General features: G+C 72.7%; 42 protein-coding genes. 22 read left to right on the forward strand and 20 right to left on the reverse strand.

Annotated elements, in window-relative coordinates:
* The first annotated feature begins 278 nt into the window (after nucleotides 1-278).
* From QL987_RS10700 to QL987_RS10715, 4 genes are all read left to right on the forward strand, one after another.
* Nucleotides 279-872, forward strand: coding sequence for a hypothetical protein (locus QL987_RS10700; RefSeq protein ID WP_111074930.1), 594 nt, complete (start codon nucleotides 279-281; stop codon nucleotides 870-872).
* 81 nt (nucleotides 873-953) lie between these two features.
* A complete protein-coding gene (locus QL987_RS10705) occupies nucleotides 954-2,246 on the forward strand; it encodes a S24/S26 family peptidase (protein ID WP_290157640.1) in 1,293 nt (430 codons plus the stop codon).
* Nucleotides 2,247-2,309: 63 nt separating this feature from the next.
* Nucleotides 2,310-3,479, forward strand: a complete 1,170-nt coding sequence (locus tag QL987_RS10710) for an exonuclease SbcCD subunit D (RefSeq protein ID WP_290157642.1) — start codon at nucleotides 2,310-2,312, stop codon at nucleotides 3,477-3,479.
* Nucleotides 3,479-6,550, forward strand: a complete 3,072-nt coding sequence (locus QL987_RS10715) for an SMC family ATPase (protein WP_290157643.1) — start codon at nucleotides 3,479-3,481, stop codon at nucleotides 6,548-6,550. The genes QL987_RS10710 and QL987_RS10715 overlap by 1 nt, the downstream gene beginning before the upstream one ends.
* Nucleotides 6,551-6,609: 59 nt before the next feature.
* Here QL987_RS10715 and QL987_RS10720 read toward each other — a convergent pair whose 3' ends face one another.
* Together QL987_RS10720 and QL987_RS10725 are read right to left on the reverse strand one after the other, a co-directional pair.
* On the reverse strand, nucleotides 6,610-6,786 hold the full coding sequence (locus tag QL987_RS10720; RefSeq protein WP_181439253.1) for a hypothetical protein: 177 nt from the start codon (nucleotides 6,784-6,786) through the stop codon (nucleotides 6,610-6,612).
* On the reverse strand, nucleotides 6,783-7,589 hold the full coding sequence (locus tag QL987_RS10725) for a class E sortase (protein ID WP_290157645.1): 807 nt from the start codon (nucleotides 7,587-7,589) through the stop codon (nucleotides 6,783-6,785). Before QL987_RS10725 ends, QL987_RS10720 begins: the two co-directional genes overlap by 4 nt.
* A 134-nt stretch (nucleotides 7,590-7,723) precedes the next feature.
* On the opposite strand from QL987_RS10725, the gene QL987_RS10730 reads away from it, so the two are divergent.
* Nucleotides 7,724-8,356 carry a GNAT family acetyltransferase gene (locus tag QL987_RS10730; RefSeq protein ID WP_356841112.1) on the forward strand — a complete coding sequence of 211 codons (633 nt, stop codon included), beginning with the start codon at nucleotides 7,724-7,726 and terminating at the stop codon, nucleotides 8,354-8,356.
* Here the strand turns inward: QL987_RS10730 and QL987_RS10735 are convergent.
* Complete coding sequence (locus tag QL987_RS10735; protein ID WP_290157646.1) at nucleotides 8,239-9,180, reverse strand: EamA family transporter; 942 nt, start codon at nucleotides 9,178-9,180, stop codon at nucleotides 8,239-8,241. The genes QL987_RS10730 and QL987_RS10735 overlap by 118 nt on opposite strands.
* Nucleotides 9,181-9,216: 36 nt before the next feature.
* Here QL987_RS10735 and QL987_RS10740 point away from each other — a divergent pair, with 36 nt between their 5' ends.
* The 6 genes from QL987_RS10740 to QL987_RS10765 all read left to right on the forward strand — a co-directional run bounded on the left by QL987_RS10740 (nucleotide 9,217) and on the right by QL987_RS10765 (nucleotide 15,621).
* Nucleotides 9,217-10,386: a CPBP family intramembrane glutamic endopeptidase gene (locus QL987_RS10740; protein ID WP_290157647.1), complete on the forward strand. Its 1,170-nt coding sequence runs from the start codon at nucleotides 9,217-9,219 to the stop codon at nucleotides 10,384-10,386.
* Nucleotides 10,387-10,395: 9 nt separating this feature from the next.
* Entirely contained in the window at nucleotides 10,396-12,255 is a 1,860-nt protein-coding gene (gene recQ, locus QL987_RS10745) for a DNA helicase RecQ (protein WP_290157648.1), read from the forward strand.
* A gap of 73 nt (nucleotides 12,256-12,328) precedes the next feature.
* Complete coding sequence (locus tag QL987_RS10750) at nucleotides 12,329-13,069, forward strand: lysophospholipid acyltransferase family protein (RefSeq protein WP_290157650.1); 741 nt, start codon at nucleotides 12,329-12,331, stop codon at nucleotides 13,067-13,069.
* A gap of 100 nt (nucleotides 13,070-13,169) precedes the next feature.
* A complete protein-coding gene (locus QL987_RS10755; RefSeq protein WP_290157652.1) occupies nucleotides 13,170-13,655 on the forward strand; it encodes a hypothetical protein in 486 nt (161 codons plus the stop codon).
* 9 nt (nucleotides 13,656-13,664) lie between these two features.
* The gene (locus QL987_RS10760; RefSeq protein ID WP_290157654.1) at nucleotides 13,665-14,660 is read left to right on the forward strand and encodes a M23 family metallopeptidase; all 996 of its coding nucleotides are present in this window, start codon (nucleotides 13,665-13,667) and stop codon (nucleotides 14,658-14,660) included.
* 118 nt (nucleotides 14,661-14,778) lie between these two features.
* A complete protein-coding gene (locus QL987_RS10765; protein WP_290157655.1) occupies nucleotides 14,779-15,621 on the forward strand; it encodes an NAD(P)-dependent oxidoreductase in 843 nt (280 codons plus the stop codon).
* A gap of 109 nt (nucleotides 15,622-15,730) precedes the next feature.
* Here QL987_RS10765 and QL987_RS10770 read toward each other — a convergent pair whose 3' ends face one another.
* Both QL987_RS10770 and QL987_RS10775 read right to left on the reverse strand, forming a co-directional pair.
* Entirely contained in the window at nucleotides 15,731-15,919 is a 189-nt protein-coding gene (locus QL987_RS10770; protein ID WP_253467369.1) for a hypothetical protein, read from the reverse strand.
* Between the two features lie 59 nt (nucleotides 15,920-15,978).
* Nucleotides 15,979-16,485, reverse strand: coding sequence for a MarR family transcriptional regulator (locus tag QL987_RS10775; RefSeq protein WP_290157657.1), 507 nt, complete (start codon nucleotides 16,483-16,485; stop codon nucleotides 15,979-15,981).
* Between the two features lie 208 nt (nucleotides 16,486-16,693).
* On the opposite strand from QL987_RS10775, the gene QL987_RS10780 reads away from it, so the two are divergent.
* Nucleotides 16,694-17,584, forward strand: a complete 891-nt coding sequence (locus tag QL987_RS10780) for an alpha-E domain-containing protein (protein ID WP_290157659.1) — start codon at nucleotides 16,694-16,696, stop codon at nucleotides 17,582-17,584.
* A 49-nt stretch (nucleotides 17,585-17,633) separates the two neighbouring features.
* Here QL987_RS10780 and QL987_RS10785 read toward each other — a convergent pair whose 3' ends face one another.
* On the reverse strand, nucleotides 17,634-18,983 hold the full coding sequence (locus tag QL987_RS10785; RefSeq protein WP_290157661.1) for an MFS transporter: 1,350 nt from the start codon (nucleotides 18,981-18,983) through the stop codon (nucleotides 17,634-17,636).
* Between the two features lie 5 nt (nucleotides 18,984-18,988).
* Nucleotides 18,989-19,453 (reverse strand): MarR family transcriptional regulator, encoded by a 465-nt coding sequence (locus QL987_RS10790; protein ID WP_290157662.1) that lies wholly within the window; start codon nucleotides 19,451-19,453, stop codon nucleotides 18,989-18,991.
* Between the two features lie 173 nt (nucleotides 19,454-19,626).
* On the opposite strand from QL987_RS10790, the gene QL987_RS10795 reads away from it, so the two are divergent.
* The gene (locus tag QL987_RS10795; protein ID WP_111074947.1) at nucleotides 19,627-20,379 is read left to right on the forward strand and encodes a glucose 1-dehydrogenase; all 753 of its coding nucleotides are present in this window, start codon (nucleotides 19,627-19,629) and stop codon (nucleotides 20,377-20,379) included.
* Between the two features lie 118 nt (nucleotides 20,380-20,497).
* Here QL987_RS10795 and QL987_RS10800 read toward each other — a convergent pair whose 3' ends face one another.
* From QL987_RS10800 to QL987_RS10810, 3 genes are all read right to left on the reverse strand, one after another.
* On the reverse strand, nucleotides 20,498-21,439 hold the full coding sequence (locus QL987_RS10800) for an acetamidase/formamidase family protein (protein ID WP_290157664.1): 942 nt from the start codon (nucleotides 21,437-21,439) through the stop codon (nucleotides 20,498-20,500).
* A gap of 70 nt (nucleotides 21,440-21,509) precedes the next feature.
* Complete coding sequence (locus QL987_RS10805) at nucleotides 21,510-21,779, reverse strand: hypothetical protein (RefSeq protein ID WP_290157665.1); 270 nt, start codon at nucleotides 21,777-21,779, stop codon at nucleotides 21,510-21,512.
* Between the two features lie 11 nt (nucleotides 21,780-21,790).
* Complete coding sequence (locus tag QL987_RS10810) at nucleotides 21,791-22,933, reverse strand: inorganic phosphate transporter (RefSeq protein ID WP_290157667.1); 1,143 nt, start codon at nucleotides 22,931-22,933, stop codon at nucleotides 21,791-21,793.
* 79 nt (nucleotides 22,934-23,012) lie between these two features.
* Here QL987_RS10810 and QL987_RS10815 point away from each other — a divergent pair, with 79 nt between their 5' ends.
* From QL987_RS10815 to QL987_RS10825, 3 genes are all read left to right on the forward strand, one after another.
* A complete protein-coding gene (locus QL987_RS10815) occupies nucleotides 23,013-23,885 on the forward strand; it encodes an alpha/beta hydrolase (protein ID WP_290157668.1) in 873 nt (290 codons plus the stop codon).
* Nucleotides 23,886-23,956: 71 nt separating this feature from the next.
* Complete coding sequence (locus tag QL987_RS10820) at nucleotides 23,957-25,006, forward strand: biotin/lipoate A/B protein ligase family protein (RefSeq protein ID WP_253467392.1); 1,050 nt, start codon at nucleotides 23,957-23,959, stop codon at nucleotides 25,004-25,006.
* Nucleotides 25,007-25,192: 186 nt separating this feature from the next.
* Nucleotides 25,193-25,519 (forward strand): hypothetical protein, encoded by a 327-nt coding sequence (locus QL987_RS10825; protein ID WP_290157670.1) that lies wholly within the window; start codon nucleotides 25,193-25,195, stop codon nucleotides 25,517-25,519.
* 113 nt (nucleotides 25,520-25,632) lie between these two features.
* On the opposite strand, the gene QL987_RS10830 is transcribed toward QL987_RS10825, so the two are convergent.
* The 10 genes from QL987_RS10830 to QL987_RS10875 all read right to left on the reverse strand — a co-directional run bounded on the left by QL987_RS10830 (nucleotide 25,633) and on the right by QL987_RS10875 (nucleotide 36,132).
* Nucleotides 25,633-25,917, reverse strand: coding sequence for a GNAT family N-acetyltransferase (locus QL987_RS10830; protein WP_290157671.1), 285 nt, complete (start codon nucleotides 25,915-25,917; stop codon nucleotides 25,633-25,635).
* Nucleotides 25,918-26,021: 104 nt separating this feature from the next.
* Nucleotides 26,022-28,442, reverse strand: coding sequence for a DHA2 family efflux MFS transporter permease subunit (locus tag QL987_RS10835; protein WP_290157673.1), 2,421 nt, complete (start codon nucleotides 28,440-28,442; stop codon nucleotides 26,022-26,024).
* Between the two features lie 146 nt (nucleotides 28,443-28,588).
* A complete protein-coding gene (locus QL987_RS10840) occupies nucleotides 28,589-29,482 on the reverse strand; it encodes a hypothetical protein (protein ID WP_221852510.1) in 894 nt (297 codons plus the stop codon).
* Nucleotides 29,483-29,514: 32 nt separating this feature from the next.
* On the reverse strand, nucleotides 29,515-31,134 hold the full coding sequence (gene pgm / locus QL987_RS10845; RefSeq protein ID WP_290157674.1) for a phosphoglucomutase (alpha-D-glucose-1,6-bisphosphate-dependent): 1,620 nt from the start codon (nucleotides 31,132-31,134) through the stop codon (nucleotides 29,515-29,517).
* Nucleotides 31,135-31,389: 255 nt separating this feature from the next.
* A complete protein-coding gene (locus QL987_RS10850) occupies nucleotides 31,390-31,638 on the reverse strand; it encodes a hypothetical protein (protein WP_290157675.1) in 249 nt (82 codons plus the stop codon).
* 121 nt (nucleotides 31,639-31,759) lie between these two features.
* Nucleotides 31,760-32,428 carry a class I SAM-dependent methyltransferase gene (locus QL987_RS10855; protein ID WP_290157676.1) on the reverse strand — a complete coding sequence of 223 codons (669 nt, stop codon included), beginning with the start codon at nucleotides 32,426-32,428 and terminating at the stop codon, nucleotides 31,760-31,762.
* Nucleotides 32,425-33,063: a DUF2064 domain-containing protein gene (locus QL987_RS10860; RefSeq protein WP_290157677.1), complete on the reverse strand. Its 639-nt coding sequence runs from the start codon at nucleotides 33,061-33,063 to the stop codon at nucleotides 32,425-32,427. The genes QL987_RS10855 and QL987_RS10860 overlap by 4 nt, the downstream gene beginning before the upstream one ends.
* Nucleotides 33,060-33,815, reverse strand: coding sequence for a glycosyltransferase family 2 protein (locus QL987_RS10865; protein ID WP_356841141.1), 756 nt, complete (start codon nucleotides 33,813-33,815; stop codon nucleotides 33,060-33,062). Before QL987_RS10865 ends, QL987_RS10860 begins: the two co-directional genes overlap by 4 nt.
* 359 nt (nucleotides 33,816-34,174) lie before the next feature.
* On the reverse strand, nucleotides 34,175-35,245 hold the full coding sequence (locus QL987_RS10870) for an NAD-dependent epimerase/dehydratase family protein (RefSeq protein WP_111074961.1): 1,071 nt from the start codon (nucleotides 35,243-35,245) through the stop codon (nucleotides 34,175-34,177).
* A complete protein-coding gene (locus tag QL987_RS10875; RefSeq protein WP_290157679.1) occupies nucleotides 35,242-36,132 on the reverse strand; it encodes an MTAP family purine nucleoside phosphorylase in 891 nt (296 codons plus the stop codon). Before QL987_RS10875 ends, QL987_RS10870 begins: the two co-directional genes overlap by 4 nt.
* A 121-nt stretch (nucleotides 36,133-36,253) precedes the next feature.
* Here QL987_RS10875 and glp point away from each other — a divergent pair, with 121 nt between their 5' ends.
* From glp to QL987_RS10905, 6 genes are all read left to right on the forward strand, one after another.
* The gene (gene glp / locus QL987_RS10880) at nucleotides 36,254-37,510 is read left to right on the forward strand and encodes a gephyrin-like molybdotransferase Glp (RefSeq protein ID WP_290157680.1); all 1,257 of its coding nucleotides are present in this window, start codon (nucleotides 36,254-36,256) and stop codon (nucleotides 37,508-37,510) included.
* Nucleotides 37,507-37,977, forward strand: a complete 471-nt coding sequence (gene moaC, locus QL987_RS10885; protein ID WP_290157682.1) for a cyclic pyranopterin monophosphate synthase MoaC — start codon at nucleotides 37,507-37,509, stop codon at nucleotides 37,975-37,977. The genes glp and moaC overlap by 4 nt, the downstream gene beginning before the upstream one ends.
* Nucleotides 37,974-38,489: a molybdopterin-binding protein gene (locus QL987_RS10890; protein WP_290157683.1), complete on the forward strand. Its 516-nt coding sequence runs from the start codon at nucleotides 37,974-37,976 to the stop codon at nucleotides 38,487-38,489. Before moaC ends, QL987_RS10890 begins: the two co-directional genes overlap by 4 nt.
* Entirely contained in the window at nucleotides 38,486-38,923 is a 438-nt protein-coding gene (locus tag QL987_RS10895; RefSeq protein ID WP_290157685.1) for a molybdenum cofactor biosynthesis protein MoaE, read from the forward strand. Before QL987_RS10890 ends, QL987_RS10895 begins: the two co-directional genes overlap by 4 nt.
* Before the next feature lie 101 nt (nucleotides 38,924-39,024).
* A complete protein-coding gene (locus tag QL987_RS10900) occupies nucleotides 39,025-39,423 on the forward strand; it encodes a PLD nuclease N-terminal domain-containing protein (protein ID WP_290157686.1) in 399 nt (132 codons plus the stop codon).
* Nucleotides 39,420-40,082, forward strand: coding sequence for a hypothetical protein (locus tag QL987_RS10905; protein WP_290157687.1), 663 nt, complete (start codon nucleotides 39,420-39,422; stop codon nucleotides 40,080-40,082). The genes QL987_RS10900 and QL987_RS10905 overlap by 4 nt, the downstream gene beginning before the upstream one ends.
* Nucleotides 40,083-40,519: the final 437 nt, after the last annotated feature.

Raw genomic sequence — 40,519 nt, forward strand, 5'->3', positions numbered from 1 at the left:
CCGACATGCGGGGGAGGAGCTCTTCTCGGGCGAGGGCGAGGGCGAGGGCGCGGGCGGGTGCGGGTGCTGACGGAGGGCCGCGAGGCGGACGCCGTGCTCGTCATCATCCGCTCGGGCCGGTGCCCCGTCCACCCCCAGGAGAGGGGGTGTCTCTTTCCTTGTGAGCAGCACGCCGGCAAAGTAACTTGACCGTCGTACCACCTCGGCACGTAGCGCGACCAACCACCGCGGGCCCGGCCGGACCACCGATCAGACAACTTCTCCTCAGGAGCACCGCCATGTCCTCTGTCACGCCTCGTGCTGCCCGCCTCGCCGCCTGGATCGCCATCCCGGTCGCCCTCATCGCCTCCGGCGCCGTCGTCTCGACGGCTTCGTACTCCGCCTTCTCGGCGACGACCGTCAACCCGACGAGCAACTGGAACGCGGGCAGTGTCGCCCTCTCCGACGACGACTCGAACACCGCGCTGTTCAACGCGACCGCGCTGAAGCCCGGGTCGACCGGCTCCAACTGCATCACCGTCACCTCCACCGGGACGCTGCCGTCCGCGGTGAAGCTCTACGGCACCGGTGCGGCGACGACCAACGCGCTGTCGGGCTCCATCAACCTCACGGTCGAGCAGGGCACCGGCGGCGGCTTCGGGTCGTGCACCAACTTCGTCGCCGCCACGACCGGCGGCACGGTGTTCTCCGGCACCCTCGCGTCGTTCGGCTCGTCGAAGACCGACTACTCGACCGGGGTGGGCTCGTGGGCGCCGAACGGTGCCGGCACGCAGGTCTACAAGATCACGTACACGGTGCCGACCAGCGCGCCGAGCTCGGTCATGGGCGGCACCGCTTCGCTCGGGCTCACCTGGGAGGCCCAGAACTCCTGACGGGTCCAGAACTCCTGAGCGGACCGGCGCCCCGGCGTCGGACCCCGCACCACACACAGGCCCCGGTCGGAGGCAGTCATGGTGAGCAGCGAAGTCAGCGGTGGGTCCACCCCGCAGACCCGTGCCCGTGTCGCCCTCGACTGGGGCCGTGTCGTCGTCGCGACCTGCGCACGCGGCCTCGTCGTCACCCTGCTCGGACTCGCGCTCTGGGCCGCGGCACCCGCCGCCATCGGCTGGTCCCCGACCACCGTGATGACGGGCTCGATGGCACCGCGGCTGATGCCGGGCGACGTCGTCGTGTCCCGCCCGGTCGCGTCCGACCAGGTGAAGGCAGGGCGTGTCCTGCTCGCGGACGACCCGGACCAGGACGGGCTCCTGCGGATGCACCGGTACGTCAGTGACGGCCCGGAGCGCACGATCATCACCAAGGGCGACGCGAACCCGCAGTCCGACTCGACGCCCCTGCACCGCTCGGCCGTGCACGGGGTCGGGTACCTACGGATCCCGTACGTGGCCGCGCCGATCGTCTGGGTCCGGACCGGCGAGTGGGCCCGGGTCGCGGTCGTCGTCCTCGGCTTCGTCGGTCTCCTCGCCCTCTGTCGGGCCGACGGGCGGATCCGGCGACGCAGCGAGGCAGCGGCCGTCGGCAGCGACGAGCCGGACGGGCCCGGTGGGCCGGACGGCCCTGGTGGACCCGCCGGGCCTGGTGACGACGCCGGCGGACCGGGCACGCGCGCACGGGGCGGACGGGAGGCGCGGCACCGCGCCGCCACGGGCCTCCCGTCCGGCGAGTCCCACCGGACCGCGACCGTCGCCGGCTCCGGTGCCGCCCCGGGGCGGCGGGCGGCACGGGTGCAGGCCGCGGCGCAGCACCGGAAGCGACAGCGACACTTCCGCCGGGGCGGAGGCGTCGCCGTGGTCGTCACGGCAGCGGTGGTCGCGGCGCTCCTGCCGGGGGCCGCGGTCGCCGCGCCGTGGACCGCACGGACGGTCAACCCGGGCATGCAGCTCGCGACGCTCCGTCCCACCGTCCTCTCGTCGTTGAAGTGCACCTCGAACACCTCGCCCCTGGGCGTGAAGACCGCCACGGTCTCCTGGATCGCGACCGGTGGTGATGCGCCGGTCCGAACCGAGCTGATGAGCGGCTCCACCGCCGTGGCCGGCGTCACCGGGACCACCGCGTCAGCGTCGGGGACACCGCAGTCGTTGACCCTGACGGGCGGCAGCGGGCTGTCGCTCGGGGGCTCCACCGTCCTGACCCTGCGCGCGGACTACGGCGCCGGATGGACGGTCGCCGCTCAGGGCACGACCACGGTCACGGTCCGGACCTTCACCATCGCCGGCATCGGCGCCGCCGCGGAGTGCGTCGCCTGACCGTCCTCCACCGGTCCCGCACGGCGTCCCGGGATGTCCGCGGGGGCCGTTACCGTGGCTCGCATGCGGATCCTGCACACGGGCGACTGGCACCTCGGACGCACGCTGCTCGGCGCGGACCTGCTCGAGCACCAGGCGGTGTTCCTCGAGCACCTGGTGCGGGTGGTCCGCGAACGCACGGTCGACCTCGTGGTCGTCGCCGGCGACGTCTACGACCGGGCTATCCCGCCGGTCGAGGCCGTCCGGATGCTCTCGCACGTGCTCGAACGGCTGTCCGAGACCGCGACGGTCGTCGTGACGCCGGGCAACCACGACTCCGCGGTCCGGCTCGGGTTCGGCGCCGGGGTGATGAGCGATCGCGTCCGGATCTTCGCCGAGCCGTCCCGTCTGGCGGAACCGGTGCTCGTCGACGCCGACGACGGGGGCGGTCCGGTCGCCGTGTACGGCCTGCCCTACCTGCAGCCCGACATGGTCCGGTACGCGCTCGCGCCGGTGCCGGACGAACCCCTCGCCCGCTCGCACCAGGCCGTCGTCGGAGCCGCGATGGACCGGGTCCGTGCCGACCTGGCCGGCCGTCCGGGCACCCGCTCGGTCGTCGTCGCGCACGCCTTCGTCGGGGGCGCCCTGGCCAGCGACAGCGAGCAGGACATCCGCGTCGGCGGGGTCGACCGTGTCGCCGAGTCCACCTTCGACGGCGTCGACTACGTCGCCCTCGGACACCTGCACGGCCCGCAGCGGGTCGGGGCCGGGGACCGCATCCGGTACGCGGGCTCGCCACTGGCGTTCTCGTTCGGCGAGCGGAACCACACCAAGTCCGTGACGCTCGTCGACCTGGCGGCGGGCGGCACGGTCACCGTCGAACTCCTGCCGACCCCGGTGCCCCGTCCCCTCGTGGACGTCCGCGGCACCATCGAGCAGATCGAGTCCGGGGTGTTCGCCGAGCACGTCGACGCCTGGGTCCGCGTCGCCGTCACCGACACCGTGCACCCCGAGCGGCTGTACGCCCGCGTGAAGGACCGCTTCCCGCACGCACTCGCGATCACGCACGAGCCCGCCGACGCCCCGGAACGCTCCGCCGCCCGCGCGGTGAGTGCGACCAGCGACCCGGTGGAGGTCGCCGCGGACTTCGTCACCTACGCCACCGGTGGTGCCCCGGACGACGTCGAACTCGCGATCCTCCGCGACGCCTACGAGTCCGCGGCCGCCGCCCTGGCCGAGCAGGGAGCACGCTGATGTACCTGCACCGCCTCGAGCTCCGGGCCGTCGGACCTTACCCGGACCTGGTGTCGATCGACTTCGCGTCCCTGGCCGCCTCCGGGGTGTTCCTGCTCGAAGGACCGACCGGATCGGGCAAGTCGACCATCATCGACGCCGTCGTCTACGCCCTGTACGGCGGCCTCGCGGGCAGCGACGCCAGCACCGACCGTCTGCACAGCCAGCACGCCGACCCCGCGGTCGAGCCGTTCGTCGACCTGGTGTTCGAGACGAGCGCCGGCGTGTACCGGGTCCGTCGCACCCCGCCGTACGACCGCCCGAAGCAGCGGGGGACCGGCACGATCCGGCAGCAGTCCTCGGCGCAACTGGTCCGCCTGGCCGACCCGTCCGACCTGGTCGGCGAACCGATCTCGCACCGTGCGCCGGAGATCGGCATCGAGATCGCTCGGGTCATCGGGCTGAACCGCGACCAGTTCCTGCAGACCGTGGTCCTGCCGCAGGGCGAGTTCCAACGGTTCCTCCGCGCCCCGGGCGAGGACCGCCGGAAGCTCCTGCAGTCCCTGTTCGGCACCGCGATCTACGACCGGACCGCGGACGAGCTCGCTGCCCGACGCCGGACGGCCGTGGCGGAGGTCGAGGCCGCGGACGCCCGGGTGCGCGACGCCCTCGGGCGCTTCCAGCAGGCGTCCGGGGACGACGACGCCGACGAGTCGACCGCGCCGGACGTCGTCGCGGGACTGCGGGGGAGCGCCACCGCACTCGAGCAGGCCCGCACCCGGGCCCGTGCCGACGCCGAGCACGCCGTCGCCCACCTGCACGACGTGACCACCCGGCTGGCCGCCCTCGACCGGCGACGCGGACTGCTCGCCCGGCAGGACGCGCTGGCGGCGGACGCTCCGACGATCGCCGGACACCGGACCGCCCTGGGCCTCGCCGACCACGCCGCCGTGGTCGTGGCCGTCGCGGACGGCGCCGCCGCTGCCGAGGACCGTCTGACCGCCCTGGTCGGGGAACGCTCGGCCGTCCGCGACCGGCACGACGTGACCGACCACGCACCGTGGGACACCTCCGACCGGCTCGCCGCGGTCCGGTCCGAGGTCCGCCACCTGGTCGACCTCGAGCAGTCCCTCGACCAGCGTGCCGCCGCCGTGCAGTCGGCGACATCCGACCTCGAGCGGACGCAGACGCGGCTCGCCGAGGCCGCCACCGCGCTCGCGTCGCGTCCGGACGAGCGTGCCGCGATCGTCCTCGACGCCGAGCGGTCCGCCGAGTCCGCCGCCGACACCGGCGCTGCCGAACGCGCGGTCGAGACGGCCCGAGAGCTGGCGGATCTGCTCGCCGCGCGTCGGGTCGCCGCTGAGCGGACGTCGGACCGAGCCGCCGCGGTGACGGCCGCCGCAGCCCACGCCGCCGCCGCCCTCGCCACCGAGAACGACCTGCGCGCCCGACGCATCGCCGGTCTCGCCGGTGAGCTCGGTGCCGCGCTCGTCCCCGGTGACCCCTGCCCGGTGTGCGGCGCCGTCGAGCACCCCGCCGTGGCACGACCGCAGGACGACCACCCGAGCGCCGAGCAGATCGACACCGCCGCGGTGGCACGCGCCGACGCCGAGCGGGCCCTCGCCGCCGCGACGGCCGACCACGCCGTCGCCCAGGCCGAACTCGTCCGGCTGACCGAGGCGGTCGGGGAGCACGACGACGACTCGGTGGCCCGGCAGCGCGCCGAGGCCGACGCACGCCTGGCCGCTGCCCGTGCCGCGGCTGCCGCGGTGCAGGAACACGGACGACGGCTGCAGGCCCACGACCGCGCCACCCGTGCGCTCGAGGACGACCACACCGAGCTGGTCACCCGGAGCCGGCTGCTCGCTGACCGGATCGAGGGGGACCAGGTCCGCCTCGACGAGGACCGGGCCCGGGTCCAGGACGCGCGGCGGACGGTCGGTGCGGTCGTCGAGCAGGCCCGGACTGCGGGTGCGGGTGCCGAGGCGCTGGCTGCGGCAGACCGGGACGCCGATGACGGTGCCACCCTCGCCGAGGTCATCACCCGGGTCGATGCCCTGGTCGCCGTCCTCCGCACCGTCGCCGACCTCGACGATCGGGTGACCGCCGCCGAGCGGGACGTCGCCGACCGCAAGGCCGAGGTCGACGCCGCACTGCAGGCCCAGGGCTTCACGGACGTCACCGCCGCCCGGACGGCTGCGCTCGGGCGCGCCGATGCCGACCGGTTGCGGGCACTCGTCGCGGCGGCCGACCGTGAGCAGGCCGTCGTGGAGGCGGGGCTCGCCGAACCCGCGGTGGTCGCCGCCGCCGCCGCGGACGCGGACGAGGCCGCTGCCGCCGAAGACGCTGCCGCTGCCGACGCGCCAGCCGTCCTCGACCGGGACGCCGCGCAGGCTGCACGCGACGCCGCAGCCGCCGCCCTCGACGACGCGACCCGGGCTGCTGCCGCCGCAGCCGACCGGGCGATCGCGGCCGAGAAGTGCGCCACCGAACTGTCACGAGCCGTCCGCGCCCGCGACACCACGAGCGCCGAGAGCCGGGCCGTGGTCCGCCTCGCCGACATCGCGGCAGCGAACACGAACGTCAACCCGACCGGGATCACCCTCGGCACCTACGTGCTGATGCGCCGCTTCGAGGACGTCGTCGCCGCGGCCAACGACCGGCTGCGGGCGATGCTCGCGGGCCGGTTCACCCTCGAGACGTCCGACGAGCGGGAATCCGGCACCCGGGCCCGTCGGACCGGCCTGGCGCTGGCCGTCCGCGACCACCTGACCGACAGCACGCGAGACCCGCGCAGCCTGTCCGGCGGCGAGACCTTCACGTTCTCGCTCTGCTTGGCGCTCGGGCTCGCCGACGTCGTGCAGGCCGAGGCCGGCGGGGTGTCCCTCGGCACGCTGTTCGTCGACGAGGGCTTCGGCACGCTCGACCCGGAGACGCTCGACGACGTCATCGGCCAGCTGTCCCGCCTGACCGCCGGCGGACGCCAGGTCGGCATCGTCAGCCACGTCGAGGAACTCAAGCAGCGGATCCCGGAGCGGATCGCGGTGCGCCGGACCCCCGAGGGCGGTTCGCGCGTGACGACGACCGTCTGACCAGCGGGAGCGGTCAGACCGTCGTCACACGGCACATCGGCACCCTGGTGTCAGGGGCGTCAAGGGTGCGGCGTCGAGTCCACGGTGCCGTCGGGCGGCGGCAGGATGTCCGCCGCGATCCACGGGAACACCCACGTGAAGAGCACGAACACGATGGCGACGAGCAGCACGAGCAGCTCGAGCACCTTCAGCGCGGTGGGTCCGGGCAGCACGCGCCAGACGAGGGGGAAGATCACTTGGCGGCCTCCGTCAGTTCCTTCGGCGTGCCGTCGGACGCCTGCATCCAGTAGTCCATCTTCGCGTGCACGATGTACCGCTGGGCGGCGGACCACATCGGGTGGCAGGCGGTCAGGGTCAGCCAGCGGTCCTCGGCGGACGGTGCCACGCCGGGTTTGTTCGGGACCGGGGCGATGGTCTCGATGTGGTCGGGCGTGACGATCTGACTGTCGGTGACCTTGTAGACGTACCAGACATCGAACTTCGTCTTGGCGTCGGTGACACGGACCACGATCGGGTCGCCGGGCTTGAGGTCGGCGATCTGGTTGAGCGGCTTGCCGTACGTGACACGGTGGCCGGCGACGGCGAAGTTGCCCTCGGCGCCGGGCATCGCGGTGTCCTGGTAGTGGCCGAGTCCGATGGTGTTGAGGACCTTCTCGCGGTCGGTGCCCTCGCCGATGGGACGGTTGTAGTCCGACCCGAAGCGCGGGATCTGCATCGTCCCGAACACCGTCGACAGCCCCGGCGGTTCGCTCAGGACGGGAGCGGCGTCACGGCGCTCGGTGCCGACGATCTTCTTCGGCTCCGGCTGGTCGAGCGTCTGCACGAGCTTCGACTGCTCGTTCACGGCGACGACGTCGGTCCACCAGGCGGTCCACACGACGTACAGACCGGTGCCGGCACCCGCGATGATGAGGAGTTCGGCCAGCAGGGCGACGAGCGCGCCCCCGACCGTCTGCCGTGGTCGCCGACGTCGGGGCCGTTCGGTGCCGTCGTCGTCGCGGGCATCGCGCCGCGACGGCATCGTGTCGTGAGAGGTCACAGGGGCTCCGGATCGGTGAGGTCGGCGCAGTAGGTCTATCAGACCACGACGACGGCCCGCTGCGGGCGTCTTCCACAGCCCGGTCCCGAATCGGTGATCGATCCTCAGCCGTCGTCCTCGCTACCGTGGTGCGGATGGAGACCGTGATCCGTCCGTTCCGCCCCACCGACACCGAGGCCGTCGTCGCGCTCTGGGAGTCGTGCGGCCTGGTCCGCCCGTGGAACGACCCCCGCCGCGACATCGCGCGGAAGGCCACGGTGCAGCCGGAGCTCTTCCTGGTGGCGACCGACCGGGAGGCCGTGGTCGCCGCCGGCATGGCCGGTTTCGACGGGCACCGGGGCTGGGTCAACTACCTGGCGGTGTCGCCGGACCGGCAGGGGAGTGGACTCGGTCGTCGCCTGATGGCCGAGTTCGAGCGGCTGCTCACCGACCTCGGGTGCCCCAAGGTCAACCTGCAGGTCCGCGCCAGCAACGAGCAGGTCATCGCCTTCTACGAGGCGCTCGGGTACGCCGACGACCACACGGTCTCGCTCGGCAAACGCCTCATCGCCGACGACGGGACCGAGGCCCGCACCGACGCCGGTCTGACACCGCGTCCTGAGCCGATCCGCAGGAGGACTGTCAGGCACCTCTCTGTGGACCCCGGCGGTCAGGACACCGCGAGCCCGACCGACGCCGCGAACGCGAGCACGATCCCGGTCGTCTGCAGTGCGGTCAGCCGTTCGCGCAGCACGATGCCGGCGAGCACCACGGTGCCGATCGGGTAGAGCGCGTTGAGGACGCTGATCACCGGCAGGGTCGACGGGTCGTCGCTCGAGTGCAGGCCGGCCTGGATGAACACGTTCGCCATCGCGTCGAACACCCCGCAGCCGATCACCACGAGCACCAGGGCCCGCCCGGGCCGCACCCGCCCAGGCCGCACCCGCCCGGCCACGGGGCGGACGTCCGGCGTCGTCGTGGCGGCCGGCGTGCCTCCCGGCCGTGTGCCGACCCGGCCACCCAGCCGCAGGGTGACGAGGGCCGCCGCACCGAGCAGCACGACCTGCAGTGTCCGGGCGACCAGGAGGGTCGCGACGCCGGAGTCGGGCGGCGAGGCGTCGTACCCGAGCACGACCCCGCCGAAGCCGCACCCGGCGACCGCGGCGGTGACGACCCCGCGGAGGGTGAGGCGGGCGCCTCCCGGATCGGGGACCGCGGCGACGAGCACCACGGCGACCACCGCGACCACGAGCGCGACCACGCCGAGCGGCGACAGCACGATGCCGCGGACGAGCGCGACGACGACCGGGACGACCGCGGAGAAGACGGCGGTGAGCGGGGACAGCACGCTCATCGGCCCGATCGCGAGGGCCGCGTAGAGCAGGAGGACGCCGACCGCGCCGGACAGGCCCGCCACCACGCCGGCAACGACGGCCTGCTCGGAGAACCGACCGCCGAGGACCGCGAAGCCGACCAGCAGCGGGACCAGGCCGACCAGGGCCGCGACGGCCGCGACGCGCACCGGGCGGACCCGGCGGGACGCCAGCCCGCCGAGGAAGTCGGCGGCCCCGTAGACGAGGGCGCCGCCCAGGCCGAGCAGCACGGTGATCACGGGCCCCATCCTGCCCGCACCGGTACTCTGCACGGCGTGAGCGTTCCCTACCACCGGTTGCCCCGTGTCGATGCGAACTGGCGGTGGTGGCGGCCACTGGTCGCCGTGGCGGTGTTCCTCGGCTTCTACCTGGCGTCGCAGATCGTCATCGCGATCGCGTACTTCGTGCCGATCGGCGCGCAGCGCGGACCAGCCGGGCTCACGGACCTGACGGAGAAGCTCTCGTCTGGCGCGCTCGACCCGACCGACCCGCTCATCCTGTCGCTGACGCTCGTGTCGCTCGTGGTGCTGCTGCCGGCGATCATGCTGTCCACGAAGATCGCCGGGCTCGGCCCCTACGGGCTGCTGTCGTCGGTCCGGACCCGGGTCCGCTGGGGCTGGCTCGGCTGGTGCCTGCTGCCGCTCCTGGTGCTCGCGGTCGTGATGTTCCTGTTCCAGGGCGCCGGGTACGTCGCGACCGACGGCGGCCTGCACTGGAACACCGCGGAACTCGGGCAGTCGACCGTGACCCTGCGGACGCTGACCCTGACGATCCTGCTGGTGGTCCTGCTGGTGCCGTTCCAGGCCGCGGCCGAGGAGTACGTCTTCCGCGGCTTCCTGATGCAGACGATCGGCTCGTGGATCCCGCTCCGTGCGGTCGGCGCCGTCGTCGCGGTCGCGGTGTCGACCGTGCTGTTCGCCGTCCTGCACGTGCCGAACGGCTACAACATCTGGGGCATCCTGGACGTCGGTTCGTTCGGGCTGGTGGCGGCGGTCATCGTGCTGCGGACCGGCGGGCTCGAGGCCACGGTCCTGCAGCACGCGCTCAACAACATCATGATCTTCGTGCTGCAGGCCCCGGGCTGGTCCCAGGTCGACCTGACCGGCGAGGGGTCGCAGGGCAGCTGGCAGGGGTTCGTCGTGACGCTCGGCACCTCGCTGCTCTACTGGGCACTCGTCGAGCTGACGGCGTGGTGGCGGAAGCTCGACCGCCGGTTCCCCGGGCAGGAGGCGCCGCGGTTCCGTGGGCAGCCGCCGCTCTGGGCGGGTGGCCGGCAGTGGCTCCGGCCGGGAGGCGCGGGCTGGTCTGGCGCCCCCACACGCGGTGACGAGACGGGCGCCTCCGAGACGGGCGCCTCCGGCGACCCGGTGCTGGTCGGGTCGGGTGCGGGCGGGCCGGCGGCGTCGGCTGTGGACAAGTCCGGTGGTGTCGGCACGCGGCCGTAGGCTCGTCGCATGAGTTCGAGTGGTGTCGCTGCGCCCGGAACCGAGGCAGCTGGGCCCCGGTCCGCTGCGCTCGACGTGCTGCAGCGGGTCTGGGGCTACGACGCCTTCCGCGGTGAACAGGCCCAGATCATCGACCGCGTGGTCGCCGGCGGCGACGCCCTCGTCCTCATGCCGACCGGCGGCGGCAAGTCGCTCTGCTACCAGGTGCCCTCGCTCGTCCGCGACGGCATCGGGGTGGTCGTCTCCCCGCTGATCGCCCTCATGCAGGACCAGGTCGACGCCCTCGCCGCCAACGGTGTGCGAGCCGCGTTCCTCAACTCCACGCAGGGACCGGACGAGCGCGCCCGGGTCGAGCGGGACATCGTCACCGGCCAGGTCGACATGCTCTACCTGGCACCCGAACGTCTGAAGATCGAGTCCACGCGCTCCCTGCTCGACCGGGCCCGGATCGCGCTCTTCGCGATCGACGAAGCGCACTGTGTAGCGCAGTGGGGGCACGACTTCCGCCCGGACTACCTCGAGCTCAGCGTGCTCCACGAACGCTGGCCGGACGTCCCCCGCATCGCGCTGACGGCCACCGCGACGCCGCAGACCCACCGCGAGATCTCGGCCCGGCTCGGGCTCGACGACGCCGCGCACTTCGTTGCCGACTTCGACCGGCCGAACATCCAGTACCGGATCGAGCCGAAGACCGGCGCGATGCAGCAGCTGCTGACGTTCATCCGCACCGAACACAGCGGGGACGCCGGCATCGTCTACTGCCTGTCCCGCAACTCGGTCGAACGCACCGCGGCGGCCCTCGTGCAGCAGGGCATCGCCGCGCTGCCGTACCACGCGGGTCTCGACGCCCGCGTGCGCGAGCGGAACCAGGCCCAGTTCCTCCGTGAGGACGGCATCGTCATGGTCGCCACCATCGCGTTCGGCATGGGCATCGACAAGCCCGACGTCCGCTTCGTCGCGCACCTCGACATGCCGAAGTCGGTCGAGGGCTACTACCAGGAGACCGGGCGTGCCGGGCGTGACGGGCTGCCCTCCACCGCGTGGCTCGCCTACGGCCTGAACGACGTCGTGCAGCAGCGCCGCATGATCGACCAGTCCGAGGGGGACGCCGCGCACCGACGGCAGCTCAGCGCGCACCTCGACGCCATGCTCGCCCTGTGCGAGACGATCGAGTGCCGCCGGGTGCGCCTGCTCGCGTACTTCGGGCAGGAGTCGTCGGCGTGCGGCAACTGCGACACGTGCCTGGCGCCGCCGGAGTCCTGGGACGGCACGGTGCCCGCGCAGAAGCTGCTCTCCACCATCGTGCGGCTCGACCGCGAGCGTGGCCAGCGCTACGGCGTCGCACACCTGGTCGACATCCTCACCGGCAAGCAGTCGCCCCGAGTGACCGAACTCGGGCACGACTCCCTCGCCACGTTCGGCATCGGGCAGGACCTGTCCGACGCCGACTGGAAGGCCGTGGCCCGACAGCTGCTGGCGCAGGGGTACGTCGCGGTGTCCGGCGACGGGTACGGCACGCTCGTCCTCAGTCCGACGAGCGCCGAGGTGCTGGCCGGCCGGGTCGAGGTCCGGATGCGCCGCGACCCCGTGAAGACCCCGCGTGCCGGTCGGAGCCGTCGCACCGCGGTGGTGTCGGACATGCCGCAGGAGGCGATGCCGCTGTTCGAGTCGCTGCGGCAGTGGCGTGCCGGGCAGGCGCGGGAGCAGGGGGTCCCCGCGTACGTGGTGTTCAACGACGCCACCCTGCGTGGGATCGCCGCGGTGAAGCCCGCCGACCTCGACGAGCTGTCGGAGATCTCGGGCGTCGGTGCGGCGAAGCTCGAGTCCTACGGGCGGGCCGTACTCACGGTCGTGGCGGCCGCCGTCTGACCCATGCCGCTCGGGGCATGTCGCCCCCGGGCCCGTCATTACACTCGGTACCTCCCGCCCACCAGGAGGCCGTGTGTCCCGTTCGACGAAGCCCGCCACCGTGCTCGGGCGCGCCGTGGTGGCGCCGCTCGCACGACTGCTGTGGCGGCCCGAGGTGGTCGGTCGGAAGAACGTCCCGAAGCGCGGTCCGGTGATCCTGGCGAGCAACCACCGGTCCTTCATCGACTCCCCGACGATCACGCTCCTGGCGCCGCGCAAGGTGTCGTTCCTCGCGAAGCAGGAGTACTTCACCGGCACGGGCTTCCGCGGTGCACTGTCGCGCGCGTTCTTCTCCGGCATCGGTGCGATCGGCGTCGAGCGGGGTGCCGGAGCCGCCGCGCAACAGGCCCTGGACCTCGGGCTCGCACGACTCGAGGCGGGTGAGGCCTTCGCGATCTACCCCGAGGGCACCCGGTCGCTCGACGGTCGGCTCTACAGGGGCCGGACCGGGCTGGCGTGGCTCGCCCTGACGAGCGGGGCGCCGGTGGTCCCCGTCGCCCTCACCGGCACCGAGCACGTGCAGCCCGTCGGGTCGCGGATGCCCCGGCTGGCCCGGGTGCGGATCGAGTTCGGCGAGCCGATGGACCTGTCCGGCTTCGGCGCTGCGAGCTCGGGCCGTGCGCGGCGTCAGGCGACGGACGCGGTGACGGCGGCGATCCAGGCCCTCAGCGGTCAGGAGCCGGCCGGCGTCTACAACGAGCCGCCGACGACGATCGTGGAACGGGTCAAGCGGATGCTGCACCACGACGACCGTGGGGACGCGCTACCCGACTGACGCGCACTATTGCATATGTGAAATACGCATACTATGCTCGATCCGGCTCGTCGGGATCAGCATCGACGGGTCGCCCGAATCCGCCAGGGAAAGGCCCGTCATGTCCTCCACGCCCCTCTTCGACGCGATCGCCCGCCGCAGTGCGCAGTCCGGCGCTGCCGCGTCTGCCCCGACCGCCGCGTCCGCCCGGACCGCCGCGTCCGCCCGGACCGCCGCGTCCGCCCGGACCGCCGCGCCCACCACGATCGCTCCGTCGGCCTCGACCGCGCCGTCGGCCTCGGCCACGCCGGCAGTCCGTCTCGACGCACCGGCCGGTCTGACCGTGCCCAGTGTCGACGTGGCCGCGGTCCGCGGTCCCGCGACCTCCGTCCCGGCCTCGCCGCTCGCCGTCGTCCCCGCGGACCTGGTCGAGATGATCGACGGGATCCCCGCGAGCCTCCGCGCCTCCCTCGCCCGTGAGCACGTCGTCTGCCAGGAGCAGCTGCCCCTGGTCGAAGCGGTCGTCGACGCCGTGACCCGCGCGGTCGTCGACGCCGTCGCGATCGAGGTCGAGCGGATCGTCGCCAGCGGCGTCGTCCGCGGCTGAGCCGGCGACGTGTCGTCGTCCATCCCGGTGCAGTACGGGTCCCGTCGGGCCCGTCGCACCGCAGAGGCCCTCCCGGGCACCCGTCGATCGCACACCGGTCGATCGGACGCCCACCGACCGCACGCCGGCCGACCGGATGCCAGCCGGCCGCAGGCCCACCGATCCGATGCCAGCCGACCGCAGGCCCACCGATCGGGCGCCCGTCGTTCCAGCCTCCGTCCACCGCGACGGTCGGCGGGGAGCGCCGCGCACCGGCCGACGAGCCGGCCGCACCGCCGGTTCCGGCCCGGGGTCGCGCTGACGGTCTCACTCGTCCGGGCGTCGATCGTCGCCGCGGCGCACGACGTCCGACAGCACTGCTGGGCCCGTCGTGGCCTCGCACTGACGTCGATCGCCCTCGCGGCCTGCCTGGTCGTCACCGACACCGCGCCTCGGTCGGCGATCGCCGCCCCGGTCGAGGCCCTCGCCCCGGGCCCGCCGAACCAGGACTTCCGGGTGCACGGGACCGCCCCGGACACCACGGCCCGCGCGGACTTCACCGTGGTCGGACGGACCACTGACGGGGTGCTGCTCGCCCGGGCGCCCGGGTCGACCGTCGCCGCTGCCCGTCCGGTCGCGGGCACGATCCCCTCGGCCGGCAACTTCGGTGGTCGGAACGTCGCCGGGTGCGCCGCGTGTTCGACGAGTCACCAGGGCACGGACTTCGCCGCCGCGAGCGGGACACCCGTCGTCGCCGTGATGTCCGGCACCGTCGAGTCCGCCGGGGTGTTCGGCGGCTACGGCAACCAGGTGCTGCTCCGGCACCCGGACGGCACCGAGACGCGCTACGGCCACCTCTCGGTCATCGGCGTCCGACCCGGTCAGACGGTCGGGGTCGGGGAACGCATCGGCGCGGTCGGCAGCACCGGGGTCTCGACCGGCCCGCACCTGCACTTCGAGGTGATCCTGGGTGGCCGTCCGGTCGACCCCGAACCGTGGCTGGCCGCGCGGGGTCTCCTGCACTGACGGGCGTTCTCCGCCGTCCCTCCACAGGTGGTCCGCTGCTGCGTCGGCGTCCCGGGAAGCCGCGTAGCGTCGACGTCGTCGTGGCAGGGAGTCACGCGGTGAGGAGACCACGGTGCGCGTGTCGGTGTTGGGAACCGGAGCGATGGGAGCAGGCGTCGCACAGTCGCTGCTCCGAGCGGGGCACGACGTCACGGTGTGGAACCGCACCGCGGACCGCGCCCGGCCGCTCGGCGAGCACGGTGCGACGATCGTCACCGACGCTGCCGAGGCGGTGTCCGGGGCGCAGGTCGTCCTGCTGACCCTGTTCGACACCGACGCGGTGGTCGACGTCCTCGAGCACGCCGCGGGCGACGCTCCGGAGGACGCCGTCTGGGTGCAGGCATCGACGATCGGGGTCGCCGGCACCGAGACCGTCGTCCAGCTCGCCGCGAAGTACGGCATCACCCTGGTCGAAGCGATGATGCTCGGCACCAAGGCCCCGGCCGAGCAGGGCAAGCTCACGATGCTCGTCGCCGGTGCGGACGAGCCGGTGTCGCTCGTCGGCCCGGTGCTGGACGCGGTCAGCGCGAAGGTCGTCCGGGCGGGCGACCAGGTCGGGCAGGGCACGGCGCTCAAGCTCGCCGCCAACGCGTGGATCGCGTCGATCACCGCTGCGACCGGGCAGTCGCTCGCCATCGCCCGCGCGCTCGGACTCGACCCGCAGCTGTTCCTCGACGCGATCGACGGCTCGGCCAGTGATTCGGCCTACGCGCACACCAAGGGTGCGGCGATGATCGCGGGGGAGTACCCGGCGCAGTTCGCACTCGACGGCCTCCGCAAGGACATCGGCCTCATCACGGATGCGGCACGGGGCGCGGACGTCGACACGACGCTGCTCGACGCCCTCGGACGCGTCTACGCCGAAGCCAGCGCGGCCGGACACGGCGGCGACGACATCGCGGCGGTCGGCACCGCGTTCTGACCGGCGCCGGTGCGGACCGGAGACGGTCCGCACCGGCGACGACGAGTTCGGGGAGACGACAGGTCGGGGGAGACGACGGGGTCGGAGATCCGTCCGGTCCGGGGCCGGGTCAGGCGCGGCGGAACAGATCGCGCAGCCGCCGGGCGAACCGGCTGACCGACTCGTCGTTCAGCGTGTTCGCGAGGTCGAAGGCCTCCCGCGTCGGATCCGCTCCGTCACGGATGCGCCGGAGCGCGGCATCGGCCCGGGCGCGGGCGTCGAGCTCGGCCGCGGGCATGTCGTCCTCGGGCTCGCGCATCGTCTCAGCGTACGCCGGGGTCCTCGGCGGCCGGCCTGACGGAGAGTTCGCGCTCCGGCTCAGTCCTCGTCGAGGTCGGTGTCGTCGACCGCGCCGGCCATCTGCTGCAGGAACGCCACGACGACGGCCATGTCCTCGGGCGGCAGGTGCTGGGCTACCTCGACGGCCCGGGAGTCCAGGTCACCGATGACGGCCAGGGCCCGACGCATCGACTTGCCGGTCGCGGTGAGGATGACGCCGCGTCGGTCGCCCGGGTCCGCGTGCCGCTCGACGTGGCCGGAGCGGACGAGCCGGTCGACGAGCGCCGAGGTCGACGCTGCGGTGATGCCGAGGCGCTCCGCGAGTTCCTTCGAATTGACGGTCCGGCCGGAGGTCTCGGCGTCGACGAGCACCCGCAGGGCCATCAACGCGTTCTCACCGATCCCGAGTTCCTCACGCACGCGACGCTGGGCAGAACTCTCGGCAGTGCGGTACCGACGCAGGGCGTTCAACACGTCCACTGCGTCGACCCGGGAGTCCTCGCCGTACCAGAACCCCGGGGCTGCTGTCGTCACCTCGGAAGTCATACGGACAATGCTAGACGCTCTAGTTAGTTTGTCTAGCGAGCGTGATGACTTGCACGCTCAGCGTCCAGGGTGCGGCCAGGCGGCGTCCCCCGAACGGCCACAGGACTGACTTCCGCTCATCGTCGCGGACCGCCGCAACACCGGTGACGCGGCTCGGAAACACCCCGGCAACGAGCCCTCAGTAGGTTCGCCGCATGCAGGAGTCGCCGTGCTGAACCGACTCGCCAGGAGCGTCCACAGTGTCGGGGGCGCGGTCGAGCGGACGGACGTCGTCGCGCGCCTGCTCGACGTGCACCTGGCACGGCGGGACCCCTCGGCGGACGACCCGGGTCTCGGCCGTGACCTCCGGACCGTGGTCGGGGCGGCGGTGCTGCCGGATGCCGACCTCAGTCCGTCGGCGACCCTCGACGCCCTGGCCCTCGACCGCCACGAACCGGCATCGATCGCCGCGGCCGTCGCCGTCGCACGGGACGACGCCCGTCGGGCACGGGACGTCGTGTCCACCGAACTCTGGGACTGCCTCAACACGACGCGCTCCCGGCTGCCGCGGAAGATCGTCGGCGAGAAGGCGCACGAGTTCCTCGGCTGGGTCCGCGAGCGCAGCGCCCTGGCCGTCGGCGTGGTCGACGGGGACGTCAGCCGCGACGAGGTGTGGGAGTTCTTCACACTCGGCCGTTCCCTGGCCCGCTTGACCGTGACCGCACGGATGCTCGCCTCGGACCTGCTCGACCCGGGCTCGGTGACGTCGTGGGCGACCGCGCTCCGTGCCTGCGGGGCGGGGGAGGCGTTCCACCGGGAGTTCCGACACGGCAGCACCTCGGCGGACGCGGCCGCGTTCCTCCTGCTCGACGAGCACAGTCCCCGATCGCTGCTGTTCCTGGCCCGTCGCAGTGAGGGGTGTCTCGACGACCTGGTCGGCGTGCACCTGGCGGACGAGGTCCGGGCGTTCGGCGCGGCCCGGGCCGAGCTCGAGACGGTGACGCCGGAGACCGCCGTCGACGCTGCCCGGACGGCGGGCTCCCGGCTCGCCGCGGCCGCGGAGGCGATCACTGCCGCCCTGGACCGCCGGGTGTTCACCGCACCGGAGCCCGCGCACTGACACGGGCCGCGTGCGACACGGGCCCGCGCACGGGCACGGGCCGCGGGATCTAGACCGGACTCGACCGTTCCACCACGGCCTCGTCGTGCTGCAGGTCCCGCCGGACGGCTGCCCGAGCGGCCCGGGAGCCCGGTGCCGGCACGACGACGGGCAGTGATCGGGTCACCGCCAGGTGCAGGCGGTTGTCCGCGTCGTAGCGCAGCCGGACGTGCTGGAACCGGACGAGCCAGACGAGCGCGATCGCCAGCGCGACGAAGCCCGACAGCGCGCCGACCCCGATCGCCCACCGCGGACCCCAGGCATCGGCGACCGCGCCGACGATCGGGGCACCGAGCGGGGTGCCGCCGGCGAAGACCGCCATGTAGAGGGCCATCACCCGGCCGCGCATCGCCGGCTCGGTGGTGGTCTGCACGAGGGCGTTCGCCGTGGTCATGAAGGTCAGCGACGCGAGCCCGAGGAAGGCGAGCAGGATCGCGAACGTCCAGTACGTCGGCGCGAAGGCCGCGGCGGTGCAGGCGAGTCCGAACCCGCCCGCCGCGATGGTCAGCGTGCGCATCCGGGGGACCTCGCGCCGCGCCGACAGCAGGGCGCCGAGCACCGATCCGACCGCCATCACCGAGTTGAGCAGGCCGAACTCGCCGGCGCCGCGGTGGAACTCCACACGCGCCATCGTCGAGGTGAAGATCGCGAAGTTCACGCCGAAGGTCCCGACGACGAAGATCATGCAGAGCACCACGATGATGTCCGGTCTGGTGCGGACGTACCGGAAGCCCGCGATGAGCTGCCCCTTGCCGCGTGGGGCCCGTGCCCGGTCGGCGAGCTGCGCCGGGTCGACGAACCGCAGCGCGATGAGGACGGCCAGGAACGACCCGGCGTTGATGACGAACACCCACCCGGAGCCGATCGCCGCGATGAGCACACCGGCGACGGCGGGGCCGATGAGCCGGGCCGCGTTGAACGACGCCGAGTTCAGTGCGACGGCGTTCGAGACCTGCTCGCCGGTGACGACGTCGGACACGAAGGCCTGGCGCACCGGGGTGTCGAACGCGGCGACGACCCCGAGTGCGAGCGCGAACCCGTAGAGGGACCAGAGCGTCGCGGTGTCGGTGAGCACCATGACGGCGAGCCCGAGGCCGAGCAGCCCCATCAGCCCCTGCGTCAGCATGAGCATCCGGCGTCGGTCGAAGCGGTCGGCGACCAGCCCGGTCCAGGGGAGCAGGACCAGCTGGGGCCCGAACTGCAGCGCCATGGTGACCCCGACGGCGACGGCGTCGTCATGGGTCAGCTGGGTGAGGACGAGCCAGTCCTGGGCGGTGCGCTGCATCCACGTGCCGATGTTCGACACGAGGGCACCGGCGAACCAGATGCGGTAGTTGCGTCCCGAGAGGGACCGGAACATGGCACTCACTGGGCGGCGAGCCTCCGGAGGATGTCGGTGGCGGCGGTGAGGGTCTTCCGCTCCGCCGGGCTGAGCGCCGCGAGGCGCGGGGTGAGCCATCCGTCACGACGCTGCCGGGTCTCGGTGACCAGGTCGTCGCCCTCGGCGGTCGGGCAGAGCAGGACCTTACGGCGGTCGTCGCCGTGGCCGTCCTTCGTGAGCAGGCCGCGGTCGAGGAGGGCCGTGACGGTCTTGGTCATCGACGGTGGGGTGACGCCCTCGCGGCGGCTGAGGTCGGCGAGGCTCATCGCGCCTTCGCGGTGCAGCAGGGCGAGGGCGGAGAACTGGGCGTCGCTGACGGTCGTGTCGGCCTTCTGTGCGCGCAGGGTCCGGGACAGCCGGTTCACGGCGATCCGGACGTCGCTGGCGAGCGAGGGGTCCGGCGAGGGGCGACGACGCGCGGCGGTGGGGAGCGGGTCGGTGACGGTCACGAGTCGTTAGCCTAGCTCATTAGTTCAGCGAACGAACCGGTTCAGCCCGATCGTGCAGCGAACCGTCCACAGGCCGCCCGACGAACCCCCGGCCGACGGGCGTAGAGTGGGAGCCTGGGCAACAGGTGTTGCCCAATCGACACGGGCCGGAAGGCACGGGAGGAGCAGGACAGATGAACGGGTTCGAGGGCAAGGTCGCCATCGTCACCGGTGGTGGCAGCGGCATCGGTGAGTCGATCGCGAAGGAGCTCGCGGCAGCGGGAGCCTCCGTCGTCGTCACGGACATCAAGCAGGAGGCCGCCGAGCGCGTCGTCGCCGAGATCGAGCAGGCCGGTGGCACCGCGGCCGCCGTCTCCGCGAACTCGTCGATCGCCGCGGACAACGAGCGTGCCGTCCAGTTCGCCGTCGACACCTACGGCGCCCTGCACCTGGCCGTCAACAACGCCGGCATCGGCGCGGCACCCCAGCCGATCGGCGAGTACGACGTCGCAGCCTGGGACCGCGTCCGCGCCGTCGACCTCGACGGCGTCTTCTACGGCCTGCGCTACGAGATCCCGGCGATCCTCGCGGCCGGTGGCGGCGCGATCGTCAACATGTCGTCGGTCCTCGGTTCGGTCGGCCTCGCCAACAACGCCGCCTACGTCGCGTCGAAGCACGCCCTCGTCGGCCTGACCAAGGTCGCCGCGCTCGAGTACACGGCGAAGGGCGTCCGCACGAACGCCGTCGGCCCGGGCTTCATCGACACCCCGCTGGTCCGCTCGTCGCTGAGCGGCGACGAACTCGCCGGCCTCGAGGCGCAGCACGCCGCCGGACGCCTCGGCACCGACGCCGAGGTCGCCGCGCTCGTCCTGTTCCTGCTCAGCGACCAGGCGTCGTTCATCAGCGGCAGCTACCACCTGGTCGACGGCGGGTACTCCGCGCACTGACCGGGAACCCGCGCGACGCGGGTCCGGACGGGAGGCCCGGCGGACGTGAGCAGACCCGCTCACGTCCGCCGGGCCTCCCGTCCGTCAGCCGACCGTCTGCGTCAGCTGGCCGCCCGCGTCAGCCCGCCGCCCGCGTCAGGATCGCGTCGTGCGGGAGGAGCGCGTGCACACCCCAGGTGCGGTTCGCGACCTGGGTGACCCGCATGCTGACGGCGACGCTCGCCATGCCGAGCGCCTCGCCGCGCGTGAGGCCGTACGTGCCGGCGATCCAGTCGACCATCCGGTCGAGCGCCGTCGTCGTCGCCGCGTTGAGGTCGGCGTCGAACCCGAACGTGATGCGTCCCGCCGGGGTGTCGGCGTGGATGCCGTCGACCGGGGCCTCGTCGAGCAGGGTCAGCGTCATGGTGGTCGTCATGCCGCACTCGACGGCGGTGCCGGAGACCTCGCCGTCGCCCTGGGCCGCGTGACCGTCACCGACCGAGAGCAGCGCCTCCGGGACGGTGACCGGCAGGTACAGGGTGGCCCCGGCGACGAGCTCGCGGCAGTCGATGTTGCCGCCGCCGAGCGGCCGCGGGGGGATCGTCGAGTGCTCACCCATCGCCTGAGGCGGCAGTCCGACCAAGCCCAGGAACGGAGCGGTCCGCACACCGAGCCCGAGCTGGTTGTGCGCCGTGCCCGCGGTCGGGTCGACGTCCCAGAGCAGCGGGCCCCGCGTGGACGGGTCGGCCAGACCGAGGGCACGGTTCAGCGGGGTGTCCACGCCGCCCGAGCCGGTGTAGCCCCAGTCGTCCGGCACCAGCTCGTCGAACCGGACCGCGAGCACCTGCCCGGGCCGGGCGCCGGTGACGGCGATCGGCCCGAGCAGGCAGTGGCCGCGGCGGGAGGCGATGAGCGTCGGTGCCTCGGCTCCCGGCTCCGACAGCCGTTCGGTGTACCCGGCGGCGCTGAGGGTGTGGACCGTGACGGTGTCGCCCGGTTCGACGGTCAGCACCGGCGCTCGCTCGGCCGTCAGGACGTCGACGGCGGTGTCGGAGGTGGTCTCGATGCGGTGGTGGGTCACCGGCCGATCATCCCAGGCGCGGCTCCCGGCGGGTGGAGCCGGACGCCGGACGCGGCGCCGGACGCCGGCGTCAGTGGAACTGGGGGATCGTCATCCAGATGCCGTAGAGGACCGCCGCGATGCACAGCGCGAAGCAGACGCCCGCGCCCAGGTACGCGACCGGCGGCGTCGTGCCGGACCGCTGCGTCTCCTCGGAGTACTGCGTCTTCTCGCCCGCGGCATCAGCGGGCTGACCGGTGCCGAGCAGCCGCAGCCCCAGCGTGTAGAGCAGCACCACGCCGACGGCGGCGACGAAGCCGACCCCCGCGACGGTGCCGATGGCGGTGAAGTCGATGTCCATCGGTGTCCCTCTCAGTTCCCGGCGGCCACGGGCTCGCGCTCCGCGGTGCCCTCGTGGACGTCGTCCGCGCTGATCGGCTTGCGCCGGGCGAGGACGTAGAAGGTGAGTCCGCCGGCGAGTGCCAGCAGTGCCACGACGACCAGGCCGATCGACGAGGTCGAGGCCAGCCACGTCGCGAGTCCGCCGACGACCGCGGCCGACGGCAGCGTGATGACCCACGCGATGACGATCTTGCCGACGACGCCCCAGTGGACGTCCGCCAGCTTCTTGCCGAGGCCCGACCCGATGACCGACCCGCTCGTCACGTGCGTGGTCGACAGCGCGAAGCCCAGGTGCGAGGAGACCAGGATCGTCGCGGCCGAGCTGGTCTCCGCCGCGAAGCCCTGGGGCGACTGCACGTCCGAGATCTTCTTGCCGACGGTCTGCATGATGCGCCAGCCGCCCATGTAGGTGCCCAGGGCGATCGCGAGACCGCAGGCCAGGATCACCCAGAGCTCCGGACCGGTACCGGCGCCCTGGTAGCCCGCGGCGATCAGGGTCAGCGTGATGACACCCATCGTCTTCTGCGCGTCGTTCGTGCCGTGCGCCAGGGACACCAGCGACGCGGAGATCGTCTGCCCGTGCCGGAAGCCCGTCGCGGCACCGTGCGTGGTTGCGTTCTTGGTCAGTCGGTAGGCGAAGTACGTCGCGACGAGGGCGATCACGCCCGCGATGACGGGGGAGAGCAGCGCCGGCAGCACGACCTTCGACACCACCGTGGTCCAGTCGACCGAGTTCAGCCCGGCCCCGATGATCGACGCCCCGATCAGGCCGCCGAACAGCGCGTGCGTGGACGACGACGGCAGCCCGAAGTACCAGGTCGCCAGGTTCCAGAGCACCGCCCCGACCAGTCCCGCGAAGATCATCGTCGGCGAGATGTGGATGCCGTCCTGACCCTCGCGGATGATCCCCTGCGAGACGGTCTTCGCCACCTCGGTGGACAGGAACGCACCGACCAGGTTGAGCACGGCGGAGATGATGACGGCGGTGCGGGGCTTGAGTGCACCCGTGGCCACCGAGGTGGCCATGGCGTTCGCGGTGTCGTGGAACCCGTTCGTGAAGTCGAACACGAGGGCCACCACGATCACCAACACGACTGTGACGAGGACGTCCATGCGCGAGACGCTATGCCCCGGGGAGGCGACCCCGGGTGAACGCCGGGTGAACAGGTCCGGGGTCTGCCAGGATGCTGCCGTGCCCACGTTCTCCGCCGCCCGCGGCGACTCCTCGTTCGTCGACGCCCACGGTGTCGAGATCGTCTACTCGACCTGGCGTGCCGGCAAGCCGCGGGGCGTCGTGCAGATCGCACACGGGGTCGGGGAGCACGGCCTCCGGTACGAGCCGCTCGCGCAGGACCTGGTCCGCGCCGGGTGGACCGTCCACGTCAACGACCACCGCGGGCACGGCCGCACCGGCCTTGCGCAGTGGGACGGCGACCACACCAAGCTCGGTCGCCTGGGTCCGGGCGGGCTCCGGGCCGCGATCGCCGCCGTCGAACAGATGACCGCGGTCGCGAAGGCCGACGACCCTGGCCTGCCCGTCGTGCTGCTCGGCCACTCGTGGGGCTCCCTGATGGCGCAGCGGATCGTGAACACCTCGTCCGAGCAGTACGCCGGCGTGGTCCTGTCGGGCAGTGCGCTCCGTGTCCCGGGGCTGATGAACGGCGGTGACCTCAACCGGCGGCACGCGGCCTCCGGTCCGACGAAGCACGAGTGGCTCACCCGTGACCGCGCCGTCATCGAGGCGATCGGGCTCGACCCGCTGGTCGTCGAGGCGGACGTCATCGGCCTGTTCGGGCTGCCCGACACCCTGCGGTTGCTCGGTCTGCCGCGCCGACGGATCCCGAACGACCTGCCGGTGCTGCTGCAGGTCGGCTCGGACGACTCCCTCGGCGGGCCCCGCTCGGTCGAGCTGCTCGCCCGCGCGTACCGGCGGCGTGGGCGGCTCTCCGACGTCACCGTGCAGGTCTACGACGGGGCGCGGCACGAGGTCTACAAGGAGACGAACCGGGACGAGGTGGTCGCCGACCTCGTCGCGTGGCTCGACCGGGCCGTCCCGCGGCACTGAGCACGGTCGCGGACGGCGGACGGGAGGCACGTGTCGGGCCCGCCACGGGCCTCCCGGAATAGGGTGGCGGCATGCACGGTGAGTACAAGGTCCCCGGAGGCAAGCTGGTCGTCGTCGACCTGGAGGTCGTCGACGGCAAGATCGACCAGTTCCGCCTGGCCGGTGACTTCTTCCTCGAGCCCGACGACGCGCTGCCGCTGATCGACCAGGCCGTCGACGGCCTGCGCGCCGACACCGACGCGGCCGGCATCGCCGCCGCCGTCCGGCACGCACTGCCCGAGGACGCCGTCCTGCTCGGCTTCACGCCCGAGTCCGTCGGGGTCGCGGTCCGCCGCGCGCTGTCGCGGGCCTCGTCGTGGCGGGACTACGAGTGGCAGGTGATTCACGAGGGGCCGATCAGCCCGAACGAGCACCTGGCGCTCGACCAGGTCCTCACCGAAGAGGTCGGGGCCGGACGCCGCGGGCCGACCCTGCGGATCTGGGAGTGGGACCAGCCGGCCGTCGTGATCGGGTCGTTCCAGTCGCTGAAGAACGAGGTCGACCCGGCCGGTGCCGAGAAGTACGGCGTGCAGGTCGTCCGCCGCATCTCCGGCGGCGGCGCGATGTTCATGGACGCCGGCGCGATCATCTCGTACTCGCTGTACGTGCCGACCGAACTCGTGCAGGGCATGACGTTCGCCGACTCGTACGCGTACCTGGACGAGTGGGTGATCGAGGCGCTGAAGTCCCTCGGCATCGATGCGTACTACCAGCCGCTCAACGACATCACCTCGACCAAGGGCAAGATCGGCGGCGCCGCGCAGAAGCGCCTGGGCACCGGGTCGCTGCTGCACCACGCCACCATGAGCTACGACATGGACGGCGAGAAGATGGTCGAGGTCCTCCGGATCGGCCGCGAGAAGATGAGCGACAAGGGGACGACGAGCGCTGCGAAGCGGGTCGACCCGCTGCGGTCGCAGACCGGGCTGAGCCGGGCGGAGATCATCGACCGGCTCGTCGGCACGTTCACGAGGCTGTACGGCGCGACCGAGGGGCACGTGACGGACGCCGAGCGGCAGAAGGCGCAGGAGCTCGTCGACACGAAGTTCGCGACGCGGGAGTGGCTCGAGCGGGTGCCCTGAGCGCTGGGCCGCGGGTGCCTGCGCCCGCCGAGTTTCGCGCTGGGCGACAGGGCTCGGGCGCGAGGAGGCGCGCGGTGTCGCTGGGCGCGAATCTCGGTGCGGGCAGTGCGGTGCCGTCCGTGCGGATCACGAGGATCAGCCGCGCGGCGGATGTCCTCCGCCGGACGGCCACGTAACGTCGCTGCCGTGAACTGGTTGATCTTCCTGGGGGCGGTGGCCGCTGCGGTCGTCGTGATGTGGATCGCCGACCGCGTGGGCTGGATCGACCTGTCGAACAAGTCCACACGCGGGGGCGGATCCGGTGGCGTCGTGTCGATGATGGACGAGGTGTTCGCGCCGACCCGACACGAGACGCAGGCCGAGTACGAGCGGCAGTCGCGCCTCCCGCGAGAGGCTCCGACGCCGTCACGCGACGACCACGACCTGCTCAGCGGCACCGTGCTCATCCGGGTGCCGTCGGCGCGGGCCGGCAGCGGCGCGCACCGGGCCGGCACGCACGACCGCTCGTACTGAGGCGTCGCGCGACCCGACGGGCGCACTGTCGGCGGAGGCCGTCGGGCGCACTGCCGGCGGAGGCCGACGGGCGCGCTGCCGGCGGAGGCCGTCGGGCTCGCTGCCGACGCTGCTCAGCGCGTGAGCAGGTCCTGGTGGTCCGGGTGCCGGTCCAGCCACGCTGCGACGTAGCTGCACTCGGCGACGACCCGGCGGTCCGAGTTCGCCCGCACGTCGTCCAGGGCGTGCTCGACGAGGATCGAGGCGTGCCCGCCGCCCCGGTGTTCCGGGTCGACCTCGGTGTGCACGAAGTGGATCGCGTCGCCGTCGACCTCGTAGGCGGCGAGGCCGATGACGGTGCCGTCCTCGACGAGGGAGTACTGGTTCTGGTCGGTGTCGTTGCGGACTTCGAGACTCATCCTCCGGACGCTACGCCGGACACCTCCCGCGACACGCAACGTGGGCGGCTGCACACCGCGGAGTACCGCTGCGTGCAACCGCCCACGTTGCGTGTCACGAGGGGCTAGCCGGCCGTGTGCCGACCGTGCGGGTGCTCGTCGGCCGGCGATTCGGTGTCGCCGGCGGCGTGGGCGCCGTGCTGCGTCCGGATCGCACCGGTCGCCGCGGGAGGCTCGTCCACCGGTGTCGACGACGAGTGCGCTCCGTGGGTGGACGCGTGGGGCAGGGGTGCCCGGGTGTCGTCCGTCGACGTCACAGTGGTGGTCGACGTCGCACTCGTGGTCGTCGGCAGGACCGAGACCGGCGAGCCACCGGCCGAGCGGGCCGAGCGCGGCTGCGCGGGCACGTCCGGCGAGGTCGGCACGATCGACATCGACCCGGTGTCCGGCGAGACGAGCGAGCCGGAGCCGGCCGCCGCCTGCTGGGCGTCGACGGTCAGACGGTCGTCATCGGCAGTCTTCCGCGCGGCATCGGCCTGCTCCTGCAGCGCCGAGGTCTTGCGGAGCGGCGGCACCTTGAAGAACCAGGTCAGCACGAAGGCCAGCAGGATGACCGCGAGGCCGACCCAGTAGACCGTGACCGCCGAGTCGCTGAACCCGACCAGGAACGGACGGCTCAGACGCTTGTCGGAACCGTTGAGGAACGACGTGTCGTTGGTGGACGACGTGCTCGTCGAGGTGCCGCCCTTGCCGTCACGGAGCTGGTCGACGAGCTTCGGCGCGACCGTGTCGACGATGTTGCTGCGCTGCGAGGCGTTGGAGTAGTCGACCTGAAGTGTGCCGTCGACGACGTCCGCGCCGACCTTGGCGGCCGCGGTCTCCAGCGCCTTCTGCTCGGCGTCGCCCTTCGCGTCGGCGACCTGCTGGGCGATGACCGTCTCGGCGGCCGCGGCGGGGATCGTGCCCGCGTCGACCTGCTGCTGCACGGCGGCGGTCACCTGCTTCGTCACGGCCTGGTCGGCTGCCTGCTTCGCCTGCACGGCGCCCTGGTCGAGGCCGTCCTGGACGTTCTTCTTGATCGGGGTGACGATCGGGTCCCAGATCTGGTTCATCACGCCCTTGTTCGCCTCGGCGTTCGCCACCGCGGGGTTCAGGGCGGCGTTCAGGGCGCTCTTCAGGTCGGACTCGTTCTGCAGCGCACCGGTGATGTTCGTCGGCATCAGGCTGAACAGCACCGACAGCAGCACCGCGGTGCCCATCGTGCCGCCGATCTGACGGAAGAACGTGGCGGCACTGGTGGCGACGCCGATGTCCCGCGGGGAGACGGAGTTCTGCGCGGCGAGGGTCAGCGTCTGCATGAGCTGACCGAGCCCGAGACCGATGAGGAACATGCCGGTCATCAGGAACCAGAGCGGCCGGTCCGCGGTCAGGAACGTCAGGACCGTGTAGCCGACGGCGGTGAAGGCCGTACCGGTGACCGGGAAGATCCGGTACTTGCCGGTGCGGGACACGATCTGACCGGATGCGATCGACGAGATCATCAGGCCGAGGACCATCGGGAGCATCGCGAACCCGGACTCGGTCGGCGTCACGCCCTTGACGATCTGCAGGTACAGCGGGATGGTCAGCATCGCGCCGAACATGCCGAAGCCGATGAGCACCGACAGCACGGCCGCCATCGAGAACACGTGCGAGCTGAAGAGCTTCAGCGGCAGGATCGCGTCGTCGCCCATCGCCCGCTCGACGATGACGAACGCGATCAGCCCGAGCGCACCCACCCCGTAGCAGGCCAGGGCACCGGGGGAGCCCCAACCCCACTCACGACCCTGCTCGGCGATGAGGAGCAGCGGCACGAGCGTCACGATGACGAGGGACGCCCCCCACCAGTCGATGCGGGGCTTGCGGCGCTCGCCGTACTTCGGCAGGTGCAGGAAGGTCAGCACCATGAACAGCGCGATGATGCCGATCGGGACGTTGATCAGGAAGACCCAGCGCCATCCGGAGATGAAGAGGAGCTCGTTCGCGCCGGCGAAGACACCGCCGACGAGCGGGCCGATGACGGACGAGATGCCGAAGACGGCCAGGAAGTAGCCCTGGTACTTGGCGCGCTCACGCGGCGCGAGCATGTCGCCCATGATCGCGAGCGGCAGGGACATCAGGCCACCCGCGCCGAGGCCCTGCAGGGCACGGAACCCGGCGAGCATGAGCATCGACGTCGAGAACGACGCGGCGAGCGAGCCGAGGATGAAGATCGCGATCGCCGTGATGAACAGCGGGCGTCGACCGAAGAGGTCGGACAGCTTGCCGTAGATGGGCGTCGTGATCGTCGAGGCGATGAGGTACCCGGTGGTGACCCACGCCTGCTGGTCGAGACCGTGCAGGTCGTCGCCGATGGTGCGGATCGCCGTGCCCACGATCGTCTGGTCGAGGGCGCCCAGGAACATACCGGCCATCAGGCCGTAGATCACGAGCAGGATCTGGCGGTGGTTCATCACGACGTTCGACGTCGTCGTGGGGGCCGCGGGTGCGGTCGCGGTCTGTGTCATGTGCGGGACTCCCGAAGATTTTGCGCTGCGTGCAAAGTTACAACTCGGGCAACGGCAGCGCGCACCGGGAACGCGTTCCTGTGGAGATCGGCAGCCGTCCACAGCGTGATGTGGGGCAGACCTCCGGGGTGGCCGGCGGGGACCCGTCAGGCGACGGCTTGCTCCAGGGCCTCTTGGAACCGCTCGTCGACCTCGATGCGGAGTTCGCCGGTCTCCTGGTCGAACGACGAGACGGTGGACACCTGGTCGTGGCGGGAGAACAGCAGGTGCGGGCTGAGGAGCCCACCGGGCAGCCCGGCGTCCTCGTCGCCGAGGATCCGCACGAGCAGGCCGGCGAGCGTCTGGATCGCCTGCAGGCTGTCCGCGTCACGGATCGGGACGGCGAGCAGCAGGTGCCGGTGCGGGACGGCGAACACGGTGCCGAACGGGGCGGCACCGAACAGGGCGGGCAGGTTGACGGCCTTCGACGCAGTGAACAGCGACTCGCCCTCGACGAGGTGCACGCCCGGCGCGAGCTCGGCGTTCGCGTCCACCGGTTCGGCGTCCGTGTTGAAGCGGGCCATCGCCCAGAGTTCGTCCGCACCGATCGCGAGCTTCGGCAGCGTCTGCGTCGCCAGGGTGCTCACCATCGTCGGGTAGTCGACGCAGAGCCCGAGGACGAGCCCCGGGGCGAACGGTCGCGCGTACGTCAGGTCGGTCGGGTCGGAGCCGTCCTCCGCGAGCAGGCGGAGCCGGACGCGGTCCCGCAGCTCGTCGGCGCTCAGTTCTTCGGGTGTCGGCTCACGGTGCGCCTGCAGCATCCGGTCGAAGTGGGCCCGGACGATGGCCGTCCGGCGCTCGTCGTTCTCGCCGCGGACCTGGGCTGCGAGGTTCGCGAGCAGGTAGACCTGCCCGTCCGCCCCGAGCAGACGCACGTGTGCAGGGTCGTCGCCCGGCCCGTCCACCGTCGTCTCGACACCGCGCTCCGCCAGCGTGCGCTGCGCGAGCACGACGAGGGGCAGCGACTCCGCCACCGGCTTCTTCCGTCCGAACAACGCCATGCTGCTCAGCCTTCCATGGAACCGAGCGCCTGTCAGGACCCGAGGGCGGCGTCGACGATCTCCTTGGCTTCGCGCTGGACCTGCTCGAGGTGCGCCTGCCCGACGAAGCTCTCGGCGTAGATCTTGTAGACGTCCTCGGTACCGGAGGGGCGAGCGGCGAACCAGGCCTTGTCCGTGACGACCTTGACACCACCGACGGCGGCGTCGTTGCCCGGCGCCTTCGACAGCTTCGCGGTGATCGGGTCGCCCGCCAGGGTCTCGGCGGTGATGGCGTCGCCGTCGAGCTTCGACAGGCGGGCCTTCTGCTCCTTGCTGGCGGCGGCGTCGACGCGCTGGTACACCGGGTCGCCGAAGCGCTCGGTGAGTTCGGCGTACAGCTGCGACGGCGTCTTGCCCGTGACGGCGACGATCTCGGACGCCAGGAGCGCCAGGATGATGCCGTCCTTGTCGGTCGTCCACGCGGTGCCGTCCATGCGCAGGAACGACGCCCCCGCGGACTCTTCACCGCCGAAGGCCACCGAGCCGTCGATCAGCCCGGGGACGAACCACTTGAAGCCGACCGGGACCTCCCACAGACGACGGCCCAGGGACTCGGCGACGCGGTCGATGATGCTCGACGACACCAGGGTCTTGCCGATCGCGGCGTCGTCGCGCCACTGCGGACGGTGCGCGTAGAGGTACTCGATCGCGACGGCGAGGTAGTGGTTCGGGTTCATCAGACCGCCGTCGGGCGTGACGATGCCGTGCCGGTCGGAGTCGGCGTCGTTGCCGGTCAGGACGTCGAAGTCGTCCTTGCGGGCCACGACCGACGCCATCGCCGAGGGGCTCGACGGGTCCATCCGGATCTTGCCGTCCCAGTCCAGCGTCATGAACGACCAGGTCGGGTCTACGTCCGGGTTCACGACGGTGAGGTCCAGGCCGTAGTGGTCGCGGATGAGGTTCCAGTACGGCAGCGAGGCGCCACCGAGCGGGTCGGCGCCGATCTTCACGCCGGCACGCTTGATCGCGGCGATGTCGATGATGTTCTCGAGGTCGGCGACGTAGTTGTGCAGGAAGTCGTAGCCGTCGTGGGTGGCGTGTTCGGCGCGCTGCACCTCGGCGTTGCCGCCGGCGATGATCGCGTTGGCACGGTCGGCGATCCACGAGGTGGCGTCACTGTCGGCGGGGCCGCCGTGCGGGGGGTTGTACTTGAAGCCGCCGTCGCGGGGCGGGTTGTGGCTCGGGGTGATGACGATTCCGTCGGCGGTGTCGTCGTGTCCGGCCGTGTTGTAGGCGATGATCGCGTGGCTCAGCGCCGGCGTGGGGACGTACCCGTTGTCGGCGTCGGCGAGCACGTGGACGCCGTTGGCGGCCAGGACCTCGAGCGCGGTGCGTTCGGCCGGACCGGACAGCGCGTGGGTGTCGCGGCCGATGAAGAGCGGGCCGTCGGTGCCCTGCGCGGTGCGGTACTCCACGATCGCCTGCGTGATGGCGGCGATGTGCGTGTCGTTGAACGCACTGTCGAGCGAGGAGCCGCGGTGCCCCGAGGTGCCGAACACGACCTTCTGCTCGGGGTTCGTGACGTCCGGGACCCGGTCGTAGTACGCCGCGGTGAGCGCATCGAGGTCGACGAGGTCGTCTGCGGTCGCTGGGGTTCCGGCACGGTCGTTCATGATCCCATCCTGGCATCGCCGTGGTGGATGCGCCCACGGTTGTGGAGAACCGTGCGGAGCCGTTGCGGGGAACCGTGCGGGGGACCGCCGGGACGAACGCGAGCGGCCGCCTTCCTCGGGCTGGGGGGAAGCCGAGGAGTGCGACCGCTCGCGGTCTGGTTGCTCGCCGCGCAGGCGAGCCGTTCTGGGGGCGGGCCGGGGCGACCTGCCGACGGGGGCTGAGCCTCCCGACGGGAGCTGAGCCTCCCGACTGGTTCAGGCCGTGCGGAACGACCCGGTCGCGGTGCGGACGGACCCGGTGACGGTCCGTGTGCTCGAGGTCGCCGTGCTCGGACGACGGAACTCGGTGTCGACGAACCGACCGATGTGTCCGGCGGGGACGCCCGTGTAGGTGCCGATCGCCGCGTCGACGCGCATCGCACGGCCGGTCGAGGTGTAGGTGCCGAGCTCGTCGTGCTGACGGAGTCCGCTGACGAAGGTCCCGCCGAGGGGGAAGGTGCTCATGGTGCTCTCCTCGCTGTCGTGCCGAGGTGCCGCGACCATCGAGCCGATGGGTCCGCGACACCATCGACTGCTGCGCACCACTCTACGTCGTTCTCTTGCATGATGCAAAAGAAGACGGGAGTCAGGCGATGAGCTCGCAGAAGTGCCGGCCGCCGTCGGTCCAGCTCTGGCGGGCGGTGAGCCCGGCCGTGGCGGCGTGGGCGTGCAGCGCGGTGAGCCCGACCTCGGCCCACGGGAACGCGGAGCTCGCGTGGCCGTCGGCGTCCGTCACGGTGGCGACGTAGGTGCGGTCGGCGTCGGCGTCGCGGTTCGTCTCGACGACGACACGGCCGCCGTCCCGGACGATCTCGGCAGCACGGGCGAGCAGGGCGACCGGGTCACCGCCGATGCCGATGTTGCCGTCGATGATGAGCGCGGTGTCCCAGTGGCCCTCGTCCGGCACCGGCTCGAAGACCGATCCCTGGACCGCCCGACCGCCGGAGCGGTTGGCGATCGCGACCGCTTCGGCCGAGACGTCGACACCGAGTGCCGGCAGCCCCATCCGCAGTGCCGCGACGAGCATGCGCCCCGGCCCGCAGCCGAGGTCGATGACCGGACCGTCGGCGCCCTCGAGCAGGGACCGGTCGACCCGGTCCGCCGCCGCGCTCCAGCGTCCGACGTCCATCGTCACGACCTCGCCCGGACGCTCGGGGTCGGTGAGACGGAGTCGGCCGTCCGAGCGGAGGGCCCGTGCGTACGGTTCGTCGCCGCCGGCCCCGAAGGCCTGCAGGGTGCTCGTCGTGTCGGTCATCGGACACCTCCGGTGGTCGTCGTGGTCTCGTCGGCCAGGGCCGCCGCGAACCGCGTGGTGGGGGCGAGCGCTGCGACGCGCTCGGCGTCGGGCAGCGTGTCGACGTCGAGCAGTTCGGCCAGGAGGCCTGTGTCGAGTCCGGCGGACCGCAACCGTTCGAGCTGCACGGCGCCGGTGTCGTCCTGCGACATGGGGACGCCACGGATCAGGTCGCCGGTCGGCTCGCGCATGAACAGCGACCAGAAGCCGCCGTCCTCCGCCGGGCCGAACCAGGCGTCACGCTCGGCACCGTCGAACACGGGCGCGAGGGCGTCGACCGAGACCTGCGGGGTGTCCATGCCGACCAGCAGCAGGGGCTCCTGCACGGTGTCGAACAGGAAGCCCAGGCGCTCGTCGAGTCCGCCACCGGGCTGGTGCAGGACGTCGAAGCCGTCCGCGCCCTCGGGCAGGACGTCGCCGTCGTAGAAGAGGACACGGCGTGCTGCCGGCAGCGCCGACACTGTGGCGAGCGTGTCCGCGAGGCTTGCGGCGGCGACCCTGGCAGCACCCTCAGGCGTCAGGGCCGGGGTCAGGCGTGTCTTGACCTTGCCGGGCAGGCACTCCTTGGCGACGACGGCCACCGTGATGCCGGTCACGAGCGGGCCTCGGCGGTGGTGGCTTCCGCAGCCGCGGAGGTGGCGGCGACCCGCTGGCGGACCGACACGGGCGCGACGGTCCGGGTGCGGGCCTCCCGTCGGTAGGCACGCAGCAGTCGTGACATGTCCTTGACGGCGTTGACGGTGCCGCGGAGCGTGCCGGTGACCTTGCTGTCGCCGATGCGCTGCGCGTAGCCGATGTCCGACTCGTCGACGCGCCAGCCGGCGGCGTGTGCAGCGAGGACCATCTCGAGCGGGTAGCCGCTGCGGCGGTCGCGGAGGTCGAGGGCGACGAGGTCCTCGCGACGCATCACGCGCATCGGGCCGAGGTCGGTCAGCCGGTAGCCGGTCGCGCGGCGCATCAGGACGGCGAGGACGCGGTTGGCGAAGCGTGCGTGCGGTGCCCAGGCGCCGCGGCTGGTGGGGACGCGGCGACCGAGGGCCAGGTCGACCCGGCCGTCCGCGACGCGCCGGACGAGGGCGGGGAGCTCAGCCGGGTCCATCGACGCGTCGGCGTCGCAGAAGGCCACGTAGTCGGCGGTCGCCGCGGCGACACCGGCCGCGCAGGCGGAACCGAATCCGCGGACCGGCTCGGTGACGACGAGGGCGCCGTGCGCACGGGCGACGTCGGCCGAACCGTCAGTGGAGCCGTTGTCGACGACCACGGCCCGGTACCCCTCGGGGAGGCGGCCGATGACGGACGGCAGCGCGTCCGCCTCGTCGAGGCAGGGGAGGATCACGTCGACGCTCATGGAGACCATTCGGTGCGGGTGCTCCGAGCGATGGGTCGCGGTGGTCGCCTCGTCAGTCGGGCGCGTCGGTTCCGGGCCGACGGCGTCCGCTGCGGGGTGTTGTGTCATGCACCCAACCCAACACGAGGTTGCTGACCGGGGTACGTGTCGGCGCGTCCGGCTGGCCGTTCTCCGCACCGCGGCGGTGGACGCGACCATGTGTCGGACGGGAGGCGCGCCCCGAGTGGGGGACGTGCCTCCCGTCCCGCGGGTGGCCGGGTCGGGACCGGTGGCCGGATCGGGACCAGTGGACGGCGCGGGACCGGTGGTCGGGTCGGCGCCACCGCCGGGTCCGACCGGCGTGGCCGGGGGTCGTCCGGTCAGCGCACCGCGGCGCGGAGCGGGGCCGTCGCGAAGTCGCGCATGCCCGCGGTGAAGTCGACCTGCGCGTGCCAGCCGAGCTCGTCGGCGATGCGGGCCGAGGACGCGGTGACGTGGCGGACGTCGCCCAGGCGGTACTCACCCGTGACGACCGGCTGCGGGCCGTCCGGACCGGCGATCGCGGCCGCCATCTCGCCGATCGTGTGGACCGTGCCGGAACCGACGTTGAACGCCCGGAACGACTCGGCCGGGGCGGACTCGGTCGCGGCGATCGCCGCGATGTTCGCGCCCGCGACGTCGTCGACGTGCACGAAGTCGCGACGTTGCGCGCCGTCCTCGAAGACCCGGGGGGCCTCGCCGCGGGCCAGGGCCGAGCGGAACAGCGACGCGACGCCCGCGTAGGGCGTGTTCGCCGGCATGCCCGGACCGTAGACGTTGTGGTAGCGGAGCGCGACCGCGCGACCTCCGGTGGCGCGGGTCCACGACGAGGCCAGCTGCTCCTGCGCGACCTTCGTCTGGGCGTAGACGTTCCGCGGGTCGAGGGCTGCCGACTCGTCGATCAGGCCCGGCAGCAGCGGGCGGCCGTCGGGGCCGATCGGGTCGAACTGCCCGGCGTCCAGGTCCTCGCGGCGGCGGGCCGGCGGGCGCAGCGGCTCGCCGTCCGCGGTCGTGTACGCGCCCTCGCCGTAGACGACCATCGAGCTGGCGACCACGAGGCGGCCGAGGTCCAGCCGGTCCATCGCGGCCAGCACGTGCGCGGTGCCGGCGTCGTTGCTCGACACGTAGTCGGGCGCGTCCTGGAAGTCGACGCCGAGCCCGACCTTCGCTGCCTGGTGGCAGACCACGTCGACCTCGTGCAGCGCGGCGTCGAGCGCCACCCGGTCGCGGACGTCGCCGTGCACCAGCTCGATGCCGGCGGTGCGGTGGGCGGTGACCACGGCCTCCGGATCGCCGTGCACGTCGGTGCGCAGGGAGTCGAGGACGCGGACCTCGTACCCGGCGGCCAGGGCCTGCCGGACGATCGTCGAGCCGATGAACCCGGCGCCGCCGGTGACGAGCAGGCGGGTCACGGGCGGAGCTCCAGCACGCGGGCGGAGGCGCTCGCCGGCACGAGCTCACGCGGGGCGTAGTCGTCGGGGATCGCGGCCACGATCGAGCCGATCGCGCGGACGATCACCTCGTTCGCGCGGGCCAGGCGGTCCATCACGGCCTGGTGGGTGACCGGGGCGTCGGTGCTGGCGGTGCTGGCGGTGCTCTCGGTGCTGCCGGTGCCGGTGCTGGTGCTGGTGGTCTCGTCCGTGGCCGGGGCCAGGCCCGCGTCGGCGTCGGTGACGAACGACAGGTTGACCGTGCCGATGCCGAGCTCGGCGGCCAGCGGGACCTCGGGCGACATCGTCATGTTGATCGTGTGGCCGCCGGCCTCGCGCATCCACACCGACTCGGCGCGGCTCGAGAACCGCGGACCCTGGATGACGACGCACGTTCCGGTCGGGCGGAACGGCACGTCCAGGGCGGCGATCGCGTCGATCGCCGCACGACGGAGCACCGGGTCGAACGGATCGGCGAAGGAGAGGTGCTGCACCTCGTCCTCGAAGTACGTGTCGGCGCGGCCCCATGTCCGGTCGATCAGCTGGTCCGTCACCACGAAGGTGCCGGGAGCATAGTCGGGGTGGAGGCCGCCGACGGCGCTCGAGGACACCACGGCCCGGACGCCGAGTGAGCGCAGCGCCCAGAGGTTCGCGCGGTGCTCGATGCGGTGCGGGGCGACCGAGTGCGCGCGGCCGTGGCGCGTCAGGAACGCGACCCGGCGGCCGGACATCGTGCCGACGCTGATCGGGCTCGAGGTCGCACCGAAGGGCGTCGGGACGTCGATCTCGTCGGCGGTGCCGGGCTCGAACAGCTCGTACAGGCCGGATCCACCGATCACACCGATCGTTGCCGTCTTCTCGTTGTCCACAGGTCCTCCGGTCGTCCTCGGCGCTGGTCGGCGCCGTCGTTACGCTACAGATGCAGGCCAGGAACGGCCCGCGAGCGGTGCGTCGTCCGATGCGCCGCGTCAGGACCATTCGGAGGCGCGCGTGCGAACGATCGGTCAGCACCGGGAAGCAGTCCAGGCGCTCGTCGAGCCGGCCCTGCCGGGTGGGCGGGGAGACGCCGAGTCAGTGCCGGTCGTCGACCTGGCCGTGGCGTCCGGCGCCGGACGCGGGTACCGGGTGCTCGCGGCCTCCGTGCCCGCACCGACCCCGCTGCCCGCGTTCGACAACAGCCAGATGGACGGGTTCGCCGTCCGCGCTGCCGACGCCGGTACCACCCTGCGCGTCGTCGCTCCGATCCCCGCCGGCCTCGTGCCCCCACCCCTCGAGCCGGGTACCGCAGCCCCGATCATGACCGGGGCGCGGATCCCGGACGGTGCCGATGCCGTCTTCCCCGTGGAGTCGACCCCCGCCGGTGCCTTCCCCGCCGCGCTCGACGCCGAGGTCGTGCCGGTGCCGGACGACCTCGTCGCGGGCACGTTCGTCCGCGTCGCAGGTTCCGACCTGCGCGCCGGGTCGGCCATCGCCCGCGCCGGACAGCCCGTCACCCCCGCTGTCCTGGGCGCCCTCGCCGGGGCGGGGGTCGCCACCGTCGACGTGTTCCGTCGTCCGCGGGTGCTCGTCGTGTCGACCGGCAGCGAACTGCTCGACGACGGCGGTGTCGCCGCGGCCGGTGACCTCCGCGCCGGGGCGGCCATCGGTGACGCGAACGGTGTCGCACTGTCCGCCGCGCTCGCCGAGGTCGGCGTCGAGACCCGTCGCGTCCGGGTGCCCGACGACGCCGAACGCTTCGTCGACGCGCTCGACCAGGCCGTGGGGGAGTGGGCGGACCTCGTCCTCACCACGGGCGGCATCAGCGCCGGGGCGTACGAGGTGGTCCGCCAGGCGCTCGAGCCCCGGGGGCTCCAGGTGACACCGGTCGCGATGCAGCCGGGCGGTCCGCAGGCCCTCGGCAGCGTGACGATCGCCGGTCGGTCGGTGCCCGTCGTCGCCTTCCCGGGCAACCCCGTCTCGGCGCTGGTGTCGTTCGAGGTGTTCCTACGCCCGGTGCTCGCCCGCGCCGCCGGACTGCCCGAGGGTCGTCCGAGTGCCGACCTGCCGAGTGCCGACGCCGCGACCTCGCCCGCAGGCAAGCACCAGGTCCGGCGCGGGACCATCGTGGACGGCCGTGTGCAGTTCGTCGGCGGGCCGAGCTCGCACCTGCTCTGGCACTACGCGGAAGCCACGCACCTCGTCCACGTCCCGGTCGGCACCAGCCAGGTCGACCCGGGCGACGTCCTGACCGTCTGGAGCATCCGATGACCGACCTGTCCCACGTCCGCGCCGACGGCAGCGCGCACATGGTGGACGTCTCCGACAAGGACGTCACCGCACGCTCCGCCACCGCGACCGCGACGCTCGTCACCCGACCGGACGTCGTCGCCCGGATCCTCGACGGCTCGCTGCCCAAGGGCGAGGTGATCGGCACCGCCCGCATCGCGGCGATCATGGCGGTGAAGAAGACCGCCGACCTCATCCCGCTCTGTCACCCGCTGCCGATCGCCGGGGTCGAGGTCGACATCACCGGCGCCGAGAACCGCGTCGTCGTCCACGTGTCCGTCCGCACGACCTCCCGGACCGGGGTCGAGATGGAGGCCCTGACCGGCGCCAGCATCGCCGCCCTCACCGTGTACGACATGGTCAAGGCCGTCGACCGCGCGGCGTCGATCACGGACGTCCGCGTCCTCGAGAAGCACGGCGGGCGTTCCGGCGACTGGAGCGCGTCGTGACCCTCGACACCCTGGACCGCGGTCGCGCCGCCGTCCTCGTGGTCTCCACCTCGGCCGCCACCGACCCCGCGCTCGACCGCACCGGACCCGTCATCACCGAGTGGCTCCGCACCCGCGGGTTCACCGTCGGCGACCCGGCGATCGTCCCCGACGGCGGCCCCGTCGCCGACACCCTCACCGCAGCCGTCAGCGGTGGTGCCCGCGTCGTCATCACCACGGGCGGCACCGGCGTCACCCCGACCGACCGCACCCCCGAAGCCGTCGCGCCGCTGCTCGACCTGGAACTCCCCGGCATCGTCGAGGAGATCCGCCGCCGCGGTCTCACCGGCGCCGGCCCCACGGCACTCCTCAGCCGCGGAGTCGCCGGGGTCGTCGGCGGTCGGGCCTTCGTCGTCACGCTGCCCGGGTCCCGCGGCGGAGTCGCCGACGGGCTGGCCGTGCTCGACGGACTCCTCGACCACCTGCTCGCCCAGCTGCACGGCGACGGACACGCCCCGCGGAGCGCCTCGTGAGTGCCGCCGCAGCCGAACGGGTCGTCGTGGCCGACGTCGTCGACCGGGACATCACCGTCGACGAGGTGTCGGCGGTCGTCGCCTCGGACCAGGACGGAGCCGTCGTCACCTTCGCCGGGGTCGTCCGCGACCACGACGGCGGCAAGGGGGTCACCGCCCTCGAGTACGAACGGCACCCGAGCGCCGGTGACGTCATCGCCTCGGTCGCCCGCAGCATCGCGGAACAGCACCCCGAGGTCCGCATCGCCGTGCTGCACCGTGTGGGCGCCCTCGGCATCGGGGACGTCGCGCTCGCCGCGGCCGTGGCATCGGGACACCGGGCCGAGGCGTTCGCGGCCTGCGGTGCCCTGGTCGACCTCGTGAAGGAGCAGGTGCCGATCTGGAAGCACCAGCGCTTCACCGACGGGTCGGACGAGTGGGTCGCGGCGCTCTGACCGGCACGTACCGCCTAGCCGCAGCCGGCCCGGCCCGGCCCGGCCCGACCGCGAAGTCGGGCGTAGCGGGGAGGCACAGCGGACCCATAGGATCCGAGGCCATGGGAATCCTGCTGTCCGGCGTGAGCGTCGTCCTGCTCGTGTTCGCGTTGATCGACATCATCACGCGGACCGACAGTGAGGTGCGCGGGCTGCCGAAGGTCGCCTGGATCATCCTCGTGATCCTGCTGCCCGTCGTCGGCAGCATCGTCTGGTTCACGATCGGGCACGACTGGGCTGCCGGCCCTCGGAACCACGGCCGGTACCTCGAGCCCGCACGTCACGAGGACCGGTACGCCACCCTCGGCGCCGCGAAGAGCGCGCACGGGGACAAGCGTGTCTCGAGCACCGAGCAGGAACTCGCCGAGCTCGAGCGCGAGATCGAGTACTGGGAAGCGCAGGCACGCTTGAAGCGGGCGAAGGAAGCGGCCGGCGAAGGCGACACGACGGCGGCGACGTGAGTCGGGCCTCCCGGCCGGACGCCTGGGCCGACGTCCCGCCGCTCTCGTTCGACGACCGGCGTTGGGAGTTCGTCGACCAGCGCTCCGCCTTCCTGGCGGACGGTGCCGAACCGCGGGAGGTGCAGCGCAGCGGAGCACGTCTCCGCAGCCGGTTGGTCGCGGCGGCCGCACTGATCGTGCTCGCCGGTGCGCTCGGGTGGTTGCTGGCCGTGCAGACGACGACGCCGACTCGGCAGCCGTCGGACACGTCGTCCCTGATCGGCACCGGCGCCTTCGTGCTGGCACTGGTCGTCTGGGCGGTCGGGGTCGTGCGGATCAGCCGCGCACGCTCGTGGCGGACGATGTGGTCCGATCCGCTTTCCGGGATGACGATGCGGGAGCGACGCGGGATCGAGCGGGTCCTCAGCGGTCGCGCGCCGGCTGAGCCGCACCGCGTCCGGGTGCTCCGACGACTGGCGCAGCTGCGGCTGGTGCAGAGCGAGTGGACCCTCTGGTTCACCGCGGGGTGGGTGCCGCTGGCGGTGGGGCAGTCCCTCGCGGCGGGCAACGGCGTCATGCTCTGGTTCGAAGCCGTCCTCGCGCTCGTGTTCGGGGTGATGTTCGTCGTCGTGACGAGGCAGCGGGAGCGGTGGCGAGCGTTCCTCGAGCGGACGGCGTGAGCGGCGCCTCCAGGCCGGCCTGACGGGCGGCGGGCTCGCGCTCCTGGGCTCCCTGGCTCCCTGGCTCCCTGGCTCCCTGGCTCCCTGGCTCCCTGGCTCGGCCGCGGGGCGGACCCGGCGCGGGTCGGACGTGGCGCCGGCCGGACCCGCCCAACGACAATCCGTTCGCGCCACGGGATCAGCCGGTTCGAGCGGGATCCCGTTGTGCTCAGCCAGCCGGAACCGGCGGAGCCCCGGGCGCCCCGCGCCCCCGCGCCCTTCCGGGGCGCGGCGCCGGTCGGGCCCGGCGGACCCGGGGCGGCCCGGACCGGGCGCCCGCCCGAGCCGGCGCGAACCGGACCCGCACAACCGCATCCGGCTCGCGCCGCGGGATCCCGCGGTGCGAAGGGGATCCCGTTGGGTGCAGCCGATCGGAACCGGCCGCGCGCCCGCTGGCC

The organism is Curtobacterium sp. APC 4022, from assembly GCF_030407555.1.
GTDB lineage: Bacteria > Actinomycetota > Actinomycetes > Actinomycetales > Microbacteriaceae > Curtobacterium.

What these genes read in the sequence shown, in the direction of transcription:
- QL987_RS10840 (WP_221852510.1), bottom strand. Translation starts at nt 29,482, where the DNA reads ATGGCGTTGTTCGGACGGAAGAAGCCGGTGGCGGAGTCGCTGCCCCTC.
- QL987_RS10810 (WP_290157667.1), bottom strand. Translation starts at nt 22,933, where the DNA reads ATGGACGTCCTCGTCACAGTCGTGTTGGTGATCGTGGTGGCCCTCGTG.
- QL987_RS10865 (WP_356841141.1), bottom strand. Translation starts at nt 33,815, where the DNA reads ATGAGCGTCGACGTGATCCTCCCCTGCCTCGACGAGGCGGACGCGCTG.
- pgm (WP_290157674.1), bottom strand. Translation starts at nt 31,134, where the DNA reads ATGAACGACCGTGCCGGAACCCCAGCGACCGCAGACGACCTCGTCGAC.
- QL987_RS10730 (WP_356841112.1), top strand. Translation starts at nt 7,724, where the DNA reads ATGGAGACCGTGATCCGTCCGTTCCGCCCCACCGACACCGAGGCCGTC.
- QL987_RS10785 (WP_290157661.1), bottom strand. Translation starts at nt 18,983, where the DNA reads ATGTTCCGGTCCCTCTCGGGACGCAACTACCGCATCTGGTTCGCCGGT.
- QL987_RS10700 (WP_111074930.1), top strand. Translation starts at nt 279, where the DNA reads ATGTCCTCTGTCACGCCTCGTGCTGCCCGCCTCGCCGCCTGGATCGCC.
- QL987_RS10805 (WP_290157665.1), bottom strand. Translation starts at nt 21,779, where the DNA reads ATGGACATCGACTTCACCGCCATCGGCACCGTCGCGGGGGTCGGCTTC.
- QL987_RS10795 (WP_111074947.1), top strand. Translation starts at nt 19,627, where the DNA reads ATGAACGGGTTCGAGGGCAAGGTCGCCATCGTCACCGGTGGTGGCAGC.
- QL987_RS10715 (WP_290157643.1), top strand. Translation starts at nt 3,479, where the DNA reads ATGTACCTGCACCGCCTCGAGCTCCGGGCCGTCGGACCTTACCCGGAC.
- moaC (WP_290157682.1), top strand. Translation starts at nt 37,507, where the DNA reads ATGACCGACCTGTCCCACGTCCGCGCCGACGGCAGCGCGCACATGGTG.
- QL987_RS10850 (WP_290157675.1), bottom strand. Translation starts at nt 31,638, where the DNA reads ATGAGCACCTTCCCCCTCGGCGGGACCTTCGTCAGCGGACTCCGTCAG.
- QL987_RS10830 (WP_290157671.1), bottom strand. Translation starts at nt 25,917, where the DNA reads ATGAGTCTCGAAGTCCGCAACGACACCGACCAGAACCAGTACTCCCTC.
- QL987_RS10820 (WP_253467392.1), top strand. Translation starts at nt 23,957, where the DNA reads ATGCACGGTGAGTACAAGGTCCCCGGAGGCAAGCTGGTCGTCGTCGAC.
- QL987_RS10770 (WP_253467369.1), bottom strand. Translation starts at nt 15,919, where the DNA reads ATGCGCGAGCCCGAGGACGACATGCCCGCGGCCGAGCTCGACGCCCGC.
- QL987_RS10710 (WP_290157642.1), top strand. Translation starts at nt 2,310, where the DNA reads ATGCGGATCCTGCACACGGGCGACTGGCACCTCGGACGCACGCTGCTC.
- QL987_RS10855 (WP_290157676.1), bottom strand. Translation starts at nt 32,428, where the DNA reads ATGACCGACACGACGAGCACCCTGCAGGCCTTCGGGGCCGGCGGCGAC.
- QL987_RS10775 (WP_290157657.1), bottom strand. Translation starts at nt 16,485, where the DNA reads ATGACTTCCGAGGTGACGACAGCAGCCCCGGGGTTCTGGTACGGCGAG.
- QL987_RS10835 (WP_290157673.1), bottom strand. Translation starts at nt 28,442, where the DNA reads ATGACACAGACCGCGACCGCACCCGCGGCCCCCACGACGACGTCGAAC.
- QL987_RS10900 (WP_290157686.1), top strand. Translation starts at nt 39,025, where the DNA reads ATGGGAATCCTGCTGTCCGGCGTGAGCGTCGTCCTGCTCGTGTTCGCG.
- QL987_RS10755 (WP_290157652.1), top strand. Translation starts at nt 13,170, where the DNA reads ATGTCCTCCACGCCCCTCTTCGACGCGATCGCCCGCCGCAGTGCGCAG.
- recQ (WP_290157648.1), top strand. Translation starts at nt 10,396, where the DNA reads ATGAGTTCGAGTGGTGTCGCTGCGCCCGGAACCGAGGCAGCTGGGCCC.